Origin of the sequence: Stenotrophomonas sp. Sm2128, assembly GCF_030985535.1 — a bacterium.
In the GTDB taxonomy this organism is placed as follows: domain Bacteria; phylum Pseudomonadota; class Gammaproteobacteria; order Xanthomonadales; family Xanthomonadaceae; genus Stenotrophomonas; species Stenotrophomonas maltophilia.
Map to the genome: position 1 here is coordinate 1 of NZ_JAPTFQ010000029.1, position 51,154 is coordinate 51,154.

Below are 51,154 nucleotides of genomic sequence, written 5' to 3' on the forward strand. Positions count from 1 at the left end.
ACCGGCATCGGGACCGGCATCGGGACCGGCATCGGGACCGGCATCGGGACCGGCATCGGGACCGGCATCGGGACCGGTAGAGTCGACTGTTAGTCGACTATCGCGCGATCGCGCGGGATTTTCGGCGTCCGAATCAAGAGCAGTCGACTAACAGTCGACTCTACCCGTTTCCGCTTTGCGGAAACAAAAACGCGCCCCGGAGGGCGCGTTTCTGCAGCTGTCGCCGGAAAGAAGGCTTACGCCTTCTTTTCCGCTTCCAGCTGCTTCCTGATCTGCGCATCCACCGCTGCAATCGCGGTCATGTTCAGGATCCTGCGCGAGGTCGCGCTGGTGGTCAGGATGTGCACCGGCTTGTTCACGCCCATCAGGATCGGGCCGATCGCCACGCCGTCGGTGAACACACGCACCAGGTTGTAGGCGATGTTGGCCGCTTCCAGGTTCGGCAGCACGAACAGGTTGGCGCGACCCTGCAGGGTCGAGCCCGGCAGCAGCTTCTGGCGCAGCGCTTCATCCCATGCGGTGTCGCCCTGCATTTCACCGTCCACGTTCAGACGCGGGTTGCGCTTGAGCAGCAGCTCGCGCACCTGGCGCATCTTCAGCGCGTCCTTGGAATCGTGGCTGCCGAAGTTGGAGTGCGACAGCAGCGCCACCTTCGGCTCGATGCCGAACAGCTTCATGCGGTAGGCCGCCTGCAGGGTCGCTTCGCACAGCTGCTCGGCGGTCGGGTCTTCCTGCACGTGGGTATCGACGAAGAAGAACACGCCCTGCTGGTTGATCACGCCTGTCATCGCAGAGGTCGAGGTGACCTTCGGCTCCAGCGGCAGCACGCTGCGCACGTAGCCCAGCTTCTTGTGGAAGCGGCCGACGATGCCGGTCAGCATCGCATCGGCTTCGCCACGGGCCACCATCACCGCCGCGATCAGGGTCGGGCGCGAACGCATCAGGTTCTTCGCCGCGGCCACGGTCACGCCACGACGGCCGGTCAGGCCGTGGTAGTACTGCCAGTATTCGTTGAAGCGCGGGTCGTCGTTGATGTTGGTGACTTCAACGTTCTCGCCGATCTTCAGGCGCAGGCCGAGGCGCTCGATGCGCGATTCGATCACTTCCGGGCGGCCGATCAGGATCGGGTGTGCCAGGCCGTCGTCGACCACGTTCTGCACCGCCTGCAGCACCACTTCCTCTTCACCTTCGGCGTACACCACGCGCTGCTTGTCGCTGCGCGCGCGGTCGTAGACCGGCTTCATCATCAGGCTGGTGCGGTAGACGAACTGGGCCAGCTTGTCACGGTAGGCGCCCATGTCCTCGATCGGGCGCGAGGCCACGCCCGAGCCCATCGCGGCCTGGGCCACGGCGGCCGACAACTCCACCAGCAGGCGGCGGTCGAACGGGCGCGGGATCAGGTATTCACGGCCAAAGCTCGGCGTCTCGCCACCATAGGCCGAGCCCATGTCGGTGGCCGCACGACGGGCCAGCGCCGCGATGGCACGCACGCAGGCGATCTTCATTTCCTCGTTGATCGCGGTCGCACCCACGTCCAGCGCACCGCGGAACAGGTAGGGGAAGCACAGCACGTTGTTGACCTGGTTCGGGTAGTCCGAACGGCCGGTGCCGATGATCGCGTCCGGACGCGCGGCGCGCGCCACCTCCGGCATGATCTCCGGGGTCGGGTTGGCCAGTGCGAAGATCACCGGGTCCGGCGCCATGGTCTTGACCATGTCGGCGGTCAGGATGCCCGGTGCCGACAGGCCCAGGAAGATGTCCGCGCCGTCGACGATCTCGGCCAGGGTGCGCTTGTCGGTGTCGCGCGCATAGCGCTGCTTTTCCGGATCCAGGTCGGTACGACCGGTGTGGATCACGCCCTCGCGGTCGAAGGCCAGGATGTTTTCCGGCTTCAGGCCCAGCTGCACCAGCATGTTCACGCAGGAAATGCCGGCCGCGCCCATGCCCGTGGTCGCCAGCTTCACGTCCTCGATCTTCTTGCCGGTGATCGCCATGGCATTGAGCACGGCCGCACCGACGATGATCGCCGTGCCGTGCTGGTCGTCATGGAACACCGGGATCTTCATGCGCTCGCGCAGCTTGCGCTCGACCACGAAGCATTCCGGCGCCTTGATGTCTTCCAGGTTGATGCCGCCGAAGGTCGGCTCCAGCGAGGCGATGATGTCGACCAGCTTGTCCGGGTCGGTTTCATCCACTTCGATGTCGAACACATCGATGCCGGCGAACTTCTGGAACAGCACGCCCTTGCCTTCCATCACCGGCTTGCCGGCCAGCGCGCCGATGTTGCCCAGGCCCAGCACCGCGGTGCCGTTGGAGATCACCGCCACCAGGTTGCCGCGGGCGGTCAGCTCGCTGGCCTGCTGCGGGTCGGCCTTGATCGCTTCACAGGCGTACGCCACGCCCGGCGAATACGCCAGCGACAGGTCGCGCTGGGTCAGCATGGGCTTGGTAGCGGAAACCTTGATCTTTCCCGGCGGGGACATCCGGTGGTAATCGAGGGCGGCCTGTTTGAAATCTTCGTTGGACATCGATGTGGGTTACATGAATGGGCAGAAGGGACAGGGGATGATACCCCCGTTGGAGCGTCTGGACCTGTCGCTATCCTGTCGCAGGCATGCTGCGACTGCACAATTCCGTGCCGTATGCGACGGTACCGGGATGCCAGCATCGGCGCCCCCGATGACAGCCATGGGACGCCCTGAAACGCCGCGGGGCCGTACCACTGTCGTGATCGGCCCCGCGGTACCACACACCTGGGTCAGCCCTTGGCCGGCAGCGCCTCGGGCAGTGCGTCCACCGGCGGCGGCAGCTCGCTTTCGCGGCCATCCAGCGCCAGCTGCAGGCGGTTGCGGTCCAGCGCGCCTTCCCAGCGCGAGACCACCACGGTGGCCACCGCATTGCCGATGAAGTTGGTCAGCGAGCGGCATTCGCTCATGAAACGGTCCACGCCCAGGATCAGCGCCATGCCGGCCACCGGTACCTCCGGCACCACGGCAAGGGTGGCGGCCAAGGTGATGAAGCCGGCACCGGTGACGCCGGCCGCACCCTTGGAGCTGAGCATGGCAACCAGCAGCAGGGCGATCTGGTGGCCCAGGGTCAGTTCGGTGTTGGTGGCCTGGGCAATGAACAGTGCCGCCAGGGTCATGTAGATGTTGGTGCCGTCCAGGTTGAACGAGTAGCCGGTCGGGACCACCAGGCCCACCACCGACTTGCTGCAACCGGCGCGTTCCATCTTCTCCATCAGCGACGGCAGCGCCGACTCCGACGAGGAAGTGCCCAGCACCAGCAGCAGCTCGGCCTTCAGGTAGCGCGCCAGCTTGAACACCGAGAAGCCGCACAGTCGGCAGACCACACCGAGGATCACCGCCACGAACAGGAACGCGGTGAGGTAGAACGAGCCCACCAGCCACGCCAGGTTGACCAGCGAACCGACGCCGTACTTGCCGATGGTGAAGGCGATCGCGCCGAAGGCACCGATCGGGGCGGCCTTCATCAGGATGTGCACCAGCTTGAATACCGGGGCGACCAGCGCCTCCAGGAAGTTCAGGATCGGCTTGCCCTTCTCGCCCACCGAGGCCAGCGCGATGCCGAACAGCACCGCGATGAACAGCACCTGCAGGATGTTGCCGTCGACGAAGGCGCTCACCAGCGTCTTCGGAATGATGTCCATCAGGAAGCCGACCAGGGTCAGGTCGTGCGACTTCTCGACGTAGCTGTGCACCGCGGTCTGGTCCAGCTCGGCCGGGTTGATGTTCATGCCGGCGCCGGGCTGCACCACGTGCGCCACGATCATGCCGACGATCAGTGCCAGCGTGGAGAAGAACAGGAAGTACGCCATCGCCTTGGCGAACACCCGGCCCACCGTGCGCAGATGGGTCATGCTGGCAATGCCGGTGACGATGGTCAGGAAGATCACCGGCGCGATGATCATCTTCACCAGGTTGATGAAGGCATCGCCGAGCGGCTTCATCTTCTCGCCGATCAGCGGTTCGTAGTGGCCGAGGATGGCGCCCAGGACGATCGCCACGATCACCTGGAAATACAGCTGGCGATAGATCGGCAACGGCTTTGCAGGCGCCGGGGCTGCGGTCGGGATGTGCATGGCGGACTCCGGAAGGGGCGTTTTCAGGCACGTACGGCCCCGGGACAGCACGGGAACCGTTACCGTGGAAACTGATCGCAGGCCCTGTGCTGTATGCGCAGGAGGTGCGACCAATGGACGCCTTTGTACGCGCCGGGCACGCCGGCGCAGATAACCTATTGGTACTAGCCCCCCGGTTCAGGTGGCGGCGATGCCTACACTGGCGCCGCACCGCCCGATCCTGGGGAGGCCGGTGGCCCGTGCTGAACGGCCGGGCGCGTCATTGCGAAAGTTTCGGCCCCTGCGGCCGTTGTTGTCCTGTCCACACGCAATCTGAGAGAGCCGCACCCAACATGCGCCCGATTCCCACCTTGCTGGCCCTGTCGCTGGCCGCGCTTCCCGCCTTCGCTTCGGCTGCCGATTTCGACAACTGGCCGACCAAGTACGCCTTCGGCGACGGCACCGAGTTGGCCGCTACCGCCAACATCGCCTACGACTACAACGATTTCTCCTCGGGCAGCGGCCTGGAGGACGACGACGCCGTGCGCCGCAAGGAGTTCGGTGCGACGCTGAAGAAGAAGGGCGTCTACGACGCGATGGTCTACTACGACTTCCAGTCCGATACCTGGCTGGACGTGTTCGTGCGCTTCGAGAGCAAGGCCTTCTTCGGTCGCGACATCGGTCGCTTCCGCTTCGGCTATATGAAGACCCCGGTCGGCCTGGATGCGAACACCTCTTCGCGCGCCGGCAGCTTCCTGGAAACCGCGCTGCCCGTGCAGGCCTTCTACGAAGGCCGCCGCACCGGCGTGGAATGGGTGCTGGAGCGTCCGCAGTACCTGCTGCAGGCCGGCGCCTATGGCGGCAAGGACCTGCAGGGTGACAACCCCGGCACCACCCAGGCAGTACGTGCGGTGTGGACCCCGGTGAAGGCGCCGGGTGACGTGATCCACCTGGGCCTGGCCTACTCGCAGGAAAATCCGCGCGGTTACAGCGATGGCCGTGACGTGCACCACGAGGCCAGCGCGCGCCTTCGCGCACGCCCGGAAGCCGGCCTGACCGACATCCGCTACGTCGATTCCGGCGCCCTGGTCACCGCCGACCAGATCCGCCGCACCGGCCTGGAAGGCATCTGGATCCGCGGCCCGTTCTCGCTGCAGGCCGAAGCCCTGCGCGCTACGGTCACCCGCCATGACGGCAAGCCCGACTACACCGGCAGCGGCCAGTACGCGATGGCCAGCTGGGTGCTGACCGGCGAGTCGCGCCCGTACAACGCAGGTGCCGTGGCCAACATCAAGCCGGCGCACGACTACGGCGCGGTGGAACTGGTGGCCCGTTACAGCCGCATGGACCTGGACGATGGCAGCATCCTTGGTGGCCGCCAGCACGACCTGACCCTGGGCGCGAACTGGTACCTGACCAGCCACTTCAAGTTCCAGGCCAACTACGTGAAGGTCGACGCCAGCCGTCGTGGTGTGCACAGCACGCCGGAGATCTTCGAGCTGCGCGCGCAGATGCACTTCTGACCCCTTCCACGTCAGATCCCGGCGGGCGTGCACGTCACGCCCGCCGGCCCTGCGTAGACTGCCGCCATGTACTGGCTCAGCCGCCACCGGATGCTGTTGCTGACCATCCTGGTGATGGTCGGAGGCACCGTGCTGTGCGCGGTCGCCGCCGGCCACTACGCCTGGCGGCGCGCCCTCGGCGAGGAAAGCAGCCAGGTGCAACGCCAGCTGCAGCTGTACGGCCAGGGCCTGCAGCAGCGCATCGACCGCTTCGGCACGTTGCCGCAGGTACTGGCGCTGGATCCGGATCTGCTGCACGCCCTGCGTGTGCCGCCCTCGCCCACCGAACAGCAGCGGCTGAACCTCAAGCTGCAACGCGCCAATGAAGTCACCCGTGCCTCGACCCTGACCCTGGTCGGCCACGACGGGGTGGCAGTGGCGGCCAGCAACTGGGACCAGCCGACCAGCAACGTCGGCGAGAACTACAGCTACCGCCCCTACTACCGGCAGGCACTGGCGCAGGGCCGCGGCCGCTTCTACGGCATCGGCATGACCACCGGCGTACCCGGCTACTACCTGTCGCAGGCCATCGAGGAAGACGGCAAGCGGCTCGGCGTGGTGGTGATCAAGGTCGAGCTGTCGGCGCTGGAACAGGAATGGTTGAGCAGCCCGGACGTGGTGCTGGCCAGCGACGACCATGACGTGGTGTTCCTGGCCAACCGTGACAGCTGGCGCTACCGCCTGCTGCGCCCGCTGGGCGCCGATGAGCGCCGCGAAATGCTGGACGCCCGCCAATACGCCGACCGCGCGTTGCAGCCATTGCGCGCGCGTACTGAAGACGTGCTTGCCGATGGTGGCCGCATGGTGCGCCTGCTCGATCCCGCACTGCCGCAGCTGATGCTGTGGCAAAGCCTGCCGCTGCCCGCCGAAGGCTGGAACCTGCATCTGCTGCACGACGCCAGCGCCGCCACCGCCGCCGGTCGCGCGGCCGCCCTCACCGGAGGTGCCGCGTGGCTGGCGCTGGGCTTCCTGGTGCTGTTCGTGCAGCAGCGCCGACGCCTGGCCAAGCATCGCCTGCGCAGCCGCCGCGAACTGGAAACCCTGCTCAAGCAGCACGCACAGGAACTGCGCACCGCACAGGATGGCCTGCTGCAGGCGGCCACCGACGCCGACAGCGGACTCAGCCGCAGCCTCGAACACCTGCCGCAGGGCGTGGTGGTGATCGACCGCGAACTGCGCCTGGTCGCGTGGAACTCGCGCTACCTGGAACTGTTCCGTTTCCCACAGGACCTGGTTCGCGTCGGCCGGCCGATCGAGGAACTGTTCCGCTTCAACGCACGCCGTGGCCTGCTCGGTCCGGGCCCGGTCGATGAAGCAATCGAGCGTCGCCTGAACCACCTGCGCAGCGGCCGCCCGCACATGCGCGAGAGCGAGAAGGACGACGGCACGGTGCTGGAGATCCGTGGCAATCCGCTGCCTGACGGCGGCTTCGTCACCAGCTATGCCGACATCACCAGCTACAAGAACGCCGCGCGCGAACTGCGCTCGTTGGCCGATGCGCTGGAGCACCGCATCGCCGAGCGCACCCATGATCTGGAAGAAGCACGCCGCGAAGCCGAGCAGGCCAACCGCTACAAGACCCGTTTCGTTGCCTCGGCCGTGCACGACCTGCTGCAGCCCCTCAACGCGGCGCGCATGTTCGTCTCGGTGCTGCGCGGCAAGCTGATTGACCCGGCGCAGCAACAGACCAGCGACCACATCGATGCTGCATTGGCCGCGCAGGATGCGATCCTCAACAGCCTGCTGGATATCGCGCGCCTGGAATCGGGCAGCCTGCCCACGCGCGTACAGGCGTTCCGGCTCGGGCCTTTGCTGCAGACGCTGGCACGCGAGTTCGGCATCGCCGCGCAGTCGCGTGGGCTGGTGGTCGACTGGGTCGATACCGCTGCGGTGGTGGTCAGCGATGAAGTGCTGCTGCGCCGCATCCTGCAGAACTTCCTGTCCAACGCACTGCGCTACAGCGAACGTGGCCGCGTGCTGCTCGGCTGCCGTCGCCGCGAAGGCCTGCTGTGGATCGAAGTTCACGACCAGGGCCCCGGCATTCCCGATGCGCTGCAGGGCGAGATCTTCGAGGAGTTCCGCCGCCTGCACGACGGCCAGCAGCGCGGCGCCGGCCTTGGCCTGGCGATCGTCGACCGCATCGGTCGGCTGCTCGGCCACCCGATCCGCCTGCGCTCGCAGCTGGGCCAGGGCAGCGTGTTCGCGGTGGGCGTGGCGTTCGGCGAAGCCAGCGCGATTCCCGCTACTGCTCCTGTGCCGGTGCTGGTGCAGGAACCGGCCGCGGACAATCCGCTGCGCGGTCGCCGGGTGTGGGTGATCGACGACGATCCGCACGTCTGCGCCGCCAGCCGCGCGCTGCTGGAGCGCTGGGGCTGCGAGGTGGCGCTGGCCGACGGCCCGCAGGCGGCGCTGCAGCTGGCGGCAACAGGCGCGGTGCCGGAACTGGTGCTGCTGGATGTGCGCATGGGCGATCACCACGGGCCGGTGCTGTACGAGACGCTGGCCGAGTTGTGGCAGGCCCGCCCACCGGTGGTGCTGGTCACCGCCGAGCGCGATGCGGGATTGCGTGAGATGGCCGCCGAGCGTGGCTGGAAACTACAACCCGATGCCGGCGTCGCCCTCAGGCTCCAGCGCCTTCACCAGTACCGCTGCCTGTGTGCGGCTGTGGCATTCGAGCTTCTTCAGGATCGCAGTGACATGTACCTTCACCGTGTTCTCGGCCAACCCCAGCGTGTAGGCGATCTGCTTGTTGAGCAGGCCATCGGCCAGGCACAGCAGCACGCGGAACTGCTGCGGGGTCAGCTGGGCCAGGCGGCTGGCCAGCAGTGCGTCGGCCTCGGAGCGTTCGGCGGCCATCGCCGGGAACCACAGGCCACCATCGAGCACCGCCTGCACCGCCTCGCCGATGGTCTCGGCCGGAGCAGACTTTGGAATGAAACCAGCCGCGCCGAACTGCTGGGCACGACGGATCACCCGCGGATGGTCGTTGGACGAGAGGATCACCACCGGGATGTCCGGATGCGAGCCGCGCACGTGCAGCAGCGCGGAGAAACCGTGCGCGCCGGGCATGGTCAGGTCCAGCAGCACCAGGTCCACATCCGGGTGGGCATCCAGCGCTTCGGCCAATGCCTCGGCGCTGGCGACCTCGCGCACCTGCGCCAGCGGCAGGCTCTGCCGCAACGACTGCACCACCGCCGAACGCAGCAGCGGGTGGTCATCGGCGATCAGGATGGTGTATTCGCTCATGCCGCCATTGTACGGGCAGGCCGGAGCCTCAGCGCCCCGCCGGCTCCACGCTGCTGCGCCAGGCGTCCAGGAACTGGCGGCGCTTGAGCGCGTCCAGGTACACCAACAGGCCCGGGCCGAGCTGAATCGGACGGCGGCTGCGGCCGGGCGCATCGTCGCCACGTGCGTTGCCGGTCACGATCGGCATCAGGCGTGCCTCGCGCGACAGCACCTGCTGGCCACGCGGTGACAACAGGTAGTCGAGGAAGCGCCGGGCTTCTTCCGGGTGTGGGCCGGTACGTGGAATCACCGCGGTACGCAGCACCACCAGCGTGTAGTCCTCGGGCTCCACGATCGCCAGCGGCGCACCCGCGTCGATGCGCGCCTGCGCGTAGGAGCCGAGCACGTTGTAGACCAGCGACAGCTGTCCGCTGGCGACCTTGTCCAGCAGCACGCCGGTGCGCTCCTCGCGCACCACATCGTTGTCGCCCAGCGCGCCCAGCAACGCGCCGGCGATGCTGCCACGCTGCGCATCCTGCGTAGACAACAGGTAGCCGACACTGCTGCGCTCGATGTCATAGGTACCGACCCTGCCGCGCAGCGGTGCCCCCTCCGCGCGCAACCGGTCCAGCAGTTGCCGACGCGTGTGCGGCACCTTCGCAGCCGGCAGTGCGCGGGTGTTGTAGACCATCACCACCGGCTCGTAGCTGATGCCGAAGGCCTCGTTGCGCCACTGCGCCCAGGCCGGTAGCGCAGCGGTCTGCGCCGAACGATGCGGCAGCGCGTGGCCGTCGTTGACCAGCTTGGTCTGCAGGTCCATGCCGCTGGAGATCAGCAGGTCCGGCGATGCCGGTCCGCCGCGGTCGTGCAGGTACCGCGCGTACAGGTCCTGGGTGATGATGTCCTCGTACACCACCTCAGTGCCGGGGTACAGCCGCTGGTAGTCGGCAATCACTACCGCGAACACTTCGATGTCGGTGGTGCCGTGGATGCGCAGCTGCGCAGTGGCCTTTGCCTGGGCCGGGAAGCGGCGCACGTCGCCCGGTGCTGCAAGCACCGGCAGGGCCAGCAGCAAGGCAACGGCAGCAGCGAACAGGCGGATCATGGAGTGCTCCGGGGCAGGCGGATGGTGGCGACCAGCCCGCCCTGCGGACGGTTGCTGAGGTCGATGCGACCGCCATGGCTGTCGACCACGCGCTTGACGATGGCCAGGCCAAGCCCGGCGCCGCCGGACGGCGCGCCTTCGCCACGGGCGAAGCGCTCGAATACGCGCTCGGCATCGGCGGCCGCGATGCCGGCACCGTGGTCGGCGATGGTCAGCACGGCCTGCCCGCCTTCCACGGTCAATGCGATCTGCAACGGACCGTCACCGCCGTACTTGAGTGCGTTGTCGACCAGGTTCTTGATCGCCTCGCGCAGCAGCAGCGCATCACCGTGCACCTGCACGGGTTCGGCGGTCATCGCCAGTTGTACGCGCGGTGCCGGGCCGGCCTGCGGCAGTGCCTCATGCAGGGCCTGGTGCACGGTCTCGGCCAGGTCCACCGCTGCAAAGCGCTGCAGATGCGAGCGATGGATCACGCTGGCATCGCTGAGCAGCTGGTTCAGCAACCGGCTCATGTGGGTGGCATTGCGTTCGATCGCCTGCAGGCTGCGCCGCATGTCCTCGGGGTCGTCGTCATCCAGCGCCAGCTGTGCCTGCGCGCGCAGGGCAGCCAACGGCGTACGCATCTGGTGCGCGGCCTCGGCCATGAACGCGCGCAAGGTCTCGTTGCTGCTGGACAGTCGTTCCATGAAGCGGTTCAACGCCGCCACCATCTGGTCCATCTCGCGCGGCACGCGCGCATCCAGCGGTTTCAGATCGGACGGCTCGCGGCGCGACAGCTCGCGTTCCACCCGCACCAATGGCCGGAACGCGCGATGCACGCCAAAGGCCACCAGCGCCAGCAGCAGCCCGGACAGCACACCGATCGCCAGCAATGCACGGTTGACCATGTCCTGCGCAACCGCTTCACGTGCACGCCGGGTCTGGCCGACCTGCACCTGCACCTCGCCCTGCGCCGACGCGGCGGCGAAACTGCGGCCGACCACCACGAAGCGCACGGTCTCGCCGCTGTACGCCGCATCAAACAGCTGCGGTTGCGTGCCGGGCCGGCGCGGTGGCGCCGGCAGGTCGCCGTAGCCGGTGATCAGGTTGCCGCGACTGTCGGCGACCCGATAGAACACACGGTCTTCCGGGGCCATCGCCAGCAGGTCCAGCGCGGCATAGGGAAGATCGACCTGCCACTGGCCATCGACCAGGGCCACCGAATCGGCAATGGACAACGCCGAGGACACCAGAAGGTGATCGTAGGAACGGTTGGCGGCGCGCTGGCCATAGCCGCGCGCGGCAAACAGCAGGGCCACCGCGAACACCGCCAGCAACGCGCCAAGATAGAGCAGCAACGTGCGCCGCAGCGAGCCCGGTGCGGCATTCACGGTACGCGCGTCAGCCATCGGCGTCGGCGCTGCCGTCACTGGCTTCCAGCAGGTAGCCAACGCCGCGCACCGTGGTGATGCGCAGCGGTGCGCCTGCCAGCTTCTTTCTCAGGCGACCCACATACAGTTCGATGGCATTCGGACCGGCTTCGTCGTCGAAGCCGAACAGGCCGTTGCCGATTTCGTCCTTGCCGACCACCTGGCCGAGGCGGCCGACCAGGATCTCCAGCAACCGATATTCGCGGTTGGGCAGTTCGATCGGTTCACCGTCGAGGCTGACCCGGTGCGCGGCGTTATCGAACTGGAAGCCGCCGATCTGCACCACTTCGCTGGCCTGCCCACGCGCACGCCGCAGCAGCACGCGGCAGCGTGCTTCGAACTCGCGGAAATCGAACGGTTTGCCCAGGTAGTCGTCGGCGCCGACATCCAGCGCCTGCACGCGGTCTTCGATGCCATCGCGCGCGGTCAGCATCAGCACTGGCGTGCTGTCGCCGCGCTCGCGCATGCCGGCCAGCACGCGCAGGCCATCGAGCTTGGGCAGGCCGATATCCAGCACCACCAGGTCGAAGCTCTGGTAGCGCAGCACGCTGGCCGCCGCCAGGCCATCGGCCTGCCAGTCCACGGCATGCCCACTGCGGCGCATGCGGCGGATGATCGCATCGGCCAGATCCGGGTTGTCTTCGACCAGCAGCAGGCGCATGGGCACGGGGGTGGGAAGGGAAACGAATGCTACCGCATGCCGCTGCCGCGCTCGCCGCGCCCCGCCCGGAGGTGGCAGCGGGCCGCTTTACGCTGCACCGCACAATCCGTTGACAGGACGATGACAGCCTGCGCGACCCAGACTGCGGCCGCGCACCGTCCGGTGCCCACGACTGCCGCGCGCCTGGCGCGCACCTGGGAGGGTTTGTGGAATTCACGTTTGCCTGGCGGCGCCCTGCCGCCATGATGGCGCTGGCTGCCCTGTCGGCGCCGGCCTTCGCCGCCGAAGACGACCGTCCGGTCACCGCCACCCTCGGTGGTCGCCTGCACCTGGACTTCGCCACCTTCGACAACGACAACCGGGGCACCCCGAACAAGGACGACACCGAAATCCGCCGTGCGTGGGTTGACGTGTCCGGCAAGTTCTTCGTGGTCGACTACAAGCTGGAAGCCGATTTCTCCGGCGACCGCGTCGAGGCCAAGGACGTGTACCTGGCACGCAGCTTCGGCAAGGCCGGCAAGCTGACCGTGGGCCAGTTCAAGCAGTACTTCTCGCTGGATGACCGTACCAGCTCCAACTACGGCAGCTTCCTGGAGCGCGGCAACGCCGGCACCACGCTGGCGCCGCTGTACCGCCTGGGTGCGTCCTGGCAGGCCAACCCCGGTGACTTCACCTGGGCGGCCAGCCTCTACAGCCTGGAGAGCATCGACGCCTGGCAGGTGAAGGGTCGCGCTGCCGGTGGCCGCGTCACCTGGGCGCCCTCGCCCAGCGATGGCGACGTGCTGCACCTGGGCCTGTCGCTGGCCCGCGAGGCCTACGACAATCCCGGCGCCAACGGCGTGCCCGGCCTGCGCATCCGCCCGCGCCCGGCCGGCCATCTGTCCGACAACAGCCGCCTGACCCTGGTCGACTTCTCCGCCGGCCGCGATACCGACGTCAACAAGTGGTCGCTGGAATACGCGCAGGTGCGCGGCCCGCTGTCGTGGCAGGGCGAGTTCAGTGGCGCCACCTTCGACGACGGCGCGCAGCGCGGCGATGTAATGGCGGCCTACGGCATGCTCAGCTGGTTCGTCACCGGCGAAAGCCGTGCCTACGACCGCAAGACCGGTCGATTCGCGCGGGTGAAGGACATCCGGCACAAGGCCGGTGCTTTCGAAGTGGCGCTGCGCTACGACCAGATGTGGGGCGCGCAGCATCTCGACGGTGCGCCGGACCTGCGTCGCGGCAGCACCGAAGCCTGGACGCTGGGTGGCAACTGGTACCTGCGCGACAACCTGCGCTTCATGCTCAACGTGATCGAAAGCCGCAACCGTGATCGCCTGGCCGGGGTGACGGTGGACCGCACGCGCGCGGTCACCGGCCGCCTGCAGTACGACTTCTAGGCCCGACATTCCGGGCATTCCGCCCGGGCCCCTTCCACTCCCCACGTCCTGTTTTCGCAAGGAGTCCGCAGATGATGCTGAGCATCCTCGGCTTTGGCATGGTCATTACGTTCATGTACTTGATCATGAGCAAACGCCTGTCGCCGCTCGTCGCCCTGATCACCATTCCCATCCTGTTCGCGCTGATCGGTGGCTTCGGTGCCGGCATCGACGAGATGATGCTGGAGGGCATCAAGAAGATCGCGCCGACCGGCGTGATGCTGATGTTCGCCATCCTCTACTTCGGGGTGATGATCGACGCCGGCCTGTTCGATCCGCTGGTGCGGGTGATCCTGCGCTTCGTCAAGGGCGATCCGATGAAGATCGTGCTTGGCACCGCGGTGCTGGCGATGCTGATCTCGCTCGACGGCGATGGCTCGACCACCTACATGATCACCGTCTCGGCGATGCTGCCGCTGTACCAGCGGCTGGGCATGAACGCGCTGAACATGACGTGCGTGACCATCCTTGCCGGCGGCGTGATGAACCTGACCCCGTGGGGCGGCCCGACCGCACGCGCGGCCACCGCGCTGCACGTGGACCCGGCCGACGTGTTCGTGCCGCTGATCCCGTCGATGGTGATCGCCTGTGCCGGCGTGCTGCTGCTGGCCTGGTACCTGGGCCTGAAGGAACGCCGACGCCTCGGCGTGGTGACCCTGCCCAAGGGCGGCAGCTGGATGGACAACAGCGTGTCCGATGACAGCAACCCGCTGCCGACCGTGGAAGACGCCGAAGACATCAAGCGCCCGAAGCTGCTGTGGGTGAACCTGGCGCTGACCGTGGCACTGATGACCGCGCTGATCATCGGCGTGCTGCCGATGCCGGTGCTGTTCATGGTCGGCTTCGCCATCGCCCTGGTGATCAACTATCCGAACCTGGCCGAGCAGCGCCGCCGCGTGGTCAACCATGCCGGCAACGTGCTGTCGGTGGTGTCGCTGATCTTCGCCGCGGGCATCTTCACCGGCATCCTCAACAACACCGGCATGGTCGAAGCGATGTCACACAGCTTCCTGGCGGTGATTCCGGAATCGTGGGGCCCGTACCTGGCGGTGATCACGGCGGTGGCGTCGATGCCGTTCACCTTCTTCATGTCCAACGACGCGTTCTACTTCGGCGTGCTGCCGATCCTGTCCGAGGCCGCTGGCAACTACGGCATCACCCCGGTGGAAATGGCACGCGCCTCGCTGGCCGGCCAGCCGGTGCACCTGCTCAGCCCGCTGGTGCCGTCCACCTACCTGCTGGTGGGCCTGGCCAAGGTCGAATTCGCCGACCACCAGAAGTTCACCCTGAAGTGGGCCATCGCCATCTCGATGCTGCTGATGGTCGGCAGCCTGCTGTTCGGCCTGTATCCCCTCGCCGCCTGACCCTTTGCCAAGGAGCCTTCTGCAATGACGCTTCGAATCGCTTACGTCACCAGTGGAATGGGCAGTGTCGGCACTGCCATCTGCCAGAGCCTGGCCCGCAGCGGCCACACCGTGGTTGCCGGCTGCGCGCCGAACTCGCCGCGCAAGGCCAACTGGCTGCGCGAGCAGCGCGAACAGGGCTTCGACTTCATCGCCTCCGAAGGCAACGCGACGGACTGGGCCTCGACCAGCGCGGCGTTCGCCAAGGTCCGCGCCGAAGTCGGCGAGGTGGATGTACTGGTCAACAATTCCGGCGGCAGCCGCGACCTGCTGTTCCGGCAGATGACGGTGGAGGACTGGAACGCGGTGATCGCCTCCAACCTCAACGCGCTGTTCAACCTGACCAAGCAGGTGGTGGACGGCATGGCCACGCGGGGCTGGGGCCGCATCATCAACATCGGTTCGGTCAGTGCCCACAAGGGCCAGATCGGCCAGGTGAACTACGCTACCGCCAAGGCCGCGATGCATGGCTTCAGCCGTGCGCTGGCTGCCGAAGTTGCGTCGCGCGGGGTCACCGTCAACACGCTGTCGCCGGGCTACATCGCCAGCCAGGCGATCAGCAGTTTCCCGCCGGATGTACTGGACCGGCTGGCTGCCTCGGTGCCGGTTCGCCGCCTGGGCCGCCCCGAGGAAGTGGCCGGCCTGTGCGCGTGGCTGGCGTCGGATGAAGCCTCGTATGTGACCGGTGCCGACTACGCGGTCAACGGTGGCCTGTACATGGGTTGAGCCCTCCCCCACGGAGTGCGCGGGGGCCGGATCACCTTCAGTTGTGAAGGTGATCCGGCCCCTTTTGTTTCTGCATTTCTGAGACGCACTTCCCGATACATCGGCAGAACCGGTGCTATAGCTGCCAGCGCTCGCCGAGCCCGATGGATGAACGGCTGGAATCGCGGATCAAGGAGGTTGGCATGCGTGCATTGCTGATTGCGCTTCTCGTGGTCGCCACTACGCTGCTGGCGACACCGACCCGCGCGGAGCCCCCGCCTATGCGGGTGATCACGGGCCTGGGCTGCCCCGACTGGCTGATCCCAGGCGCGCCCACGCTCGACGCGCAGATCACCGGCCATCCGGAGTGGACCTTCGCCTGGGCTCCCGCGTCCTATACCAATCGCGATCCCATCCGGGTCTACATCCAGTCCTTCGACTGCGATTCCTCCGACATTGCAGGCTATTACTTCCGGATCGCAGCCATTGCCCATGAAGTGGGACACGCACTGTATTTCGAAGGTATCCCCTTGAGCACCCGAGGTGCGTTCATCCAGCACTTCTGCACCATGGAGGGGAAAGCGGTACTCAACAACCTCACCGCGCGCAGTGAGCTTCTGGTGACCAGCCTGGGGTACTACGACATCGGCGTAGCTGCGTCCAACGGTCCTGGCCTCATCGCACAGGCCGATGCCGGCGGTGAAGACCTGGACCGGCAGGTAGGTAAGCTGTTCTGCGACAACAACGTAACTTCAACCACCGGCGAGAACTACAACGACTTCTACGGAAGAATCTACGATGAAGCGATCGCAGCCCGTCCCTGAACTTCTTCTGATCCTGAGCCTGTTGGTTGCCGGTTCTGCAACAGCAGCCACGTCCGCTGCCACTGCGGAAGAGGCGGATGCAACCTGGCGGCTCGTGGAGCGCTGGTCCTTGCAGCTGTCACGCTCTGACCTTGTCGCGCAGCTGTCACCCCTGGCTCCGGCCGGCTCGCGTTCGGAAGCAAGAATGGGCCGGGGCGACAGCGCCACCATCGATCTGGCGCCATTCGCGGTCGCTGGGAGGATCAAGGGGCCCTCTGGCCAGATCTACACCGACGCGTCGGGGCGAATCATCAAAGGCATTACGCTGCGGCTGAGCGGCGCCTGCATCTCGCGAAAGCAGATGGGTCGTCGCTACCCCGACTTCAATGTCCTTTCCGTGCCGTCAGGGCATAGCCTGGACGAGTCGACGGTGTTCGGCACAGTAGTGAACGGCATCCAGATCGGGTTCTCATTCTCCGAACATGACCGTGACTGCATGGACCAGCTCAAATTGAGCTGGCCTGGGGAGCGCTTCTGATTCCCACCGGCCTACCACCATGACGAACATGTTGCAGGACACGCACCACTGCCCTGCACCGTTCGTTGGTTTTCCGTAAAGAAGGTTTCATGTTCCGTTCGCATAGTGGCCATGCACCGCGCACGCGTGCCGGTGACCACCCCCAATGCAACGGACCACCATGCAGACCCGACACCTGACGATCGCCGTGGCGATCGCGCTCTCCGCCGCCACCAGCGCCCATGCCGCCACCGCCGCCGATACCGGCGCCAGCACCGATGCCGCGCTGAGCGCGCAGACGCTGGATACCGTCTCCGTGATCGGCCAGGGCGAGACCCGCCAGGTGCAGCGCATCACCACCGTCGACAAGCAGGTGCTGCCGCCGGGCACCAGCGGCCAGAAGATCCTCGACCGCCTGCCGGGCGTGTCGGTGCAGTCCAACGATGCCTTCGGCGCCAACGAAGAATCGCAGACCATCAGCCTGCGCGGCTTCGACAAGAGCCGCCTCGGCTACACGCTGGACGGCATCCCGCTGGGCGACAACAGCTACGGCAACTACAACGGCCTGAGCATCGCCCGCGCGATCATCGCCGAGAACCTGGCCGGTGCCGAGCTGTCGCAGGGCATCGGTTCGCTGGGCGTGGCCTCGACCAGCAACCTGGGCGGCACCATCCAGTACTTCTCGATGGACCCGTCCACCGAGTTCGGTGGCCGCGCCAGCGTCACCGTCGGCGACAACAGCCAGCGCCGTGGCTACCTGCGCGTGGATACCGGTGACATCAACGGCTTCTCAGCCTATGTGTCCGGCGTGCACCAGGACCAGGACATGTGGGCCGCGCCCTACCAGAACCAGACCACCCGCCAGTTCAACGCCAAGGCAGTGTGGAATGTCGGCGACCACCGCTTCGGTGCGTTCGTGGCCACCTCGCGCGCCAGCCAGGCCAACTACGCCTACCTGTCCAAGGACATGCTGGCGCGTGGCCTGGGCTGGGATTGGAACATCTACGCGCCGGACTGGGATCGCGCCGTCGCCGCTGCGTACTGCGCGCCGGGCACCTACAACAAGGCACGCTGCAAGTTCAGCGGCGGCGTCAACAGCATCGACGATGCCTACTACCAGAGCCGCGCATTGCGCGACGACAATCTCTATTCGGTCGATGCCGACCTGCGCCTGGGCGAGCAGGGCCGCCTGAAGCTGCTGGCCTACCACCACGACAACCGTGGCCAGGGCCACTGGTGGGCACCGGGCCAGCCGTCCTACCCGGGCACCGACAGGATGCTGCCGATCTCGATCCGCAGCACCAACTACACGATCAACCGCGATGGCCTGACCGCCGCATTGTCGTGGACGGTGGGCATCCACGAACTGGAAGCCGGCCTGTGGTATGAGCAGAACGACCACAACGTCTCGCGCAACTTCTACTACATCAGTGGCCCGTTCCTGGACGACCTGTACCTGAAGAATCCTGATCGCCTGCTGTTCAACCAGGACTTCGACATCCGCACGCGCCAGTTCTACGTACAGGACCGCATGCGCTTCCTGGACCAGCGCCTGACCGTGGACGTGGGCATCAAGAGCCCGAACACCCGCATGCGTGCCACCGCCCAGCCGGGCGTGGAAACCAGCATCGCCTCGGGCACGCTGACCGCCAAGGAATCGGTGCTGCCGCAGGTGGGCCTGGGCTTCAAGCTCAACGCCAACAACGAGCTGTTCGCCTCGTACGCCGAAAACATCGCCGCCTTCGTCGGCGGTGGCAGCGGCGGCCCGCTGCAGGTGTCGCCGGAATCGTTCGCGGCCAGCGCTGGCCTGGAGCCGGAGAAGTCCAAGAGCCTGGAAGCCGGCTTCCGTACCTTCGGCGAGAAGTACCAGGCGTCGATCGCGGGTTACAACGTGAAGTTCGACAACCGCCTGCTGTCGTTGAACCCGTGCTCGAGCATCGAAGTCGGCACGCGTCCGGAGTGCGTGACGCGCTTCATCAACGTCGGTTCGGTGAAGAGCTACGGCGCGGAACTGACCTTCATCCTCAAGCCGATCGACGGCCTGCAGTGGTACAACGCGCTGTCCTGGAACAAGACCACCTACGAGGATGACTACACCTCGGGCGGCGCCATCGTTCCGGTGGCCGGCAAGATCACGGTGGATACGCCGCAGCGCATGGCCTCCAGTGAGATCAGCTGGAACCGCGACGGTTTCTTCGCCAGCCTGCGTGCCAAGTACACCGGCAAGCGCTACTACACCTACACCAACGACCAGTCGGTGCCGGGCGTGACCACCTTCGACGCCGGTGCGGGCTACGACTTCGGCCCCGGCCTGGGCCTGCGCAACGTGCGGGTGTCGTTGAATGCGACCAACCTGACCAACAAGCGCTATGCCGGCCAGCTGAGTTCGTTCGCACCGACTGATCCGAAGGGCACGCGTTATGCGATCCATGCGAGCGCACCGCGGCAGTTGTTCATGACGGTGGCGGCGGAGTTCTAAATCGAAAGCGGGCGCTGCAGCGCGTTGATTGTTCCTGCATGGCGTGGGTAGGCAGGCCCATGCAGGACACGCCGTAAACCCATCCATGGGGGCTCGATCGGCGCATCCATGCGCCTCACGGTCCTGCATGGGCCTGCCTACCCCCGCTGGACAGTTCCCCGCGCCGGCGCGGAGGCAATGGAAAGCAAGAGCAAAAGCAAAGAGCCGGGCAATGCCCGGCTCTTTGCTTTTCAAGCGCAATCCCTCTGGTGGACCTGCTGCCGCGCCCGCAGGAAATTGTCTGGAGGAGGCGGGGCACCCTGGTCAGGACCGTTGGCGCCATGGATGGCGCCATCGAGCACCATGGAGGGGCTTTTGCGTGTCCTGACCAGGGTGCCCCGCCTCCTCCCAGCCGATAGCAGGCAGGCGCAGGAGGATCCGCCAACGCATTTCATTCCGGCGCCAGCTGGTCCATCCGTATCCGGTTGGCAAACAGCGAGAACGCCAGCATCCCGGCCAGGCCATTCGCCCGGCTCACCCAGTGCGGCAGCCAGCGCGGAGGCTTCAGCACCCCCGCCTCGAACAACGGCGCGAACGCGATCGCATCGGTCAGGCTCATCTTGCCGGCGAACAACCAGCGACAGACCTGCAGGCGGTCCTCGGCCAGCATGTGGCGGAAGAAGGTGTGCACCGACACCAGGCCGCGCAGGTACACCGTGTCCTTGGTGAAGGCCAGGCCGCCACTCGGCGGCACGCCGCGGAACACGCGCTGTGCCGAGGCGAAACTCTCCTCTGCGTTCTGCCCCGCATCGCAGAAATAGCGGAACACTTCGATGAAATCGGCGCCTTCGCGTGCCATCGCAATTGCTTCGGTACGCAGGCTGATGCGCTTGAGGCGCTCGATGTCGATGCTGCCGGTGATCTGCTCGGCGAAGGTGGCCAGACCTTCCTGGGTGGCGGTCACCCGTGGCGAGGACAATGCCAGGCTCGGCAGCACCGGCTGTTCGCGGCCGTTCAATGCGGTCAGCGAATGCACCAGCGCTTCGTGGTGGAACAGCTGCGCGCGGTCGTAGGCACTGAAGCGGGCACTGGTGCGCAGTCGGATACGGGTCGGACCGGCAGCCGCCTTGGACACCAGTTCCGGGTCGAGCTGTACCTGGATGATGCGCGATTCGAAGAAGGCATCCAGGTCGTTCTGCAGCTGCAGCTGCAGGGCGATGGCCGACACTGGCACCTGCTCTTCCGGCGCCAGCAGTTCGTGGTCCAGTTCGGCGGCAATCTGGATGAAGTGGCGCGCTGCTTCGCGCGTGCTCGGGCCATTGCCCGGCAGCGGCTGCTCGGGTGCGCCGAACAGCTGCACCGAACAGGTATCGACCGCCGCGGTGCCCAGCCCTTCCAGCAGCTGCGCGGCCAGGTCCCAGCTCTGCGCCGACTGTCGCACGTAGTGGCCCAGTGGGTGGCTGTCGTCGCAATCGGCGGCGATCGCGGCCAGCGCGCGACGTTCTTCGCTGAAGTCCAGCCGTGGGTAATCCACCTTCGGCAGCACCGGCTGACCACGTGCCAAGCTGTCCAGAAACGGTGCCTGCACCGTTGCCGGCCAACTGGTCAGGCCCAGCAGGCGGATGCCTCCCACGGCCTCGACCAGGCGCGCATCGAGCGCTGCATGGTGGGCCACGTCACGGTCCAGCGTCGCAGTCGGTTCCATGCGCGGACTATAGCGCCCTGCCCTTGCTTTGGTAGGTGCCAACGTTGGTTGGCGTCCGCCGACGGCGGGCTTCGGACACACCCGTGCCAACCAGGGTTGGCACCTATCAGGAGCGGGCAGTTGGCACCCGCCCGAAGCAGACAGAGGCGGGGTCATTGCAGGGGTCAGCGCCCATTGCGGTGCAATGGGATCCGACCCCGCGGTACCGATCAGCGCCTACGCGGCTTGCCGGCCGGGCGGAACTGCTGGCCCTTGCCCTTCTTGCCGCCACGCTCCTGCGCGGTCTCGGCCTGGCGGACCGCCAGCTTGGCGGCGGCGGCGGCCACTTCTTCCTTCAGCTTGAAGTAGTTGAGCAGCCGGCTCTCTTCGATCTCACCTGCTTCGATCGCTGCGCGTACGGCACAGCCCGGTTCCTGCTGGTGCTTGCAGTCGTTGAAACGGCACTGTGCGGCCAGCGCTTCGATATCGGCGAAGCCGCCTTCGGACAGCGTCTCTTCGCCGGTCGGCTTCAGCTCGCGCATGCCGGGGGTGTCGATCAGGCAGGCGCCGGTCGGCAGCGGCATCAGCGCGCGGTGCGTGGTGGTGTGGCGTCCGCGCGAATCGTTGGCGCGCACCGCGTTGGTCTTCATCCGCTGCTCGCCCAGCAGGGTGTTGGTCAGCGTGGATTTGCCGGCACCGGACGAGCCCACCAGCACCACCGTGCGGCCCGGGCCCAGCCACGGCTGCAGCACCGCCACGCTGTCGGCATCCAGGCCGTTGATCGCATGCAGCGCGATGCCCTGCATCTCCAGCTCCTCCAGCACCGCCAGCGCGTCTTCGCTGTACTCGGTCTGGTCAGCCTTGGTCAGCACCACCACCGGCTCGGCACCGCCACCGCCGACCAGCAGCAGGTAACGCTCGATGCGGCGCGGATTGAAGTCGGCATCCAGGCCGCAGACGATGAACACCGTATCGATGTTGGCTGCGATCACCTGCTGGTGGTAATGCTCGCCGGCGGCGCCTCGCTTGATCGCGGTGCGGCGTGGCAGCAGCGCGACGATGCGGATGCCATCGAGCAGCACCCAGTCACCCACCGCCGGCCGTTCATGGCTGGGGAAGCGCGGGCGCTGCCATTCCGGCAGCGACTCGGCCTTGATCGACGCGTCCGGGCCATCGGCCACCACGTAGTGGGTGCGGTGCTGTTCGATCACCCGTGCCGGGCGGGCCTGCGGATGTGCGGCCATCGCGGCCTGCCAGTCGGCCTGCTGCGCCGGGCCCGGCCAGGGCCAGCCGATGGTCTGCAGGGCGATGAAATCGGGGGTCTGGGTCATCGCCGCCATTCTACCTGTGCCGGCGCCCTGCCAGCCCAGCAATGACGGGCCCGGCGCCCTTGCCATGCATTGCAGCAATTCCGGTAGGATGGAAGCCCCATGCCTTTTGACGGCCCAGCTCCCATGTCCACCAACTCGCCCAAGCCCCTGGCCATCCGCGAGCGCCTTTCCGAGGTGCGCTACGAAATCCGCGGAGAACTGGCGCGGCGAGCCCGGGAGCTGGAGGCGCAGGGCCGCAAGCTGATCAAGCTCAACATCGGCAATCCGGGCGCTTTCGGCTTCCGCGCGCCGGAGCACCTGCAGCGTGCGATCGCTGACGACATGGGCCGCACCGACCCGTACACGCACCAGCAGGGCCTGCCGGTGGCGCGCGAAGCCATCGCCAGCTACTACGCCCGTCGTGGCGCGCCCGATGCGCACCCTGACCGTGTCTTCCTCGGCAATGGCGTCAGCGAGCTGATCGACCTGTCGCTGCGTGCGCTGCTCAACCCGGGCGATGAAGTGCTGGTGCCCTCGCCCGACTACCCGCTGTGGTCGGCCTCGACCATCCTCAACGATGGCCGTCCGGTGTACTACCGCTGCGCACCGGAGAACGGCTTCCAGCCGGACCCGAGCGAGATCGAGACGCTGGTGTCCTCGCGCACCCGCGCCATCGTGCTGATCAATCCGAACAACCCCAGCGGCGCCAGCTACCCGCGCGAACTGCTGGAGCGCGTGGTCGAGATCGCACGCCGCCACAACCTGTTGCTGCTGGTCGACGAGATCTACGACCAGATCCTGTACGACGACGCGGTGTTCCAGCCGGTCGCGCCGCTGGCCGGTGATCATCCGTGCCTGACCTTCAGCGGCCTGAGCAAGGTGCACCGCGCCTGCGGCTGGCGCGTGGGCTGGGCCCACCTCAGCGGCGACGATGCCCGCCTGGGTGACTTCCGCGCGGCACTGGACCTGTTGGGCGCGCTGCGCCTGTGCGCCAACGTGCCGGGCCAGTACGCCATCGAGGCCGCGGTGAACGGTCCGGACACCATTTCCGAGCTGTGCACGCCGGGCGGCCGCCTGTATGAAACCCGCCGCGCGGTCATCGAGGCCTGCGAAGCCAGCGAACATCTGTCGCTGGTCGCACCGGCCGGCGCGCTGTACGCGTTCCCGGCCGTGGTCGGCGCCGCTGCGAAGGGCTTCGACGACCACAACTTCGCGCTGGACCTGATGAACAACGAAGGCGTGCTGGTGGTGCCGGGCTCGAGCTTCAACGTGCCCTACCGCCATCATTTCCGCGTGACCCTGATGCCGGAGGCCTCGGTGATGCGCGATGTGTTCGCGCGCATCGACCGCGTGCTGGCGCGGCGTGCCGAGGACGCGACCAAGGTCGTGCCGCTGAAGCCGCGCCGTTCGGTGGCCTGAGCGTGGCGCTGTCCTACCTGGCGCTGGGCGATTCGTACACCATCGGTGAAGCGGTTGCAGTCGAAGGCCGCTGGCCGCACCAGCTGGCCGCCACGCTGCGTGCGCAGGGCATTGAGCTGTCCGATCCGCAGACCATTGCGACCACCGGCTGGACCACCGACGAACTCGATGCGGGCATCGATGCGGCTGCGCCGCAGGGGCCGTTCGATTTCGTCAGCCTGCTGATCGGCGTCAACAACCAGTACCGCGGGCGTCCGCTGGACGAATACCGCAGCCAGTTCCTGGTGCTTCTGCAGCGGGCGATCGGCTTCGCTGGCGGTGATGCCGGACGCGTGCTGGTGCTGTCCTTCCCCGATTGGGGCGCGACCCCGTTCGGCGCAGGCAGTGGCCGCGACCTGGCCGCGATCGAGATCGAGACCGACGAGTTCAACGCGGCAGCCGAGGTGATCAGCACCCAGCAGGGCGTGGCCTTCGTCGACATCACCGATATCAGCCGCGCACAGGGCGAAGACCCGACGATGATCGCCGAGGATGGCCTGCACCCTTCGGCGCGGATGTACGCGCTGTGGAGCGCACGCGCCCTTCCGGTGGCCGCGCACCTGCTCGGCGGCACGGACTGAGGCGATGGACGGCACGCCACGGAACGGCCCGCCCCTGCCCTGCACTCCCCTGACGGCCCCGCAGGCCCGCTTGATTGCCGAGGCCTTCCGCCCGGCGCAGGCCTGGGGCAGCCGCCGCGACTACTACTACACCCGTGGCAAGCTCGGCAGCGATCCGCTGTACGACGGCGTGCTGCAGCATCTGCCTGACGATGGGCAGCCGGTGCTGGACCTGGGCTGCGGGCTGGGCCTGTTCGCCCATGTACTGCGCCAGCGCGGCGGTACCCAGCGCTACCTTGGCGTGGACGTGGATGCCGGCAAGATCACCCGCGCGCAGCGTGCTGCCGCCGACCTGCATGACGTGCGCTTCGATTGCGTGGATGTGCAGGCGCCGCTGCCGGCGCAGGCCGGGCACGTCCTGCTGCTGGACGTGCTGCAGTACCTGGACGCGGGCCCACAGCAGGCACTGCTGCGCGCGGCCAGCGCACAGGTGGCCCGCGGCGGCCGCCTGCTGCTGCGCACGCCGCTGGCCACCGGCGATGGCCGCGACCGCACCACGCGGGTGGCGGACCGGCTGGCCTGGCTGATCGGCTGGATGGGCACGCGACCGCGCCACTACCCCGATCCGCAGGTATTGCAGACAACGCTTGCCGAAGCTGGATTGCAGGTGACCGCACCCCGGCCGCTGCACGGGCGTACCCCCTTCAACAGCTGGCTGCTGGTGGCCAAACGCCCCGCGTTGTAGGGCCGAACCCACGCTCGGCTGTGCTGTTGCGGTAGATCCACGCCATGCGTGGATGGCCTCGCGACCATTCCTGTAGGGGCGAGCCCAAGCCTGGCTGCCCCAAGCGGCCAGAAGCCTGGTTTACAGGACCGGCAGCCGCGCCTTCAGCCCCCGCTCGTCCAGCGCCTGCAGCACGCGTTCGATGATCACCCGATTGTGACCGTGGGCGGCGCCCTCATGCAGCAGCACGATGGCGCCGGGTTGCAGGTCAGGCAGCAGCCGTGCCAGCACGCCCTCCGGCGTGCAGCCGACGCCGTCGTAGCCCCGGGCACTCCAGCCCACGCGCACCAGGCCCAGCGCCTTCAACACCGGTGCCACGAACGGATTGGTCATGCCCACCACCGAGCGGTACCAGCGCACTGGATGCCCGCTCAGGGCCTGCAGTGCATGCTGGCAGCCCTCGATCTCCGCCCGCATCGCCGCCGGGCCCAGACGCCAGAAGCGCGCCTGTGGGTGGCTGTGGCTGTGGTTGCCCAGGTCGTGGCCGCGGCGCAGGATCTCCTGCACCAGTTCCGGCTGTGCCAGCGCACGTTCCCCCACCAGGAAGAAGGTGGCGCGCGCCTGGTGGCGGTCCAGCAGGTCGAGCACGGCGCGGGTTTCCGGGCCAGGGCCGTCATCGATCGTCAGCCAGACGCTGTTGCCGGCCTCTGGCAACCGGCTCAGCACCGGTGCGTAGAAGCGGCTGTTGGGCAGGAATATCGGCACCATGAACAGCGCGTGGCTGGCCACCATCAGCGGCAGGCCCCAGTGCCAGCCTGCCAGTACCCATACCAGGATCACGGCCAACTGCGACGCCACCAGCCAGGGCAGCCAGCGCCAGGGCCGGGTCGGGATGCGATGCAATGTTCCTGCGTTGCTCATCCCCCATGATGCCATGAGGGGTAGAATTGATGATTCGAATTCCCGGAAACCCGACGTCCATGTCCCTCGATCCCGCCCTGCGTTCGCGCATCGAATCCATCCTCAACGCCAACCGCGTCGTGCTGTTCATGAAGGGCCAGCCGTCGATGCCGCAGTGCGGTTTCTCGGCCAAGGCCGTGGGCGCCCTGCAGGATCTCGGCGTCGAGTTCGCCCACGTCAACGTGCTGGCCGACCAGGAAATCCGTGAAGGCATCAAGGCCTACGGCGACTGGCCGACCATCCCGCAGCTGTACATCGACGGCGAACTGGTCGGTGGCAGCGACATCGTGCTGCAGATGGCCGCCAGCGGCGAGCTGAGCAGCGTGCTGGGCCTGGCCGCACCGGACCGCACCCCGCCGAGCATCACCGTCACCCCGGCCGCCGTGGAAATGCTCAAGGGCGCGCTGGCCGACGCTCCGGGCGCTGCCCTGCAGCTGAGCATCGACGCCGGTTTCCAGCCGAACTTCCAGCTGGCTCCGCACGACGAAGGCGCGATCGCTGCCGAGTCCAACGGCCTGCGCGTGCAGTTCGACCTGGCCAGCGCGCGTCGCGCCAACGGCATCACCATCGACTGGGTGGACGACATCCGCGGCAAGGGCCTGGCCATCGACAATCCGAACGCACCCAAGCCGGTGCAGGAAATCAGCGTGCGTGATGCCGATGACCTGGTGCGTGCCGGCAACATCACCCTGGTGGACGTGCGCCCGGCCGAGGAGCGCGAGATCGCTGCCGTGGGCGTGCCGTTCAAGAGTTTCGACGGCAACGGCCGTGCGGAGCTGGAGGCCCTGCCGAAGGACACCGCACTGGCTTTCATGTGCCACCACGGCGGCCGCAGCGCACAGGCTGCCGAGCAGTTCCGCGCACTGGGCTTCACCAAGGTGTTCAACGTCACCGGCGGCATCAACGCCTGGTCGGAAGAAGTGGACAACGGCGTGCCGAAGTACTGATCGGCCCTGAAAAAGGGGACGGAGGGAATTAAGTCGTTTATGGCACAAACGACTTAATTCCCTCCGTCCCCTTTTTCTTAGCCGGCGAACCCGCCTTCGGCCAGGTAATCCAGTTCTTCCGCCGTGGGGAAGCGGCCCAGCACGGCATTGCGATGCGGGAAACGACCGAAGCGGCGGATGATGTCGCGGTGCAGTTCGGCGTACTGCAGGTATTCCTTGTCACCCAGCACGTCGAACATCGCCACCGAGCGGTCCTGGTCCAGCGGATCCTCGGAGTGCTCGAACGGCAGGTAGATGAAGGCGCGCAGCTTCGGCACCAGCTGCAGGTCCAGGCCTTCCTCGATGGCGCGCATGGCGTAATGCCGGGCCAGGCCATCGGTGGCGTAGGAATGGGCAGTACCCCGGAAGCAGTTGCGCGGGAACTGGTCGAGCAGCAGCATCAGGGCCAGCGCCCCTTCGGCACTGCCCAGCCAATGTTCGCGCGCGCGCGAAGCGGCGGCGAAATGCTCATCCAGAAACAACTGGCGGAACTGCGCGTCGAACGCGTCGTCGCGGGCGAACCACTTCGCGGGGCCCGCCTCCTTCCAGAATTCCACCACTTGCGCGGCAACGTCCATCACCTACTCCCCAGGGCCGGCGCGCCGCGCCAGGCCATCATCATCATTCGTCGAAGCGCAGGTGGCGGACCGACTTGCCGTTGCGCCGGATAAGCTTAAGCGCCTCGATACCGATCTGGATATGGTTTTCCACGAACTGGGAGCTGACCTTGGCATCGGAGGCTTCGGTCTTGACCCCATCGGGGATCATCGGCTGGTCCGACACCAGCAGCAGCGCACCGCTGGGGATGTGGTTGGCGAAGCCGGCGGCGAACACGGTGGCGGTTTCCATGTCGATGGCCATGCAGCGCATCGCCCGCAGCCGCTCCTTGAACGCCTCGTCGTGTTCCCAGACCCGGCGGTTGGTGGTGTAGACGGTGCCGGTCCAGTAGTCGTGGCCGAGGTCGCGGATCATGGTCGAGACCGCACGCTGCAGCGCGAACGCCGGCAACGCCGGCACTTCCGGCGGCAGGTAGTCACCCGAGGTACCCTCGCCACGGATCGCAGCGATCGGCAGCACCAGGTCGCCCAGCTGGTTCTTGCGCTTGAGGCCGCCGCACTTGCCCAGGAACAGCACCGCCTTGGGCATCACCGCCGACAGCAGGTCCATGATGATCGCGGCATTGGGGCTGCCCATGCCGAAGTTGATCATGGTGATGCCGTCGATCGTGGCGCTTGCCATCGGCCGGTCCAGGCCGATGACCGGCGCACCGGTCAGCTCGGAAAAGGTATGCAGGTAGCCGCCGAAGTTGGTCAGCAGGATGTGCTGGCCGAACTGGTCCAGAGGCACGCCGGTATACCGGGGCAGCCAGTTGTCGACGATTTCCTGCTTGCTTTTCATGGGCGGTCCGGTACGGCGGGGGACCGGGTATTTTCGGCCACCCGGCCGGTGCAGTCGAGCCGCCGTCGACCGTCCTGTGAAGAAGGTCACTTGGCAAGCCCGCCACCACCGGGCTAGCGTCGGCGGTTGGACCAGGTTGCAAGGGGAACTGCATGGCATCGACGTTGTTGCGCGCCGGGGTGGCCCTGGCGCTGCTTTCATTGAGTACGGCTCCGGCGGTGGGCGCCTCGCGCTTTGTCGCCGATCCCTACCCCAGCACCTACCAGGCCCATCCCGATGCGCCGGTACTGATCCACAACGCCACCGTGCTGACCGGTACCGGCCAGCGCCTGGACAACGCCGATGTGCTGCTGCGCGACGGCCGCATCGTTGCCGTCGGCCGCCAGCTGCAGGCCGATGCGGGCGTCACCCGCATTGATGCACAAGGCAAGTGGGTCACTCCGGGCCTGATCGACGTGCATTCGCACCTGGGCGTGTATCCCAGCCCGGGCGTCGGTGCGCACAGCGATGGCAACGAGATGACCGCACCGGTCACCGCCAACGTCTGGGCCGAACATTCGGTGTGGCCGCAGGACCCGGGCTTCGCCACCGCGCTGGCCGGCGGCGTGACCAGCATGCAGGTGCTGCCGGGCTCGGCCAACCTTGTCGGTGGCCGCGGCGTGACGCTGAAGAACGTCCCGGCCATCACCTACCAGGCGATGAAGTTCCCCGGTGCGCCGTGGGGCCTGAAAATGGCCTGCGGCGAGAACCCCAAGCGGGTCTATGGCGAGGGCAAGGGCGTGACCCCGGCCACGCGCATGGGCAACGTGGCCGGCTATCGTGCCGCCTTCATCGATGCCGCCGACTACATCGCCAAGAACAAGCCCAAGCCGGCCAAGCGCAAGAGCTGGTTCGGCAGCGACAAGGGCGACAGCGCCGGTGATGCCGGCGGCAAGCGCGATCTCAAGCTGGACACACTGGCCGGCGCGATCGAAGGCGACATCCGCGTGCACATCCACTGCTACCGCGCCGACGAGATGGCCACCATGCTCGATCTGGCCAAGGAATTCGGCCTCAAGGTAGCCGCCTTCCACCACGGCGTGGAGGCCTACAAGCTGGCCGACAGGCTGGCCGCCGACGGCGTCTGCGGTGCGCTGTGGGCCGACTGGTGGGGCTTCAAGATGGAAGCCTTCGACGGCATTCCGGAGAACATCGCGCTGGTCGACCGGCCGAAGAACAGCTGCGCCATCGTCCACTCCGATTCACCCGAGGGCATCCAGCGCCTGAACCAGGAAGCAGCCAAGGTGATGGCGTCCGCGCGCCGCGCGCGCATGCCGGAGATCACGCCCGAACACGCCATCACCTGGATGACCGCCAACGCCGCCAGGGCGCTGGGCATTGAAGGCCAGACCGGCACCCTGGAGGCCGGCAAGATGGCCGACGTGGTGGTCTGGAACGGCAACCCCTTCAGTTCGTATGCGCTGGCCGAGCAGGTCTTCATTGATGGCCGCAGGTTGTACGACCGCAGTGCACCGGCAGCGACGCCGCGTTCTGATTTCCAGCTTGGCCAGGAGGTGCGCTGATGGTGGTGCTCAAGCAGTTGACGCAGTCTGCCGCGAAGGGCAGCCGAGCATGGTTCGGCGCTACTGTCATGGTGCTGGCCTGCATCTCCGCATCCGCACAGGCACAGGACCTGCTGGTGCGCAACGCAACGGTGCACACGGCCAGCGCACGCGGCAGCCTGCACAACGCCGATGTGCTGGTCCAGGGTGGCATCATCCGCGCGGTCGGCCCCGGCCTGTCCGCGCCGGCCGGGGCGACCGTGGTCGAAGCCAATGGCAGGCCGCTGACCCCGGCCCTGTTCGGTGGCATCACCGAAACCGGCATCGAAGAGGTCTCAGGTGAATCGAGCACGGTGGACAGTTCGTTGAAGCTCGGCGAGCAGCCGCTGCGCCCGGAATTCGACGTCACCCTCGCCTACAATCCGGCCTCGGTGCTGATTCCGGTCACGCGCCTGGAAGGCATCGGCTTCACTGCATTGGGGGCCGCCACCGGTGGTGGTTTCGTGGCCGGCCAGGGCGGCGTGATGCGGCTGGACGGCAGCGCCGACCCGATCGGCCCGCGTGCCCTGTTCCTGCGCATCGGCGCGGCCGCCTCCGAACTGACCGGCCATTCGCGCGCCGCGCAATGGATGCTGCTGCAACAGATGGTCGACGAAGCACGCGGCCAGGTTGCTGTGGATTCTCCGCACGCGCTGTTGACCCCGGCCGGGCGCCGTACGCTCAGTCGCTACCTGGCCGGCCAGGGCCGCATCGTGGTGGAGGTGGATCGTGCCTCGGACATCCGCCAGCTGCTGCGCTGGGCCACACGCGAGAAGGTAAAGATCGCCATTGCCGGTGCCAGCGAAGCCTGGCAGGTCGCGCCGGAGCTGGCCGCTGCGCACGTGCCGGTATTCGTCGACGTGCTGGCCAACCTGCCGGCCAGCTTCGATCAGCTCGGTGCCACCCTGGAAAACGCCGCGCGCCTGCAGCGTGCCGGCGTGGCGGTTTCTTTCGTGCAGCGCGGCGACGCCACCCACAATGCGCGCAAGATGCGCCAGCTGGCTGGCAATGCAGTGGCCAACGGCCTGCCCTGGGCTGACGGTCTGGCCGGGCTGACCCGGGTACCCGCACAGGCGTTCGGCGTGGCCGACCAGATCGGCAGCATCGAGCCCGGCAAGCGCGCCGACCTGGTGCTGTGGGAAGGCGACCCGCTGGACGTGGCGCACTATGCCGAACAGGTCTGGCTGGGCGGGCGTGCGATGCCGATGCGCTCGCGCCAGACCGACCTGCGTGATCGCTACCTGCAGCGCAATGCGCAGCCCTGACCGCATTGAAGGACACCACCATGGCCACCCTGCGCTGGTACTTCGACTTCGTCTCGCCCTACTCCTACCTGCACTGGCAGAAGCTGAAACAGTTGCCGCAGTTCGCGCAGATCCAGACCGTGCCGATCGCCTTCGGCGCGGTGCTGCATCACCTGGGCAATCTCGGGCCGGCCGAGATTCCGGCCAAGCGCCGTTTCATGTACCGCCAGCTGCAATGGACCGCGCAGGCCGAGGGCACGCCGATGCGCTTCCCGCCCGGCCATCCGTTCAATCCGTTGTCGGCGCTGCGCCTGTGCCTGGCCGCCGGAGCCAGCGCACAGGCGGTGGACGTGCTGTTCGACTGGATCTGGCGCGACGGCCATGCCGGTGACAGCGCCGAAGCCCTGCGCGAACCGGGTGCGCAGCTGGGCATCGAGGATGTCGCCAGCGCCATCGCCGCCCCGGCGGTCAAGGAACAGTTGCGGCGCAACACCGAGGCCGCAATCGGCGCCGGGGTGTTCGGGGTCCCGACCCTGGCCATCGACCAGGAACTGTTCTGGGGCAACGACGCCCATCCGCTGATGGCGGCCGTGCTGGCCGATCCTGCCCTGCTGCAGCAGCCCGAATGGCAACGCCTGGACAGCCTGCCGGTGGCGGTGCAGCGCGATCGCTGAACAGGGGTGGCGCGTTTCCCTCGGGCGCGGGCTCTGGTTTTGAGATAGATTTCACGTTTCCGAACCTACAACCGCCCTGGAGGGGGAGCCGCGGATGCGCATCGGAATCGTCGTCGACTCGGCCTGCGACCTGCCGCAGGACTTCATTGCCGAGCACAACATCGTGCTGCTGCCGATCACCGTCCGCATCGGCGAAGCCGTGCTGGCCGATCACCGCGATGAGCAGGCCACCCTGAGCTTCCTGCACGCGCACGTGGCCGAACACGGCGCCGAGGCGGAAACCATTCCCTTCAGTGTCAACCAGATCCGCGACCTGTTCCTGCAGCAGCTGGTGATCGATTACGACCACGTGTTCTGCATGACCATCACCAAGACCCGCAGCCCGATCCACGACAACGCGCTGCAGGCCAGCTTCGCCATCCTCAACGACTACAAACCGGTGCGTCAGGCAGCGGGCTACAACTCGCCGTTCGCGCTGCGCGTGCTCGACACCCAGAACCTGTTCGCTGCCCAGGCGGTAACGGCGGTGGAAGCGGTGCGCCTGCGCGACAGCAACGCCAGCGTGCAGCAGATCCGCGAACGATTGGAGGAACTGGCGGGCAACGTGCATGGCTACATGGTTACCCGCGACCTGTACTACATGCGCGCACGTGCGCGGCACAAGGGTGACCGCAGTGTCGGCCTGCTCAGTGCAGCGCTGGGAAGCGCACTGGACATCAAGCCGGTGCTGCATGGCTACCGCGGCGAGACCGGGCCGGTGGCCAAGATCAAGGGCTTCGACAACGCCGTGCAGAAGCTGTTCGCGGTGGTCGGCCAACGTGTGCGTGCCGGGCTGATGACACCGACGGTGTGCGTCAGCTACGGCGGCGAACTGGACGAGCTGCGCACCCTGCCCGGCTATGCACAGATGAAGGAGGTCTGCGCCGGCCACGGCGTGACCGTGTACGAATCGGTGATGAGCCTGACCGGCATGGTCAACGTCGGCAAGGGCGCGGTCACCGTGGGCTTCGCCGATGGGCCACATCGGTTCGAATGAGCGCCGGCCACGGCCGGATTCTGCACATCGATTCCACCGCGGTTGTGCCAGTCTTGCCGCACTTCAAGGAGAACTCCATGCCTGCGCAGTACCACATCAGCCTGCCCGACCCGTCCAAGGCCCGCGGCAACGATCCTGACCTGTCCTTCCATTCGCAGGGCGCCGCCGGTTTCGCCGAAGAGCTGCAGGACGCCCTGCGCAGCGGCACGCTGTTCGAGCGCTGGAAGGCCAAGCAGCCCGACCCGGATGCGGTGGAACCGCAGTGGGGCGTGACCGACCCGGATGCCACCGTGACCGGCGAGCAGAAGGACCTGCGCATCAACCTGGTCGCCACCACCCGCATCGACAGTGACGTGTTCAAGCAGCGCCTGCGCCTGCTGGCCGGCACTACCAGCCTCCACCCAGCGCGCGGTACAGCTCTACACGCGCGATCGCGGCGGTGGCCTGGCTATTGGCCAGCGCGGCCTGGTTGTCCAGTGCGATGCGCTGGGTGGTCAGCACGTCCAGCATGTCGACCACGCCGGCCTGGTACTGCCGGCGCGCCGCCCCCAGTGCCGTCTCGCTCTCATCCACTGCCACGTGCAGCTGCACCGTGCGCTGCTGCTCGGCACTGTAGCCATCCATGGCGTCATCCACTTCGTGCCATGCCTGCAGCACGGTACGGCGGAACTGCAGGGCCGACTGTTGCTGCTGCAGCCTGCTCAGCGCGAGATTGGCCTTCAGCCGTCCGCCCTGGAAGATCGGCAGGCTGATCGACGGACCGATGCTGAAACGGTGCGCGTTCCAGCCATCCAGATCATCGAGCTGCTTGGCCTGGAAGCCGGCGTCGCCATTCAAGGTGATGCGCGGCAGGAAACTGGCCTTGGCCACGCCGATGCCTGCCGTTGCCGCATGCAGTGCCGCTTCGGCACGACGGATGTCCGGGCGACGCTCGGCCAGTTCACTGGGCAGCCCCACCGCTACGGCCGGCAACGCCGGCCAGTCACGGCGTGCATCCTGCAGCTGCGCGTCCAGCGCATGCGGCGGCTGCGCCAGCAGGAACGCCAGCGCATTGCGCAGCTGCGATTCGCGATGCCGCAACGGCGCGATGCGTGCCTGCAGCGACGCCACCTGCGCGGCCGCGCTGGACACCTGCAGCGTGCTGGCCACACCCTGGCGTTGGCGTGCTTCGGTCAGGCGCTTGATGTCGTGGGCAATGCTGAGGTTGTCCTCGGTGATCGCCAGCAGCTGCCGCGTCGCGCGCAGCTGCAGGTAATCACGCGCGGTTTCCGCCAGCAGCGCGATGCGCGCTGCATGTGCATCCTCCTCGGCCATCTGCACGCGCGCGTCGGCCGCTTCCACCTGCCGCCGCACGCGGCCCCACAGGTCCAGTTCCCAGCTCAGGCCGATACCGGCCTGGAACAGCCCGTAGTCATCACGGCCGCCGTTGCCGGACGGATCATTCAGGCCCACCTCGCTGTTGCGTGCACGCACGCCACTGGCGCTCGCGCTGACGCTGGGCAGGCGATCGGCGGCGGTGATGCCGCGCGCAGCACGGCTCTGCTGCACGCGGTTGGCCGCCAGCTGCAGGTCCAGGTTGGCCGCCAGCACCTGGTTGGCCAGCTGCCCCAGCAGCGGATCGTCGAAACCGGCCCACCAGGCCGCGTCCTGGTCGATGGCGTTGCCGGCGACGGCCTCACCCTGCCAGTGGCTGGGCAGTTCCGCCTGCGGGCGTACGAAGTCCGGACCCATCGTGCAGGCAGCCAGGGCCGTGCACAGGCTGGCCGCAACGAAGATGCGGAACACGGTGACTGCGCTCATGCGCCCTCCCCGCTCTTGTGGCCCGGACTGTGCTGCACGCTCTGCGCGCGCGCGCGGCTGCCCAGGTCAACGCTGGCTTCCACCGACATGCCGGCACGCAGCTGGTCCAGCAGCGGCTGGCCCGGCTCCAGCACGATCTTCACCGGAATGCGCTGCACCACCTTGGTGAAGTTGCCGGTGGCGTTCTCTGGTGCGACGGCAGCAAAGGTGACGCCGGTGGCTGGTGCAATGCTGTCGATGTGCCCGCGCAGCGGCTTGCCCGGGAATACGTCCACCTTCAGTTCGACCTGCTGGCCGGCCTGCATGCGGGTCATCTGCGTTTCCTGGAAGTTGGCGACCACGAAGGCGCGCTTCAGCGGCACCACCGCGGCCACCGGCGTACCCGGCGTCAGGTAGGCACCCACGCGCACCGCGCGGCGACCGACCATGCCATCGATCGGTGCGCGCAGCACGGTGTGCGACAGATCCAGTTCGGCGCGTGCCTGCGCCGCCTCCGCACGCTGCACCGCCGCCTGTGCAGCCTGCACGCCCGCGCTGAGGATGTCGGTGCGCTGGCGTGCGGTCGACAGCGCGGCCTGGCCCTGCTGCAGATGCGCACTGGCCACGGCCTGCTTCGACTGCGCCTGCTGCGCGTTCTGCACGGTACCGGCGCCGTCACGGGCCAGTTCGCGGTAACGCTGCTGGTCGGCACTGGCCAGGGTCAGTTCGGAACGGCTGACATCGACACTGGCCCTGGCCTGCGCGATCAACGAGTCCTGCTGGGCCAGTGCGGCCTGCGCATTGGCCAGCTGTGCACGGGCATTGGCGAGGTCGGCACGGGCCGCCTGCAGGGCGACCTGGTAGTCGCGGTCGTCGATGCGGGCCAGCACATCACCGGCCTTCACCGACTGGTTGTCCTCGACTTCCACGGCACTGACGAAGCCGGGAATCTTCGGCGCTACCAGGGTGTAGTCGGCCACCACGTACGCATTGTTGGTGGTCTGGTGACCGCCATCGCGCAGCAGCAGCCACGCGCCGACGGCCAGGGCCAGCACGCCCAGGCCCAGGCCGGTGTTGAGGGTGGTTCGATTGATCGTCATGAGGGGGTTCCTGCGAAAGGTTCAGGCCACGGCACGTGGCGGATGGATGCGGGTGGGCATCCAGGCAATGACGGGAATGAAGGCCAGCGCCACCAGTGCGACCACCCAGTACAGGTCGGCCGAAGTCAGCGCCTGTACCTGTGCATGCAGGCGCGCGCCCAGCTGCGGGCCATCGGCCAGCCACGGTTGCTCGCCAAGGCGGTCGACCAGCACGGTGGAATGGAAATGACGGCGGCCCTGGGCGACGGCATCCAGCACGCCACCGGCGAGCACGGCAGCGAAGCCCTTGACCGTGTTGAACCAGGCCGAGGCGAACGGGCCGTCCTGCGGCGCCAGGCCGCCGGTGGCCAGCATCAGCAGCGGCAGCACCGCCATCGGTTGCGCGAACACCTGCAGCAGCTGCACCCACAGGAAGTTGTCGCGGATCCAGGCCACGTCCAGGTGCGAGCCCAGCCAGCAGGCCAGCGCCAGCATCGCCAGGCCCGTGGCCTGCACCCAGCGGCAGTCCACCGCGCGGATGTTCAGCAGCGCCGCCACCAGCGGCAGCGCGATCACCTGCGGCAGCGCCACCCACAGCAGCATCGGTGCGGTCTGCAGCGGCCGGTAGCCCTGCACGCTGGCCAGGAACCCGGACGGGATCGAGATCACCGCCAGCAGCACGAACAGCACGCCGCCCAGCGTCACCAGCGAGTAGCTGAGATTGCGGTTGGCCAGCAGCTGCAGCTTGAAGAACGGCAGCGGATGGAACCATTCATTGATCATGAACAGCACCATCAGGCCGGCACCGCCACCGATCATCAGCGTGATCATCGGCGAGTCGAACCAGTTCAGGCGCGGGCCCTGCACCAGGCCCAGCACCAGCAGCACCAGCGCCGGCAGGCCCAGCAGCAGGCCGACGCCATCGAACTGGGCGAAACGTTCCAGCCGCAGCGGGTCCTGCGGCAGGCCCCAGCCGACCATCGCCATGGCGGCCAGGCAGTACGGCACGATCTGCCAGAACGCCCAGTGCCAGCCCACCTGCTCGACCCAGAACGCGGCCAGCGGCGTGCCCATGCTTGGGCCGAACGTCGCCGTCAGTGCGTAGCCGGCCAGGCCGTACAGCTTGATGCCCGGGGGCAGGAAGCGCAGCGCCACGCTCATCAGCAGCGGCGGCAGCGCGCCTCCGCACAGGCCCTGCAGCGCGCGCAGCAGCAGGAACACCTGCAGGTTCGGGGCGAGCGGGCACAGCACGCCCAGCACCATGAAGCCACCGATCATCGCCAATGCGAAGCGGCGCAGCGAGAAGGTGGCGGCACACCACGGTGCGAAGGCCATCGCGCTGACCGACATCGCGCTGTAGAGGGCGACGATCCAGCTGCCGTCGTCGACGCTGAAACCCATCGCGCCACGGATGTCGGCCAGGGCGACCTTGGTGATGTTCTCGTTGAAGCCCGACACCAGCACCGCCAGCAGCACGCCACACAGGCCGACCAGAATGCGGCGATCGAGCCCGGGGGCGGCGGCAGCACGGGGCGCTGCGGCGGCCGGGACAGCGGCGGCCGGCGTACTCATCGCCGGTCACCTATCCGTGCAGTGCACGGCATGTTGGGGGTCATTGGAATGCGCTCAGTGAAACTCCGGGGAGCGCAGTCTAGGGAGCCGGTACCCTGCGAAAAATGGCGCAACCCGCATCCCAGGCGTGCGCCAGGCGCACGCATGCAGATGTCAGCGCGGGGCCTCCCCTGCGCTTTCGCACATGGTCTTGATCGAGCGCCGCAGCCACTGGTGGGCGGCGTCGTTGTCCAGGCGTGGATGCCAGGCCTGCACGATGGCGGCGGTCCGCACCGGGATCGGCAGCGGGAACAGGCGCAGGGGCAGGCGCATGCTGACGATCCGCTCCAGCATCACGCTCGGCATCTGCGGCAGGATCAGGTCCGATTCGGCCGCCGCGAAGATCGCGCCGTGGAAGGTCGGGCTGATCAGCGCCACCCGCCGCTGCAGGCCCAGCGCGGCCAGATCATCGTCGATCGGACCACGCGGCAAGCCGCGGCGCGACACCGCGATGTGGTCGCAGGCGGCAAAACGCTCGGCGCTGATCTCCTCATCGAACAACGGATGATCTTCGCGCGCGGCGCCCATGAACGAGGTACTGAACAGGTTCTGCACCTTGGTATCGGGCGCATGCTTGCCGGCCGTGCTGATGTAAAGGTCGATCCGGCCCTGCGCCATCGCATCGTCGTCGGTATCGCCCTCGGGCACGAAGCGCAGCACTGCGCGCGGCGCCTGCTGGCGGAACAGCTCGCGCAGGCGTCCACCGAAACCACCGACGAACACATCATTGGCACGCACGCTGAAGGTCCGCTCGAGCACGCGCATGTCTACCTCGCGACCGGCGTTGAAGACGCGGTGGGCCTGCTCGATCACATCGCGGACCTGCTCGCGCAGCTGCAGGGCGCGGGGCGTGGGCGCCAGACCGCGGCCGGCACGCACCAGCACCGGGTCGCCCAGCGCGGTGCGGATCCGGCCCAGGGTACGGCTCTTCGCCGGCGCGCTCAGGTTCATCCGGCGCGCGGCGGCGGCCACGCTGCATTCGTCAATCAGCACGTCCAGTGCCAGCAACAGGTTCAGGTCCGGCAGGGGCATGACAGTCTCCAGTAAATCAGATGACTTTACGGCACTTGCAACCACGGTGGATTGCGTTCGACGCATTCATTGACTGCCGCGCACGGCATGGGTGCGCGCGGTGACATCGGCGACCATCCCCGGCCTGCCAAGGAGACATCCATGTTCAATACCCTGCTGGTCGCCCTGGATGGTGGCCCCCAGCACGCACGCGTGCTGGACCTGGCCGCCGCCATCGCCGGCCCCCACAGCCGCCTGCACCTGCTGTGCGTGCTCGACCCCGAATTCGCGCTGGCGGCCGATGCCAGCGAAGCCGACCGCATCGAGTACCCTGAAGCCGCCCGCCAGCGCTCGCGGGCCGAAGCGGTGCTGGCCGAAGCCTTGGCCGAGCTGCGCGAACGCGGCATTGACGCCATCGCGCAGATTCCCTCCGGTGACCCTGGCGAAGTGATCAGCGAGCAGGCCCGGCGCCTGAAGTGCGACCTGATCGTCATCGGCCACCGCCACCTGTCCCGGCTGGAACGCCTGTTCGAACCCTCGATCGGGCAATGGACCATCGACCACGCGCCCTGTCCGGTGCTGGTGGAAACCCGCGACCCACAGCCCTAGCCACCATGGCCTCCCGTTCCCCGTTGTTTCCCACCCGGGTCAACTACCGCGCCTTCGGTCGACAGTTCGGCCGCGGCGAACAGGCGCTGCTGGGCGCGATACGGCAGCTGCGCGACCCCGATCTGCAGGCCGATGGCCTTGCCCAGCTGAGCGGACTCGGGCTTGGCCAGGAGGGATGCGACGCCTTCATCGGCCTGCTGCCGCTGCTGGCCACCCCCGCCGCTCCGATCGATCTGCTGCCGGCCGGCTCTCCCTTCATTGCCGCCAGCGAATTGGACCTGCTGGCCTGCCTGCTGCGCATCGCACAATGGCGGCATGCGCGGCCCCGCGAAGACGACACGCTGGCACCGTTGCGCCGGCAACTGGCACGCTGTGCGATGGCCGTGCAGGCGGCAAACCTGCCGTTGCGGCAGCGCTCGTTGTCACCGGTCGGGCTGAGGCTGCTCGATCCGACCGGCTGGTTGCGGCAGCGATAAGCCGTCGCGCCCCCCGTGTGATCGCATGCAGAGAGCTGCTCAGCAGTCCATCGTTCCGTGCGTGCTGCCCTCGTCATCCAGCACGTGCGCATGCAGGATCACCTGGTTGCGGCCAGCCCGCTTGGCGGCATACAGGCCGGCATCGGCGTCTGCCAGCAACTGATCGGCACTGGCCAGAGCCGGCGGATGCAGGTAACCCACGCCGACGCTGATGCTGACCGGGCCCTCCGGCAATGGCAGCGCTTCGACCGCTTCGCGCAGCCGCTCGGCCAGCGCCAGCACGCCCGACAACGGGCTTCCGGGCACGATGACGGCGAACTCTTCACCGCCATAACGCGCAACGCTGTCACCACCGCGACCGGCTATGGCCTTCAGCACCCCGGCCACCGCCTGCAGGCAACGATCACCGGCCGGATGGCCGTGCTGGTCGTTGAAGGCCTTGAAGTGGTCGATATCCACCAGCAGCAGGCCCAGCTCGGTGCCGCTGCGCCGTGCGCGATTCCACTCGGACGTCAGCCGTGCGTCGAACTCGCGGCGGTTGGCCACGCCGGTCAGGCCATCCTGCCGCGCCAGTTGATCCAGTGCTGCCTGGCGTTCCAGAAGATCGGTCTGCAGCAGGACGCTGCGCAGGCCGAAGCCAAGGGTGGCTACGACGAAGCCGGCAACGGCCAACGGCCGCGCATGATCGACCACCAGCGTGCCGACCACCAGCAGCAGCAATGGCAGGATGATCGGACCGGCGGCCTGCACCGTCCTCGCCAGCCGCGGGTGTGCCGTGGTGCCTGTGTCCGGCCTCGTGTCCAGCGCCAGGCAGGCGATCAGCAGAAAAGGTACGTCGATCAGCAGATCGTTGAACGCACCGAATGCATCATCGGAGGTGTAGTGGTTGATGTAGTAGGCCACCAGCAGATAGGCCAGTGCGTACAGCGCCAGTGCGCGGAAGAACCTGCGCCGTTCGGGCACGTCGCCGGCCAGCCATCGCACCACGGCGAACGCGGCGATACACAGGTTCTGGATATCGAACATGCGTTGCATGTTGGACAATGCGTGGTCGTCGATGTCCACGCGGGCGGCGAACGACTGCGCATGCACGAAGAACAGCACGCCAAGCAGCGCCGCCATCGCCGCGTCGATCAGGCTGATGCTCAGGCGTCGCGGCGTGCCCGGGCCAGGATGAACACCAGGGGCACGCCATACAGCACGTACAGGAACAGGCTTGCGCGCGGGGTGAAATCGGCACGCCCGGCGCCCAGCGCGTCGATCATGTTGAACGCCATGCCGCCGGCCCACAGCAGCAGTGCCAATGCCGTGGCGCGCCACCCCAGTGCCGCGCGGTCGCGGCGGGCCCGCCACAGGCAGGCGGCCGCCGCCAGCAACGGGGCGCCGGTCAGGAAAACGAAGGAGCCGACCCCGGCGGGGCCAGGCCACAGGGCCAGCACCAGGCCATGGCACAGCACATACAGCAGCGCCAGCACTACCGGCATGCATCCCCCCGATCCGCAAGGCCGTCTACGCGCACGATAGCGCGCCGGCACGCCACAGCGGCGTGATCCACTGCGGCAAAACGACACTCCGAGTGCACCGCGATGGTAGTGCCGGCCGCTGGCCGGCAAACCCAATGAATCACAGGGCTGCAGGTTGCCGGCCAGCGGCCGGCGCTACCGGAAAGCCCTCAGCCCTGCAGGGCGCGGGCGTGGTGGGCGATGTGCTCGCCGATGAAGCTGGCGATGAAGTAGTAGCTGTGGTCGTAGCCGGGCTGCAGGCGCAGGGTCAGCGGATGGCCGGCGGCATCGCAGGCCTGCTGCAGGTGCTGCGGCTGCAGCTGGGTCTGCAGGAACTCGTCCGCCTCGCCCTGGTCGACCAGCAGCGGCAGGCGCTCGTCAGCCATAGCGATCAGCTCGCAGGCATCCCATTGCGCCCAGTCGGCCGGGTTGTCGCCCAGATAGGCATGGAAGGCCTTCTGCCCCCACGGCACGTGGCTGGGCGCGACGATCGGCGAAAACGCCGACACGCTGCGATAGCGCCCGGGGTTGCGCAGCGCGATCACCAGCGCGCCATGGCCGCCCATCGAATGGCCGCTGATGCCACGCGCATCGGTGGCCGGGAAATTCGCCTCGATCAGCGCCGGCAGTTCCTGCGCCACATAGTCGTGCATGCGGTAGTGCTTCGCCCACGGTGCACGGGTGGCATTGAGGTAGAACCCGGCACCCTTGCCGATGTCGTAGCCTTCGGCATCGGACACGTCATCACCGCGTGGGCTGGTATCAGGCGCAACGATGATCACACCGTGTTCGGCGGCGTAGCGCTGTGCGCCGGCCTTGGTGATGAAGTTCTGCTCGGTGCAGGTCAGGCCGCTCAGCCAGTACAGCACCGGCAGCTTCTGTGTTTCCGCCTGCGGTGGCAGGTACACGGCGAACTGCATGTCGCAGCCCAGCGTGGTCGAATGATGGCGGTAGACGTCCTGCCAGCCGCCGAAACAGGCGCGGTGTTCAATGCGTTCCATGGTGCTCTCCTGCGCGGCGCTTCAGCGCACGCGTGCTTCTGGTAGATGCCGACCTTGGTCGGCTTATCCACGCCCGGCGTGGATGCCTTGGTTGATCCGTTCATCCAGCTGTGCCAGCAGGCGCAGCAACGATTCAACGCCAGGCTGGCCATCAAGATTGCGCCAGGCCGCCACGGCCACATCGCTGCGCGGCGGCCACTGCCCGGCCGCGCCTCGTAGAGGCGCGGCAGGAATACCTGCGCAAGCCACTGCTCGAACGGCATGCCATCATCGCTGCCGAAGGCCGAGGTCACCGCACGCGGTGGCCCCACCTCGCCCACTACCCAGCCCAGCGCACGCAACGCCTGCTCGATCGGCGCCACCAGGGCCGCGCGCGGGTCTTCCGCACGCGGCCGGCGCAGGGCATCGAACCAGCCCATGACGCGGCTCAGTAGTGGACCACCGAACGGATCGACTTGCCTTCATGCATCAGGTCGAAGGCGTCGTTGATCTTGTCCAGGTCCATGGTGTGGGTGACGAACGGGGCCAGTTCGATATCGCCCTTCATCGCGTCCTCGACCATGCCCGGCAGCTGGCTGCGGCCCTTCACGCCACCGAAGGCGGTGCCCATCCACTTGCGGCCGGTCACCAGCTGGAACGGACGGGTGGAGATCTCCTGGCCCGAACCGGCCACGCCGATCACCACGCTCTGGCCCCAACCACGGTGGGCGCATTCCAGCGCCGCGCGCATCACGTTGACGTTGCCGATGCACTCGAAGCTGTGGTCCACGCCCCAGGTGGTCATTTCAACGATGACCTGCTGGATCGGCTTGTCGAAGTCTTTCGGGTTGATGCAGTCGGTGGCGCCGAATTCGCGCGCCAGCTCGAACTTGGACGGGTTGGTGTCCACCGCGATGATGCGGCCGGCCTTGGCCTGGCGCGCACCCTGGATCACCGCCAGGCCGATGCCACCGAGGCCGAACACCGCCACGCTGTCACCTTCCTGCACCTTGGCGGTGTTGTGCACCGCGCCGATGCCAGTGGTGACGCCGCAGCCGAGCAGGCAGACGTGTTCCGGGTTGGCGTCCGGATTGATCTTGGCCAGCGAGACCTCGGCAACGACGGTGTACTCGCTGAAGGTCGAGCAGCCCATGTAGTGGTACAGCGGCTCGCCGTTGTAGCTGAAGCGGCTGGTGCCATCCGGCATCACGCCCTTGCCCTGGGTAGCGCGCACCGAAACGCACAGGTTGGTCTTGCCGCTCTTGCAGAACAGGCACTCGCCGCACTCGGCGGTGTACAGCGGAATCACGTGGTCGCCGGGCTTGACGCTGGTCACGCCCTCGCCCACCTCCACCACGACGCCGGCGCCTTCATGGCCCAGCACCACCGGGAACAGGCCTTCCGGATCATCGCCGGACAGGGTGAACGCATCGGTGTGGCAGACACCGGTGTGGGTGATCTTGACCAGCACTTCGCCCTTCTTCGGCGGGGCGACGTCGATCTCGACGATCTTCAGCGGCTGGCCGGGACCAAAGGCGACGGCGGCACGGGACTTCATGGTGGTTTCTCCAAAGACAGGCAATGACAGGATGGGCGGCGCCATGTTGCGCCATCGTTTATTTCAGGTAAGAGCGGATCAACGCGCTCATGTCGCGCACGCGTTCGGCGCGTTGTTCATCGGAGGCCGCAGGCTGGCCGAACTCCTCGCGCAGATGGGCCTCCATCACCTCGGACATCAGGCCGTTGACCGCGCCACGGATGGCGGCGATCTGCTGCAGCACCGGCCCGCAGTCGGCACCGGCTTCCAGCGCGCGGTCCAGCGCATCGCACTGGCCGCGGATGCGGCGCACGCGGGCCAGGACCTTCTTCTTCTCTTCGGGGGAGTGCGGCATGGCGGGCCACCTCGGAACTATACTGGGGGACAGTATACAAGCCGAAGTCACTAACTCAATCCTGGCGGGCTCAGTCAAACAATCCCTCACCCGCCAACCGCGCCAGCTCATCCACCACGTAGCGCACCTTGGGCCGCAGGTGGCGTGTCGGTGGCCACAACGCGTGGATATCGATGTGCCGTTGCATGTGCGCATCCAGCACCGACCGCAGTGCGCCGGAATCCAGGTGACGGCGCACCAGTGAAACCGGCATCTGGCAGATACCAAGCCCGGCGATGGCCGCCTCGATCACCGCGTCGCCGTCATTGAGTTGATAGGGCGCATTCGGGATGAATGTCCCTTCGTCCTCCTCGCTACCGATCCGCCACCACACCGGTTGCCCGTGGCGGAAGCCAACAATGCTGCGGTGCCGCGCCAGTTCCTCCACCGTGCGCGGCACGCCGTGCGCCTGCAGGTACTCCGGCGATGCGCAGGTGACCAGTCGCTGGCGCCCCAGCCGCCGCGCCACCAGATGCTCGGCCTGGTGCAGCCCGCCGAAGCGGATCAGCAGGTCGATGCCTTCCTCGACGGGATCGACGAAATGATCGGTGAAGGTCATCGTCAACTGCAGGTCCGGGTACTGCCGGCACAGCCGCAACAGCACCGGCAGCACCACCAGGCGCCCGAACGAGGATGGCATGTCGATGCGCAGCCGCCCGCTGGGCAGGCCGGCCGAACCCAGGCAGGCCTCGGCGGCGGAGATTTCTTCCAGCGCCGCCGCGCGCGATGCGTAGTACGCCTCGCCATCGGTGGTCAGCGCGATGCGCCGCGTGGTGCGGTGGAACAGGCGCACCCCCAGCCGCGCTTCCAGCCGGGCGATGGCCTTGCCCACCGCCGAGCGCGAGATGCCCAGCGCGTCGGCGGCCTCGGTGAAGCTGCCTGAGCGGGCCGTGGTGACGAACGTGACCAGGCCATTCAACGATTCCAGCGGCAGCATCTATCGCGCTCCATTGGGGACAAATAGTCCCACACTCAGGGAGATCGAAGCGCTTTATGCGCCCGCATGTCAACTCCATCCTGTGGGCATCGCGCCGCTGGCGCTCCTCCCCCCGCACCGAGAAGACCGACATGACCGCCACCCTGTTCCGCCCCTTCGACCTGTCAGGCACCCTCCTGCGCAACCGCATTGTGATGGCCCCGATGACCCGTGCCCGCAACCCCGGCTCGGTCGCCAATGCGCTCACCGCGCAGTACTACCAGCAACGCGCCAGCGCTGGCCTGATCATCAGTGAAGGCACCCCGGTCTCGCCGCAGGGCCAGGGGTACATCGACGTGCCGGGCATCTGGTCAGCCGAGCAGGTGGCCGGGTGGAAGCGTGTCACCGAGGCGGTGCATGCCGCACAGGGCACGATCTTCGCCCAGCTCTGGCACGTCGGCCGCATGTCGCATTCCTCGCTGCAGCCCGACGGTGGGCAACCGGTCAGCGCCGGTACCCGCCCGGTGGCCAGCGCACCGAAGAACACCTCGTTCGTGTACCTGGACGATGGCAGCCGCGGCCACGCCGATCCCACTCCGGCACGTGCACTGGAGACCGCGGAGATCCCCGGTATCGTCGACGACTTCGTGCGCGGGGCGGACAACGCCATTGCGGCCGGCTTCGACGGCATCGAACTGCATGCCGCCAACGGTTACCTGTTCGAGCAGTTCCTCAACCCGCTCATCAACCAGCGTGATGATCGCTACGGCGGCACGCTGCCCAATCGTGCGCGCTTGATCCTGGAGACCGTCGATGCGATGGCGCAGCGTATCGGTGCGCATCGCATCGGCGTGCGCCTGGCACCGAACAACCTCACCTTCGACATGCCGTTCTACCCCGACAACGAAGCCACCTATCTGTACCTGGCCGAGGAACTGGGCAAGCGTGGGCTGGCCTACGTGCACCTCAACGACAACCTGCAGGCGGGCCGGTCGGTGCTGGGCGAGGCGTTCCTGCGGCAGTTCAAGCAGGCCTACGGTGGCACCGTCATCCTGGCAGGTGGCATGACCCGCGAACGCGCCCTGCAGCTGGTCGAAGCGGGCACCATCGACCTGGCCGCGTTCGGCCAGCCGTTCATCGCCAACCCGGATCTGGTCGAACGCCTGCAGCGCAACATCGCGTTGGCCACGCCCGACCGCAGCACCTATTACGGGGGCGGCGAAGCAGGCTACCTCGACTACCCAGCCGCGGGCTGATCCCCCACGGGGTCGGATCCCTTTCCAACGGAAAGGGCTCTGACCCCTGTTCGGCGAACAAGGCGTCAGAGCCACGCTGCGCGCGGATCCGACCCCGGCCTTCAGGCGTCCTCGCGCACGTAGGCGAACGACTCGTCCAACCGCTCGAAGCCGATCACCTCAGCGACGATGGCCTGTGCATCCTCGTCGCTGATGTTTCCTTCAGCGATATCGTCAACGCGGGCGAACAGCCGCTGCAGGGCTGCGTACTGGTCATCGCGCAGGAACGGCTGGTGGCTCTGCAGCCAGCGCCGCAGGTTGCTGGCCAGCTCGCCGTGCGACAGCAGCGTGTACGGCCCCTGGTAGTCAGCAACGGCTTCGACCATCTTGCGGAACAGGAAATCCTGATAGCTGGCCGCCAGCACATCGGCACGATCATCGTCATGCCACACCAGCACGACGGGGGGCTCGGCAAAGCCGGGCGCGTTGCTCCAGAAGCAGTAGCTGTCGCCACCGCCGGTCCGCGCAAAGGGCAGCAACTGCAGGTCAGTGCGCAGGGGATTGTAATGATCCTCCGCAGTCAGCTCCTGCCACGCCTCGAGCAGCTCATCGTCCTCCAGGGGCTCATAGTCCTGGGCATACAGCAGCACCGGCGGATCCGCCTGCAGCGTCGGGAATACCACCTCGGACCATTCCGGATGTGGGGCACCCCAACTCAACCGATCCGCTGCATGCAGCTGCTTGAACAGGGGCGGGAAGGACTGGCCGGTGGCCTGTTCGATGCCGGATAGCGCGCTCATGGATGTCCTTGTCGATGGAGACCGCCCAGCTTGCCCGAATCCGCGCAGGAGATGAACCAGCCGCAGCACGCGGCAGGACTAGACTGCGACCACCGGATGCCGCCCATCGCTGCCATGAACGCCACTGCCCACAGCTTCATCGTCAACCTCGACGTGCCCGACCTGGCCGCCGCCGAAGACTTCTACATCCGGGCCTTCGGCCTGCGCATCGGCCGCCGTCTCGGCCCGGGCGCCGTGGAGCTGCTCGGTGGGCCAACGCCGCTCTACCTGCTGCAGAACGACGCCGGCAGCGCCGCCACCGAAGACGGCGACGTGCGCGACTACGAGCGCCATTGGACGCCGCTGCACCTGGATTGGGTGGTGGATGACATCGAAGCCGCGCTGGTACGTGCAGTCGCAGCCGGAGCGACGCTCGAGCAATCCGTGCGCGAGCGCCGCTGGGGACGCATCGCCGTGCTGGCCGATCCGTTCGGCCACGGCTTCTGCCTGATCCAGTTCAGCGGCGAAGGCTACGACGCACTGGTCGAATGACCGTTGCACCGCTCACCACGGCAACGGCACCGCTTCGCCGTTGGCGCGCTCGCCGTAGTACAGCGACGGCAGCAGGCGCGAGAGGAAACTGAACTCCGTGTAGCAGTGCTTGAGCAGGCCCAGCCCGACCGCATCGCCGGCATCGCGGTGCGGATCGGTGCTGTCCAGGCCGAGCACGAAGCGGCTGCGCAGCACACAGCCAAACGGCGTATCGCGTGCGACGTGCAGCATCTGCCCGTCGCAGGGGTCAGCGTTTGCATCCAGACGGACCTGGTCGCCGAAGCCGATTCGCGCGGCGATCACCGCCGATACATCGCCTGCATCCTGTGCCGCCTGCAGGCGCTCGGGCACCAGCAACGTGCGCGGGTCATGGAACTTCAAGCGCGCCGCCACCGGCGGAATGTCGGCCAGCGATTCCACCGCATGGATGCTGGCGCCGTGGTAGCTGCGCCCGCGCTGCCAGGCCGCGTCCCAGCCGCGATGCTCGACATGATCGACCGGATGCCACCAGCGGATGTGCTGGGTGGTCTCGAAGAAGGTGAACCACCAGTCGAGCATGCGGCCCTTGCAGCCGTGCAGATCGGTGCGCACCGCCACCAGCAGGGTGCCGTCTTCGCGGCGCTGGATGCCGGTCTCCAGATGCATCGGCGCCGGGTCGAGCAGATCGTGGTGGTCCAGTCAGGCGCGGGCGTTCACAGCGGTATCCATCGGGGTCTCCTGCGGTGTTGGGAGTCCCGACAATACGGAAACGTCTACCGTTTCGCAATTGTCCGGATGCGGTAAGATGGGCGCAATGAACAGCACCACCGTGCCCGAGCCCACATCACCGACCCGCCGCCGCGGCCGCCCTGCGCGGCCGGAAGCCGAAGTCCGCCACGCCGTGCTGCAGGCCACGCTGGAACTGCTGCTGGCGCAGGGCTACGAGGCCACCACCATCGAAGCGGTGGCGGCGCACGCCGGAGTGGCGAAGAAGACCGTCTACCGCCACGCCAGCAACCGCGAGGAACTGGTTGGGTTGGCGGTGCGTGAGTGGACCGACGGCTTCGCGCCACAACTGCAGCGCGATGCGCGCAATGCCCAAGAGGTCGTGCCGTTGCTGCAGGACATCCTGCACGCGGTGTGCGCGCAGGCGCTGTCGGCGCAGGCGGTGCAGGTATTCCGCCTGCTGGCCACCGACTTTCCCGGCAAGGACGCGCTGCTGCAGGCCTATCTGGACAACGGCATCGAACGCGGCCGTGCGCTGCTGGCCGACTGGCTGGCGCGCCAGCAACAGCGTGGGCTGCTACGCGAGGGAGATCCTGTTTGCATGGCGCGATTGCTGCTGGCGATGGCCGTGGCCGAGCCGCTGCGCGAACGCGTGATCGGTGTGGTGGCCGAGGATGCGCCGGTGGACGTGCACCTGCGCGACTGCGTGGCGTTCTTGGCGCCGGTGTTGCAGGCGCCGTAAGGTTGCTCCATCCACGCGTGGCGTGGATCTACCGGCCGATCCCGATTCGTTGGTCGGCAATGGCCTGCCCCGGTGGGTGCCGACCGTTGGTCGGCAATGGCCTGCCCCCGGTGGGTGCCGACCGTTGGTCGGCACTCCTGCAGCACCTCACTCGCGCAGCATGTCCACGAACGCACGCAGCGCGGCAGGCATCTGCCGCTGCTTCGGGTAATACAGCGCGAAGCCGGCGAACGGTTCGCTCCAGTCTTCCAGCACCGCCACCATCTGTCCGGATTCGATGTACGGCCGCGCGGTGTCTTCCAGCACATAGGCCAGGCCAATGCCATCGAGCACCGCGCCGACCACGGTGCCCTGCTCGCCCAGCGTCAGCCGCCCCGGTACATCGATCTCCAGCGCCTGCCCACCGCGCTCGAACTGCCACTTGTACAGATGCCCGCTGGCGAAGCGGAAGCGGATGCATTCGTGTGTGGCCAGGTCGCGCGGATGCTGTGGCGCCGGGCGCCGCCGCAGGTAGTCCGGCGAGCCGACAATCAAGCCACGCAGCGGTGGGCCCATCGGCACCGCCACCATGTCCTCGGGTACGAACTCGTGCAGGCGCACGCCGGCGTCGTAGCCTTCGGCAACGATATCGACCAGGCCATCGTTCTCGGTCAGCTCCACCCGCACGTCGGGATGGGCGTGCAGGAAGCGCGCCAGCCGTGGCCCCAACTGGGTCGGCACTGCGGCGCGGGTAGCATTGATACGCAGCAGGCCCGCCGGCGCGGCGCGGAACTGGTTCATCTCCTCCAGCGCGTCATGCACCTGGCCCAGCGCGGGCTGCAGGCGTTCCAGCAGGCGCTGCCCGGCCTCGGTCAGGGCCACGCTGCGGGTGGTGCGATGGAACAGGCCCACGCCCAACCGTTCCTCCAGCGCGCGGATCGCATAGCTCACCGCCGAGGTCGACAGCGCCAGCTCGGCGCCGGCACGGCGGAAGCTGCGGTGACGGGCGACCGCCGCGAACGCGGCCAGGTGGGTGAGATTGTCAGTGGCCATGATTGTGCAGTTTCACTTGATGAATCATGCCGATATCCGGGCTTTTTGCCGCTGGGTACGGGGCGTATTGTAAAGCGCCTTTCGACAAACCCTGCCAAGGATTCCCCATGTCCCTCGCCCGTGGTTACGCCGCCCATTCACATACCGACCCGCTGATCCCGTACGAGTTCGAACGCCGCGCGGTCGGCCCGGACGATGTGCGCATCGAGATCCTCTATAGCGGCATCTGCCACTCCGACCTGCACCAGGCCCGCGACGACTGGGGTGGCTCGATCTACCCGATGGTGCCGGGCCACGAGATCATCGGCCGCGTGACCGAGGTCGGCAGCAACGTCACCCGCTTCAAGGTCGGCGACCACGCCGGCGTGGGCTGCATGGTCGACTCCTGCCGCCACTGCGATGCCTGCGAGCACGACCTGGAGCAGTACTGCGCAGAGGGCGCGACCTGGACCTACAACGGCCGTGAACGCGAAAGCGGCGCTCCGACCTACGGCGGCTATTCCGACCACGTGGTGGTCGAACAGCGCTTCGTGGTGAAGGTGTCCGAGACCCTCGACCTGAAGGCCGCCGCCCCGCTGCTGTGCGCCGGCATCACCACCTGGTCGCCGCTGCGCCACTGGAAGGTCGGCCCGGGTCAGAAGGTCGGCGTGATCGGCCTCGGTGGCCTCGGCCACATGGGCGTGAAGTTCGCCAAGGCGCTCGGCGCGCACGTGGTGATGATCACCACCACGCCGGAAAAGGGTGCCGACGCCAAGCGTCTGGGCGCCGATGAAGTGCTGGTCTCGCGCGATGCCGCGCAGATGAAGGCGCACGCGGGCAGCTTCGACTTCCTGCTCAACACCATCCCGGTCGGCCATGACACCAACCCGTACATGGGCCTGCTCAAGCGTGAAGCCACCATGTGCCTGGTCGGCGTGCTGACCGAACTGGACCCGCCGCTGACCGGTGGCAGCGTGATCTTCGGCCGCAAGCACCTGACCGGCTCGGCGATTGGCGGCATGGCCGAAACCCAGGAAATGATGGACTTCTGTGCCGAGCACGGCATCGTCAGCGACGTCGAGATGATCGACATCAAGAACGTCAACGAAGCCTGGGAACGCATGGCGAAGAACGATGTGCGCTACCGCTTCGTGATCGACATGGCGACGATGAAGGACGCCGCCTGATCCAAGGCAGATGTGGAAAATGAAAAACCCCGGCAATGCCGGGGTTTTTCTTCTGGTAGTGGCGGGGGGGGGGGGGGGGGGGGGC

Annotated in this window: 43 protein-coding genes and 4 pseudogenes; 23 read left to right on the forward strand and 24 right to left on the reverse strand. The window is 67.3% G+C overall.

The genetic code is table 11. From position 1 onward, the window contains the following. Positions 1-236: 236 nt before the first annotated feature. The gene (locus tag O0K41_RS10305; RefSeq protein ID WP_164221681.1) at positions 237-2,528 is read right to left on the reverse strand and encodes an NADP-dependent malic enzyme; all 2,292 of its coding nucleotides are present in this window, start codon (positions 2,526-2,528) and stop codon (positions 237-239) included. A 230-nt stretch (positions 2,529-2,758) separates the two neighbouring features. Continuing rightward, positions 2,759-4,102, reverse strand: a complete 1,344-nt coding sequence (locus O0K41_RS10310; RefSeq protein ID WP_005410972.1) for a dicarboxylate/amino acid:cation symporter — start codon at positions 4,100-4,102, stop codon at positions 2,759-2,761. Positions 4,103-4,434: 332 nt separating this feature from the next. Between O0K41_RS10310 and O0K41_RS10315 the strand changes: the two genes are divergently transcribed. Both O0K41_RS10315 and O0K41_RS10320 read left to right on the forward strand, forming a co-directional pair. Beyond that, entirely contained in the window at positions 4,435-5,604 is a 1,170-nt protein-coding gene (locus O0K41_RS10315) for a porin (RefSeq protein ID WP_005414426.1), read from the forward strand. Between the two features lie 66 nt (positions 5,605-5,670). Then, positions 5,671-8,292: pseudogene (locus tag O0K41_RS10320) on the forward strand (PAS-domain containing protein); the annotation flags it as partial. On the opposite strand, the gene O0K41_RS10325 reads toward O0K41_RS10320, so the two are convergent. The 4 genes from O0K41_RS10325 to O0K41_RS10340 are packed head-to-tail and all read right to left on the reverse strand — an operon-like array spanning position 8,239 to position 12,043. Further along, positions 8,239-8,889 (reverse strand): response regulator transcription factor, encoded by a 651-nt coding sequence (locus tag O0K41_RS10325; RefSeq protein ID WP_005414428.1) that lies wholly within the window; start codon positions 8,887-8,889, stop codon positions 8,239-8,241. The pseudogene O0K41_RS10320 and the gene O0K41_RS10325 overlap by 54 nt on opposite strands. A 28-nt stretch (positions 8,890-8,917) precedes the next feature. Further along, positions 8,918-9,973: an ABC transporter substrate-binding protein gene (locus O0K41_RS10330; protein ID WP_164221685.1), complete on the reverse strand. Its 1,056-nt coding sequence runs from the start codon at positions 9,971-9,973 to the stop codon at positions 8,918-8,920. Then, the gene (locus tag O0K41_RS10335) at positions 9,970-11,361 is read right to left on the reverse strand and encodes a sensor histidine kinase (protein ID WP_164221687.1); all 1,392 of its coding nucleotides are present in this window, start codon (positions 11,359-11,361) and stop codon (positions 9,970-9,972) included. Before O0K41_RS10335 ends, O0K41_RS10330 begins: the two co-directional genes overlap by 4 nt. Then, positions 11,354-12,043, reverse strand: coding sequence for a response regulator transcription factor (locus tag O0K41_RS10340; protein ID WP_019662067.1), 690 nt, complete (start codon positions 12,041-12,043; stop codon positions 11,354-11,356). Before O0K41_RS10340 ends, O0K41_RS10335 begins: the two co-directional genes overlap by 8 nt. Before the next feature lie 242 nt (positions 12,044-12,285). Here O0K41_RS10340 and O0K41_RS10345 point away from each other — a divergent pair, with 242 nt between their 5' ends. The 6 genes from O0K41_RS10345 to O0K41_RS10370 all read left to right on the forward strand — a co-directional run bounded on the left by O0K41_RS10345 (position 12,286) and on the right by O0K41_RS10370 (position 19,371). After that, the gene (locus O0K41_RS10345) at positions 12,286-13,425 is read left to right on the forward strand and encodes a porin (protein ID WP_005410980.1); all 1,140 of its coding nucleotides are present in this window, start codon (positions 12,286-12,288) and stop codon (positions 13,423-13,425) included. A 74-nt stretch (positions 13,426-13,499) separates the two neighbouring features. Next, positions 13,500-14,828 carry a CitMHS family transporter gene (locus tag O0K41_RS10350; RefSeq protein WP_012481220.1) on the forward strand — a complete coding sequence of 443 codons (1,329 nt, stop codon included), beginning with the start codon at positions 13,500-13,502 and terminating at the stop codon, positions 14,826-14,828. 24 nt (positions 14,829-14,852) lie between these two features. Further along, entirely contained in the window at positions 14,853-15,593 is a 741-nt protein-coding gene (phbB, locus tag O0K41_RS10355; protein ID WP_005414435.1) for an acetoacetyl-CoA reductase, read from the forward strand. A 182-nt stretch (positions 15,594-15,775) separates the two neighbouring features. Continuing rightward, positions 15,776-16,396, forward strand: coding sequence for a hypothetical protein (locus O0K41_RS10360; protein ID WP_308304500.1), 621 nt, complete (start codon positions 15,776-15,778; stop codon positions 16,394-16,396). Further along, the gene (locus tag O0K41_RS10365) at positions 16,371-16,913 is read left to right on the forward strand and encodes a hypothetical protein (RefSeq protein WP_049450563.1); all 543 of its coding nucleotides are present in this window, start codon (positions 16,371-16,373) and stop codon (positions 16,911-16,913) included. Before O0K41_RS10360 ends, O0K41_RS10365 begins: the two co-directional genes overlap by 26 nt. A 160-nt stretch (positions 16,914-17,073) precedes the next feature. Then, positions 17,074-19,371 carry a TonB-dependent receptor gene (locus O0K41_RS10370; RefSeq protein WP_049396509.1) on the forward strand — a complete coding sequence of 766 codons (2,298 nt, stop codon included), beginning with the start codon at positions 17,074-17,076 and terminating at the stop codon, positions 19,369-19,371. A gap of 430 nt (positions 19,372-19,801) precedes the next feature. On the opposite strand, the gene O0K41_RS10375 is transcribed toward O0K41_RS10370, so the two are convergent. Together O0K41_RS10375 and rsgA are read right to left on the reverse strand one after the other, a co-directional pair. After that, entirely contained in the window at positions 19,802-21,055 is a 1,254-nt protein-coding gene (locus O0K41_RS10375) for a flavohemoglobin expression-modulating QEGLA motif protein (protein ID WP_108270529.1), read from the reverse strand. 209 nt (positions 21,056-21,264) lie between these two features. Continuing rightward, entirely contained in the window at positions 21,265-22,374 is a 1,110-nt protein-coding gene (gene rsgA / locus O0K41_RS10380; RefSeq protein ID WP_032129866.1) for a ribosome small subunit-dependent GTPase A, read from the reverse strand. A gap of 114 nt (positions 22,375-22,488) precedes the next feature. On the opposite strand from rsgA, the gene O0K41_RS10385 reads away from it, so the two are divergent. Genes O0K41_RS10385 through O0K41_RS10395 form a run of 3 tightly spaced genes read left to right on the forward strand, consistent with a single transcriptional unit; the run spans position 22,489 to position 25,107 of the window. Then, a complete protein-coding gene (locus O0K41_RS10385) occupies positions 22,489-23,763 on the forward strand; it encodes a pyridoxal phosphate-dependent aminotransferase (protein WP_005414441.1) in 1,275 nt (424 codons plus the stop codon). A 2-nt stretch (positions 23,764-23,765) separates the two neighbouring features. Beyond that, positions 23,766-24,383: an SGNH/GDSL hydrolase family protein gene (locus tag O0K41_RS10390; RefSeq protein WP_164221694.1), complete on the forward strand. Its 618-nt coding sequence runs from the start codon at positions 23,766-23,768 to the stop codon at positions 24,381-24,383. Positions 24,384-24,387: 4 nt separating this feature from the next. Further along, entirely contained in the window at positions 24,388-25,107 is a 720-nt protein-coding gene (locus O0K41_RS10395) for a class I SAM-dependent methyltransferase (protein ID WP_049450566.1), read from the forward strand. A gap of 120 nt (positions 25,108-25,227) precedes the next feature. Here O0K41_RS10395 and O0K41_RS10400 read toward each other — a convergent pair whose 3' ends face one another. Beyond that, a complete protein-coding gene (locus tag O0K41_RS10400) occupies positions 25,228-26,007 on the reverse strand; it encodes a polysaccharide deacetylase family protein (protein ID WP_049450568.1) in 780 nt (259 codons plus the stop codon). A 59-nt stretch (positions 26,008-26,066) separates the two neighbouring features. On the opposite strand from O0K41_RS10400, the gene grxD reads away from it, so the two are divergent. Then, positions 26,067-26,993, forward strand: a complete 927-nt coding sequence (grxD, locus tag O0K41_RS10405) for a Grx4 family monothiol glutaredoxin (protein ID WP_033835209.1) — start codon at positions 26,067-26,069, stop codon at positions 26,991-26,993. 77 nt (positions 26,994-27,070) lie between these two features. Here the strand turns inward: grxD and O0K41_RS10410 are convergent, their stop codons facing one another. Beyond that, entirely contained in the window at positions 27,071-27,610 is a 540-nt protein-coding gene (locus O0K41_RS10410) for a DUF924 family protein (RefSeq protein WP_005410992.1), read from the reverse strand. A 43-nt stretch (positions 27,611-27,653) separates the two neighbouring features. Continuing rightward, positions 27,654-28,430, reverse strand: coding sequence for an AMP nucleosidase (locus O0K41_RS10415; protein WP_005414446.1), 777 nt, complete (start codon positions 28,428-28,430; stop codon positions 27,654-27,656). Positions 28,431-28,582: 152 nt separating this feature from the next. On the opposite strand from O0K41_RS10415, the gene O0K41_RS10420 reads away from it, so the two are divergent. The 5 genes and pseudogenes from O0K41_RS10420 to O0K41_RS10440 form a co-directional block, all read left to right on the forward strand. Then, the gene (locus tag O0K41_RS10420) at positions 28,583-29,992 is read left to right on the forward strand and encodes an amidohydrolase (RefSeq protein ID WP_164221696.1); all 1,410 of its coding nucleotides are present in this window, start codon (positions 28,583-28,585) and stop codon (positions 29,990-29,992) included. Further along, positions 29,992-31,275 (forward strand): amidohydrolase family protein, encoded by a 1,284-nt coding sequence (locus O0K41_RS10425; RefSeq protein WP_024956047.1) that lies wholly within the window; start codon positions 29,992-29,994, stop codon positions 31,273-31,275. The genes O0K41_RS10420 and O0K41_RS10425 overlap by 1 nt, the downstream gene beginning before the upstream one ends. Before the next feature lie 20 nt (positions 31,276-31,295). After that, positions 31,296-31,928, forward strand: coding sequence for a 2-hydroxychromene-2-carboxylate isomerase (locus tag O0K41_RS10430; RefSeq protein WP_005414448.1), 633 nt, complete (start codon positions 31,296-31,298; stop codon positions 31,926-31,928). A gap of 94 nt (positions 31,929-32,022) precedes the next feature. Next, entirely contained in the window at positions 32,023-32,964 is a 942-nt protein-coding gene (locus O0K41_RS10435; protein WP_049450571.1) for a DegV family protein, read from the forward strand. A gap of 77 nt (positions 32,965-33,041) precedes the next feature. Then, positions 33,042-33,350, forward strand: a pseudogene (locus O0K41_RS10440) (hypothetical protein); the annotation flags it as partial. Between the two features lies 1 nt (position 33,351). Here the strand turns inward: O0K41_RS10440 and O0K41_RS10445 are convergent. The 4 genes from O0K41_RS10445 to O0K41_RS10460 form a co-directional block, all read right to left on the reverse strand. Next, entirely contained in the window at positions 33,352-34,764 is a 1,413-nt protein-coding gene (locus O0K41_RS10445; RefSeq protein WP_164221698.1) for an efflux transporter outer membrane subunit, read from the reverse strand. Further along, positions 34,761-35,843: an HlyD family secretion protein gene (locus O0K41_RS10450; protein WP_012481236.1), complete on the reverse strand. Its 1,083-nt coding sequence runs from the start codon at positions 35,841-35,843 to the stop codon at positions 34,761-34,763. Before O0K41_RS10450 ends, O0K41_RS10445 begins: the two co-directional genes overlap by 4 nt. Positions 35,844-35,864: 21 nt before the next feature. Then, entirely contained in the window at positions 35,865-37,394 is a 1,530-nt protein-coding gene (locus O0K41_RS10455; RefSeq protein ID WP_099605458.1) for an MFS transporter, read from the reverse strand. A 153-nt stretch (positions 37,395-37,547) separates the two neighbouring features. Further along, positions 37,548-38,465 carry a LysR family transcriptional regulator gene (locus tag O0K41_RS10460; RefSeq protein WP_164221700.1) on the reverse strand — a complete coding sequence of 306 codons (918 nt, stop codon included), beginning with the start codon at positions 38,463-38,465 and terminating at the stop codon, positions 37,548-37,550. Between the two features lie 141 nt (positions 38,466-38,606). Here O0K41_RS10460 and O0K41_RS10465 point away from each other — a divergent pair, with 141 nt between their 5' ends. Together O0K41_RS10465 and O0K41_RS10470 are read left to right on the forward strand one after the other, a co-directional pair. Further along, positions 38,607-39,053: a universal stress protein gene (locus O0K41_RS10465; protein ID WP_005411003.1), complete on the forward strand. Its 447-nt coding sequence runs from the start codon at positions 38,607-38,609 to the stop codon at positions 39,051-39,053. Between the two features lie 5 nt (positions 39,054-39,058). Then, a complete protein-coding gene (locus O0K41_RS10470; RefSeq protein ID WP_164221702.1) occupies positions 39,059-39,529 on the forward strand; it encodes a hypothetical protein in 471 nt (156 codons plus the stop codon). Between the two features lie 39 nt (positions 39,530-39,568). Here the strand turns inward: O0K41_RS10470 and O0K41_RS10475 are convergent. The 6 genes and pseudogenes from O0K41_RS10475 to O0K41_RS10500 all read right to left on the reverse strand — a co-directional run bounded on the left by O0K41_RS10475 (position 39,569) and on the right by O0K41_RS10500 (position 44,879). After that, positions 39,569-41,013, reverse strand: a pseudogene (locus O0K41_RS10475) (GGDEF domain-containing protein). 188 nt (positions 41,014-41,201) lie between these two features. Further along, positions 41,202-42,032 carry an S-formylglutathione hydrolase gene (gene fghA / locus O0K41_RS10480; protein ID WP_164221704.1) on the reverse strand — a complete coding sequence of 277 codons (831 nt, stop codon included), beginning with the start codon at positions 42,030-42,032 and terminating at the stop codon, positions 41,202-41,204. Between the two features lie 63 nt (positions 42,033-42,095). Further along, positions 42,096-42,451: pseudogene (locus O0K41_RS10485) on the reverse strand (YqcC family protein). Between the two features lie 8 nt (positions 42,452-42,459). Further along, positions 42,460-43,569, reverse strand: a complete 1,110-nt coding sequence (locus O0K41_RS10490; RefSeq protein ID WP_049448843.1) for an S-(hydroxymethyl)glutathione dehydrogenase/class III alcohol dehydrogenase — start codon at positions 43,567-43,569, stop codon at positions 42,460-42,462. Between the two features lie 58 nt (positions 43,570-43,627). Then, positions 43,628-43,903 (reverse strand): formaldehyde-responsive transcriptional repressor FrmR, encoded by a 276-nt coding sequence (gene frmR / locus O0K41_RS10495; protein WP_005411009.1) that lies wholly within the window; start codon positions 43,901-43,903, stop codon positions 43,628-43,630. 70 nt (positions 43,904-43,973) lie between these two features. Further along, on the reverse strand, positions 43,974-44,879 hold the full coding sequence (locus O0K41_RS10500) for a LysR family transcriptional regulator (protein WP_308304501.1): 906 nt from the start codon (positions 44,877-44,879) through the stop codon (positions 43,974-43,976). A 131-nt stretch (positions 44,880-45,010) separates the two neighbouring features. Here O0K41_RS10500 and O0K41_RS10505 point away from each other — a divergent pair, with 131 nt between their 5' ends. Beyond that, positions 45,011-46,114: an alkene reductase gene (locus tag O0K41_RS10505; RefSeq protein ID WP_164221713.1), complete on the forward strand. Its 1,104-nt coding sequence runs from the start codon at positions 45,011-45,013 to the stop codon at positions 46,112-46,114. Between the two features lie 101 nt (positions 46,115-46,215). On the opposite strand, the gene O0K41_RS10510 is transcribed toward O0K41_RS10505, so the two are convergent. Further along, positions 46,216-46,893 carry an SMI1/KNR4 family protein gene (locus tag O0K41_RS10510; RefSeq protein WP_005411012.1) on the reverse strand — a complete coding sequence of 226 codons (678 nt, stop codon included), beginning with the start codon at positions 46,891-46,893 and terminating at the stop codon, positions 46,216-46,218. 114 nt (positions 46,894-47,007) lie between these two features. Here O0K41_RS10510 and O0K41_RS10515 point away from each other — a divergent pair, with 114 nt between their 5' ends. Then, a complete protein-coding gene (locus O0K41_RS10515; protein WP_164221708.1) occupies positions 47,008-47,424 on the forward strand; it encodes a VOC family protein in 417 nt (138 codons plus the stop codon). Positions 47,425-47,436: 12 nt separating this feature from the next. On the opposite strand, the gene O0K41_RS10520 is transcribed toward O0K41_RS10515, so the two are convergent. Continuing rightward, positions 47,437-48,102 carry a hydrolase gene (locus tag O0K41_RS10520; RefSeq protein ID WP_308304502.1) on the reverse strand — a complete coding sequence of 222 codons (666 nt, stop codon included), beginning with the start codon at positions 48,100-48,102 and terminating at the stop codon, positions 47,437-47,439. Positions 48,103-48,208: 106 nt separating this feature from the next. Here O0K41_RS10520 and O0K41_RS10525 point away from each other — a divergent pair, with 106 nt between their 5' ends. Then, complete coding sequence (locus tag O0K41_RS10525; protein ID WP_049450581.1) at positions 48,209-48,871, forward strand: TetR/AcrR family transcriptional regulator; 663 nt, start codon at positions 48,209-48,211, stop codon at positions 48,869-48,871. Between the two features lie 147 nt (positions 48,872-49,018). On the opposite strand, the gene O0K41_RS10530 is transcribed toward O0K41_RS10525, so the two are convergent. Next, positions 49,019-49,903 (reverse strand): LysR family transcriptional regulator, encoded by an 885-nt coding sequence (locus tag O0K41_RS10530; protein ID WP_049450583.1) that lies wholly within the window; start codon positions 49,901-49,903, stop codon positions 49,019-49,021. A gap of 107 nt (positions 49,904-50,010) precedes the next feature. Between O0K41_RS10530 and O0K41_RS10535 the strand changes: the two genes are divergently transcribed. Further along, on the forward strand, positions 50,011-51,069 hold the full coding sequence (locus O0K41_RS10535; protein WP_049450585.1) for an NAD(P)-dependent alcohol dehydrogenase: 1,059 nt from the start codon (positions 50,011-50,013) through the stop codon (positions 51,067-51,069). Positions 51,070-51,154 lie beyond the last annotated feature (85 nt).

What these genes read in the sequence shown, in the direction of transcription:
- O0K41_RS10365 (WP_049450563.1), top strand. Translation starts at nt 16,371, where the DNA reads ATGAAGCGATCGCAGCCCGTCCCTGAACTTCTTCTGATCCTGAGCCTG.
- O0K41_RS10335 (WP_164221687.1), bottom strand. Translation starts at nt 11,361, where the DNA reads ATGGCTGACGCGCGTACCGTGAATGCCGCACCGGGCTCGCTGCGGCGC.
- O0K41_RS10410 (WP_005410992.1), bottom strand. Translation starts at nt 27,610, where the DNA reads ATGGACGTTGCCGCGCAAGTGGTGGAATTCTGGAAGGAGGCGGGCCCC.
- O0K41_RS10455 (WP_099605458.1), bottom strand. Translation starts at nt 37,394, where the DNA reads ATGAGTACGCCGGCCGCCGCTGTCCCGGCCGCCGCAGCGCCCCGTGCT.
- phbB (WP_005414435.1), top strand. Translation starts at nt 14,853, where the DNA reads ATGACGCTTCGAATCGCTTACGTCACCAGTGGAATGGGCAGTGTCGGC.
- O0K41_RS10460 (WP_164221700.1), bottom strand. Translation starts at nt 38,465, where the DNA reads ATGCCCCTGCCGGACCTGAACCTGTTGCTGGCACTGGACGTGCTGATT.
- O0K41_RS10310 (WP_005410972.1), bottom strand. Translation starts at nt 4,102, where the DNA reads ATGCACATCCCGACCGCAGCCCCGGCGCCTGCAAAGCCGTTGCCGATC.
- O0K41_RS10445 (WP_164221698.1), bottom strand. Translation starts at nt 34,764, where the DNA reads ATGAGCGCAGTCACCGTGTTCCGCATCTTCGTTGCGGCCAGCCTGTGC.
- O0K41_RS10375 (WP_108270529.1), bottom strand. Translation starts at nt 21,055, where the DNA reads ATGGAACCGACTGCGACGCTGGACCGTGACGTGGCCCACCATGCAGCG.
- O0K41_RS10420 (WP_164221696.1), top strand. Translation starts at nt 28,583, where the DNA reads ATGGCATCGACGTTGTTGCGCGCCGGGGTGGCCCTGGCGCTGCTTTCA.
- O0K41_RS10385 (WP_005414441.1), top strand. Translation starts at nt 22,489, where the DNA reads ATGTCCACCAACTCGCCCAAGCCCCTGGCCATCCGCGAGCGCCTTTCC.
- O0K41_RS10360 (WP_308304500.1), top strand. Translation starts at nt 15,776, where the DNA reads ATGCGTGCATTGCTGATTGCGCTTCTCGTGGTCGCCACTACGCTGCTG.
- O0K41_RS10425 (WP_024956047.1), top strand. Translation starts at nt 29,992, where the DNA reads ATGGTGGTGCTCAAGCAGTTGACGCAGTCTGCCGCGAAGGGCAGCCGA.
- O0K41_RS10505 (WP_164221713.1), top strand. Translation starts at nt 45,011, where the DNA reads ATGACCGCCACCCTGTTCCGCCCCTTCGACCTGTCAGGCACCCTCCTG.
- rsgA (WP_032129866.1), bottom strand. Translation starts at nt 22,374, where the DNA reads ATGGCGGCGATGACCCAGACCCCCGATTTCATCGCCCTGCAGACCATC.
- O0K41_RS10525 (WP_049450581.1), top strand. Translation starts at nt 48,209, where the DNA reads ATGGGCGCAATGAACAGCACCACCGTGCCCGAGCCCACATCACCGACC.
- O0K41_RS10500 (WP_308304501.1), bottom strand. Translation starts at nt 44,879, where the DNA reads ATGCTGCCGCTGGAATCGTTGAATGGCCTGGTCACGTTCGTCACCACG.
- O0K41_RS10330 (WP_164221685.1), bottom strand. Translation starts at nt 9,973, where the DNA reads ATGATCCGCCTGTTCGCTGCTGCCGTTGCCTTGCTGCTGGCCCTGCCG.
- grxD (WP_033835209.1), top strand. Translation starts at nt 26,067, where the DNA reads ATGTCCCTCGATCCCGCCCTGCGTTCGCGCATCGAATCCATCCTCAAC.
- O0K41_RS10415 (WP_005414446.1), bottom strand. Translation starts at nt 28,430, where the DNA reads ATGAAAAGCAAGCAGGAAATCGTCGACAACTGGCTGCCCCGGTATACC.
- O0K41_RS10470 (WP_164221702.1), top strand. Translation starts at nt 39,059, where the DNA reads ATGGCCTCCCGTTCCCCGTTGTTTCCCACCCGGGTCAACTACCGCGCC.
- O0K41_RS10400 (WP_049450568.1), bottom strand. Translation starts at nt 26,007, where the DNA reads ATGAGCAACGCAGGAACATTGCATCGCATCCCGACCCGGCCCTGGCGC.
- fghA (WP_164221704.1), bottom strand. Translation starts at nt 42,032, where the DNA reads ATGGAACGCATTGAACACCGCGCCTGTTTCGGCGGCTGGCAGGACGTC.
- O0K41_RS10395 (WP_049450566.1), top strand. Translation starts at nt 24,388, where the DNA reads ATGGACGGCACGCCACGGAACGGCCCGCCCCTGCCCTGCACTCCCCTG.
- O0K41_RS10340 (WP_019662067.1), bottom strand. Translation starts at nt 12,043, where the DNA reads ATGCGCCTGCTGCTGGTCGAAGACAACCCGGATCTGGCCGATGCGATC.
- O0K41_RS10490 (WP_049448843.1), bottom strand. Translation starts at nt 43,569, where the DNA reads ATGAAGTCCCGTGCCGCCGTCGCCTTTGGTCCCGGCCAGCCGCTGAAG.
- O0K41_RS10370 (WP_049396509.1), top strand. Translation starts at nt 17,074, where the DNA reads ATGCAGACCCGACACCTGACGATCGCCGTGGCGATCGCGCTCTCCGCC.
- O0K41_RS10315 (WP_005414426.1), top strand. Translation starts at nt 4,435, where the DNA reads ATGCGCCCGATTCCCACCTTGCTGGCCCTGTCGCTGGCCGCGCTTCCC.
- O0K41_RS10465 (WP_005411003.1), top strand. Translation starts at nt 38,607, where the DNA reads ATGTTCAATACCCTGCTGGTCGCCCTGGATGGTGGCCCCCAGCACGCA.
- O0K41_RS10345 (WP_005410980.1), top strand. Translation starts at nt 12,286, where the DNA reads ATGATGGCGCTGGCTGCCCTGTCGGCGCCGGCCTTCGCCGCCGAAGAC.
- O0K41_RS10530 (WP_049450583.1), bottom strand. Translation starts at nt 49,903, where the DNA reads ATGGCCACTGACAATCTCACCCACCTGGCCGCGTTCGCGGCGGTCGCC.
- O0K41_RS10435 (WP_049450571.1), top strand. Translation starts at nt 32,023, where the DNA reads ATGCGCATCGGAATCGTCGTCGACTCGGCCTGCGACCTGCCGCAGGAC.
- O0K41_RS10515 (WP_164221708.1), top strand. Translation starts at nt 47,008, where the DNA reads ATGAACGCCACTGCCCACAGCTTCATCGTCAACCTCGACGTGCCCGAC.
- O0K41_RS10325 (WP_005414428.1), bottom strand. Translation starts at nt 8,889, where the DNA reads ATGAGCGAATACACCATCCTGATCGCCGATGACCACCCGCTGCTGCGT.
- O0K41_RS10510 (WP_005411012.1), bottom strand. Translation starts at nt 46,893, where the DNA reads ATGAGCGCGCTATCCGGCATCGAACAGGCCACCGGCCAGTCCTTCCCG.
- O0K41_RS10350 (WP_012481220.1), top strand. Translation starts at nt 13,500, where the DNA reads ATGCTGAGCATCCTCGGCTTTGGCATGGTCATTACGTTCATGTACTTG.
- O0K41_RS10305 (WP_164221681.1), bottom strand. Translation starts at nt 2,528, where the DNA reads ATGTCCAACGAAGATTTCAAACAGGCCGCCCTCGATTACCACCGGATG.
- frmR (WP_005411009.1), bottom strand. Translation starts at nt 43,903, where the DNA reads ATGCCGCACTCCCCCGAAGAGAAGAAGAAGGTCCTGGCCCGCGTGCGC.
- O0K41_RS10535 (WP_049450585.1), top strand. Translation starts at nt 50,011, where the DNA reads ATGTCCCTCGCCCGTGGTTACGCCGCCCATTCACATACCGACCCGCTG.
- O0K41_RS10430 (WP_005414448.1), top strand. Translation starts at nt 31,296, where the DNA reads ATGGCCACCCTGCGCTGGTACTTCGACTTCGTCTCGCCCTACTCCTAC.
- O0K41_RS10450 (WP_012481236.1), bottom strand. Translation starts at nt 35,843, where the DNA reads ATGACGATCAATCGAACCACCCTCAACACCGGCCTGGGCCTGGGCGTG.